The sequence below is a fragment of the Serratia sp. EC4 genome, assembly GCF_059652115.1.
Genome location: NZ_JBNIDE010000001.1, coordinates 913,552 through 970,435, shown reverse-complemented (window position 1 = coordinate 970,435; position 56,884 = coordinate 913,552). Strand labels below are relative to the sequence as shown.

49 protein-coding genes, 3 tRNA genes, 1 pseudogene and 1 riboswitch (2 of these 54 running past the window's edge) are annotated in these 56,884 nt (G+C 58.9%); of the genes and pseudogenes, 32 read left to right on the top strand and 21 right to left on the bottom strand.

The window, feature by feature from the left end:
* Window positions 1-732, top strand: the 3' portion of a protein-coding gene (dhbA, locus tag ACP39K_RS04555; RefSeq protein WP_025303452.1) for a 2,3-dihydro-2,3-dihydroxybenzoate dehydrogenase. It extends 27 nt beyond the left edge of the window; only the last 732 of its 759 coding nucleotides appear in the window; its start codon lies beyond the left edge, outside the window; its stop codon occupies window positions 730-732.
* A 1-nt stretch (window position 733) separates the two neighbouring features.
* Here the strand turns inward: dhbA and rarD are convergent, their stop codons facing one another.
* A complete protein-coding gene (gene rarD / locus ACP39K_RS04550; RefSeq protein WP_033639908.1) occupies window positions 734-1,612 on the bottom strand; it encodes an EamA family transporter RarD in 879 nt (292 codons plus the stop codon).
* Between the two features lie 139 nt (window positions 1,613-1,751).
* Between rarD and alkB the strand changes: the two genes are divergently transcribed.
* Window positions 1,752-2,399, top strand: coding sequence for a DNA oxidative demethylase AlkB (gene alkB, locus ACP39K_RS04545; RefSeq protein ID WP_033635177.1), 648 nt, complete (start codon window positions 1,752-1,754; stop codon window positions 2,397-2,399).
* Here the strand turns inward: alkB and ACP39K_RS04540 are convergent.
* Complete coding sequence (locus ACP39K_RS04540) at window positions 2,382-3,317, bottom strand: LysR family transcriptional regulator (protein WP_089184779.1); 936 nt, start codon at window positions 3,315-3,317, stop codon at window positions 2,382-2,384. The two genes, alkB and ACP39K_RS04540, sit on opposite strands and share 18 nt — an antisense overlap.
* Window positions 3,318-3,402: 85 nt before the next feature.
* Between ACP39K_RS04540 and ACP39K_RS04535 the strand changes: the two genes are divergently transcribed.
* The gene (locus tag ACP39K_RS04535) at window positions 3,403-4,032 is read left to right on the top strand and encodes an alanyl-tRNA editing protein (protein WP_060444568.1); all 630 of its coding nucleotides are present in this window, start codon (window positions 3,403-3,405) and stop codon (window positions 4,030-4,032) included.
* 13 nt (window positions 4,033-4,045) lie between these two features.
* Here ACP39K_RS04535 and ACP39K_RS04530 read toward each other — a convergent pair whose 3' ends face one another.
* Entirely contained in the window at window positions 4,046-4,288 is a 243-nt protein-coding gene (locus tag ACP39K_RS04530; protein WP_016927098.1) for a hypothetical protein, read from the bottom strand.
* A 320-nt stretch (window positions 4,289-4,608) separates the two neighbouring features.
* On the opposite strand from ACP39K_RS04530, the gene ACP39K_RS04525 reads away from it, so the two are divergent.
* Window positions 4,609-5,364: a glycosyltransferase family 2 protein gene (locus ACP39K_RS04525; protein ID WP_089184778.1), complete on the top strand. Its 756-nt coding sequence runs from the start codon at window positions 4,609-4,611 to the stop codon at window positions 5,362-5,364.
* A gap of 102 nt (window positions 5,365-5,466) precedes the next feature.
* Here ACP39K_RS04525 and ACP39K_RS04520 read toward each other — a convergent pair whose 3' ends face one another.
* The 4 genes from ACP39K_RS04520 to ACP39K_RS04505 all read right to left on the bottom strand — a co-directional run bounded on the left by ACP39K_RS04520 (window position 5,467) and on the right by ACP39K_RS04505 (window position 11,652).
* Window positions 5,467-7,107, bottom strand: a complete 1,641-nt coding sequence (locus ACP39K_RS04520; RefSeq protein WP_033639912.1) for a Na+/H+ antiporter — start codon at window positions 7,105-7,107, stop codon at window positions 5,467-5,469.
* 191 nt (window positions 7,108-7,298) lie between these two features.
* Window positions 7,299-9,638, bottom strand: a complete 2,340-nt coding sequence (locus ACP39K_RS04515) for a membrane-bound PQQ-dependent dehydrogenase, glucose/quinate/shikimate family (protein ID WP_060444569.1) — start codon at window positions 9,636-9,638, stop codon at window positions 7,299-7,301.
* A 457-nt stretch (window positions 9,639-10,095) separates the two neighbouring features.
* Window positions 10,096-10,269: a hypothetical protein gene (locus ACP39K_RS04510; protein WP_153297017.1), complete on the bottom strand. Its 174-nt coding sequence runs from the start codon at window positions 10,267-10,269 to the stop codon at window positions 10,096-10,098.
* 495 nt (window positions 10,270-10,764) lie between these two features.
* Entirely contained in the window at window positions 10,765-11,652 is an 888-nt protein-coding gene (locus ACP39K_RS04505; protein ID WP_033639913.1) for a helix-turn-helix domain-containing protein, read from the bottom strand.
* Between the two features lie 789 nt (window positions 11,653-12,441).
* Between ACP39K_RS04505 and ACP39K_RS04500 the strand changes: the two genes are divergently transcribed.
* On the top strand, window positions 12,442-13,167 hold the full coding sequence (locus tag ACP39K_RS04500) for a helix-turn-helix domain-containing protein (protein WP_079451564.1): 726 nt from the start codon (window positions 12,442-12,444) through the stop codon (window positions 13,165-13,167).
* A gap of 719 nt (window positions 13,168-13,886) precedes the next feature.
* On the opposite strand, the gene ACP39K_RS04495 is transcribed toward ACP39K_RS04500, so the two are convergent.
* Window positions 13,887-15,803, bottom strand: a complete 1,917-nt coding sequence (locus ACP39K_RS04495; protein WP_115116784.1) for a sigma-54-dependent Fis family transcriptional regulator — start codon at window positions 15,801-15,803, stop codon at window positions 13,887-13,889.
* A gap of 278 nt (window positions 15,804-16,081) precedes the next feature.
* Between ACP39K_RS04495 and ssuD the strand changes: the two genes are divergently transcribed.
* The 8 genes from ssuD (at window position 16,082) to ACP39K_RS04455 (ending at window position 25,582) form a co-directional block, all read left to right on the top strand.
* Complete coding sequence (ssuD, locus tag ACP39K_RS04490; RefSeq protein ID WP_016927106.1) at window positions 16,082-17,254, top strand: FMNH2-dependent alkanesulfonate monooxygenase; 1,173 nt, start codon at window positions 16,082-16,084, stop codon at window positions 17,252-17,254.
* Window positions 17,254-18,633, top strand: coding sequence for an FAD/NAD(P)-binding protein (locus ACP39K_RS04485; protein WP_273834579.1), 1,380 nt, complete (start codon window positions 17,254-17,256; stop codon window positions 18,631-18,633). Before ssuD ends, ACP39K_RS04485 begins: the two co-directional genes overlap by 1 nt.
* A gap of 84 nt (window positions 18,634-18,717) precedes the next feature.
* Entirely contained in the window at window positions 18,718-20,124 is a 1,407-nt protein-coding gene (locus ACP39K_RS04480; RefSeq protein ID WP_497008318.1) for an LLM class flavin-dependent oxidoreductase, read from the top strand.
* A gap of 7 nt (window positions 20,125-20,131) precedes the next feature.
* Window positions 20,132-21,151, top strand: a complete 1,020-nt coding sequence (locus ACP39K_RS04475; RefSeq protein WP_497008317.1) for a methionine ABC transporter ATP-binding protein — start codon at window positions 20,132-20,134, stop codon at window positions 21,149-21,151.
* The gene (locus tag ACP39K_RS04470) at window positions 21,148-21,852 is read left to right on the top strand and encodes a methionine ABC transporter permease (RefSeq protein WP_016927110.1); all 705 of its coding nucleotides are present in this window, start codon (window positions 21,148-21,150) and stop codon (window positions 21,850-21,852) included. Before ACP39K_RS04475 ends, ACP39K_RS04470 begins: the two co-directional genes overlap by 4 nt.
* Window positions 21,853-21,854: 2 nt before the next feature.
* Entirely contained in the window at window positions 21,855-22,730 is an 876-nt protein-coding gene (locus ACP39K_RS04465) for a MetQ/NlpA family ABC transporter substrate-binding protein (protein WP_079449906.1), read from the top strand.
* A gap of 183 nt (window positions 22,731-22,913) precedes the next feature.
* Window positions 22,914-24,347: an MFS transporter gene (locus tag ACP39K_RS04460; protein WP_244757685.1), complete on the top strand. Its 1,434-nt coding sequence runs from the start codon at window positions 22,914-22,916 to the stop codon at window positions 24,345-24,347.
* Between the two features lie 17 nt (window positions 24,348-24,364).
* Window positions 24,365-25,582 (top strand): acyl-CoA dehydrogenase family protein, encoded by a 1,218-nt coding sequence (locus ACP39K_RS04455; protein WP_033639920.1) that lies wholly within the window; start codon window positions 24,365-24,367, stop codon window positions 25,580-25,582.
* 8 nt (window positions 25,583-25,590) lie between these two features.
* On the opposite strand, the gene ACP39K_RS04450 is transcribed toward ACP39K_RS04455, so the two are convergent.
* Entirely contained in the window at window positions 25,591-26,226 is a 636-nt protein-coding gene (locus ACP39K_RS04450) for a flavodoxin family protein (RefSeq protein ID WP_033639921.1), read from the bottom strand.
* A gap of 115 nt (window positions 26,227-26,341) precedes the next feature.
* On the opposite strand from ACP39K_RS04450, the gene ACP39K_RS04445 reads away from it, so the two are divergent.
* From ACP39K_RS04445 to ACP39K_RS04435, 3 genes are all read left to right on the top strand, one after another.
* The gene (locus ACP39K_RS04445; RefSeq protein ID WP_060444574.1) at window positions 26,342-27,238 is read left to right on the top strand and encodes a LysR substrate-binding domain-containing protein; all 897 of its coding nucleotides are present in this window, start codon (window positions 26,342-26,344) and stop codon (window positions 27,236-27,238) included.
* A gap of 69 nt (window positions 27,239-27,307) precedes the next feature.
* Window positions 27,308-27,895, top strand: a complete 588-nt coding sequence (locus ACP39K_RS04440) for a nitroreductase family protein (protein ID WP_015378412.1) — start codon at window positions 27,308-27,310, stop codon at window positions 27,893-27,895.
* Between the two features lie 130 nt (window positions 27,896-28,025).
* A complete protein-coding gene (locus ACP39K_RS04435; protein ID WP_016927116.1) occupies window positions 28,026-28,319 on the top strand; it encodes a DUF2623 family protein in 294 nt (97 codons plus the stop codon).
* 13 nt (window positions 28,320-28,332) lie between these two features.
* Here ACP39K_RS04435 and ACP39K_RS04430 read toward each other — a convergent pair whose 3' ends face one another.
* Window positions 28,333-28,902, bottom strand: coding sequence for a helix-turn-helix domain-containing protein (locus tag ACP39K_RS04430; protein ID WP_015378410.1), 570 nt, complete (start codon window positions 28,900-28,902; stop codon window positions 28,333-28,335).
* Window positions 28,903-28,940: 38 nt separating this feature from the next.
* Between ACP39K_RS04430 and ACP39K_RS04425 the strand changes: the two genes are divergently transcribed.
* From ACP39K_RS04425 to ACP39K_RS04415, 3 genes are all read left to right on the top strand, one after another.
* Window positions 28,941-29,459: a GNAT family N-acetyltransferase gene (locus ACP39K_RS04425; protein WP_033639923.1), complete on the top strand. Its 519-nt coding sequence runs from the start codon at window positions 28,941-28,943 to the stop codon at window positions 29,457-29,459.
* A 17-nt stretch (window positions 29,460-29,476) separates the two neighbouring features.
* A complete protein-coding gene (locus ACP39K_RS04420) occupies window positions 29,477-29,917 on the top strand; it encodes a DMT family transporter (RefSeq protein WP_016927118.1) in 441 nt (146 codons plus the stop codon).
* Window positions 29,918-30,414: 497 nt separating this feature from the next.
* Entirely contained in the window at window positions 30,415-35,991 is a 5,577-nt protein-coding gene (locus ACP39K_RS04415) for a DUF3320 domain-containing protein (protein WP_497008316.1), read from the top strand.
* A 227-nt stretch (window positions 35,992-36,218) separates the two neighbouring features.
* On the opposite strand, the pseudogene ACP39K_RS04410 reads toward ACP39K_RS04415, so the two are convergent.
* Together ACP39K_RS04410 and ACP39K_RS04405 are read right to left on the bottom strand one after the other, a co-directional pair.
* A pseudogene (locus tag ACP39K_RS04410) lies at window positions 36,219-36,497 on the bottom strand (Arm DNA-binding domain-containing protein); the annotation flags it as partial.
* A gap of 161 nt (window positions 36,498-36,658) precedes the next feature.
* Window positions 36,659-36,734 (bottom strand) — tRNA-Asn (locus ACP39K_RS04405).
* Window positions 36,735-36,796: 62 nt separating this feature from the next.
* Here ACP39K_RS04405 and ACP39K_RS04400 point away from each other — a divergent pair.
* Window positions 36,797-37,021, top strand: coding sequence for a hypothetical protein (locus ACP39K_RS04400; RefSeq protein WP_126186879.1), 225 nt, complete (start codon window positions 36,797-36,799; stop codon window positions 37,019-37,021).
* Between the two features lie 51 nt (window positions 37,022-37,072).
* Window positions 37,073-37,996, top strand: a complete 924-nt coding sequence (gene nac, locus ACP39K_RS04395) for a nitrogen assimilation transcriptional regulator NAC (protein WP_060444575.1) — start codon at window positions 37,073-37,075, stop codon at window positions 37,994-37,996.
* 36 nt (window positions 37,997-38,032) lie between these two features.
* Here the strand turns inward: nac and ACP39K_RS04390 are convergent, their stop codons facing one another.
* Both ACP39K_RS04390 and opgB read right to left on the bottom strand, forming a co-directional pair.
* Window positions 38,033-39,496, bottom strand: a complete 1,464-nt coding sequence (locus ACP39K_RS04390) for an AMP nucleosidase (RefSeq protein ID WP_123061799.1) — start codon at window positions 39,494-39,496, stop codon at window positions 38,033-38,035.
* 137 nt (window positions 39,497-39,633) lie between these two features.
* Window positions 39,634-41,937, bottom strand: a complete 2,304-nt coding sequence (gene opgB, locus ACP39K_RS04385; protein ID WP_033639925.1) for a phosphatidylglycerol--membrane-oligosaccharide glycerophosphotransferase — start codon at window positions 41,935-41,937, stop codon at window positions 39,634-39,636.
* 284 nt (window positions 41,938-42,221) lie between these two features.
* Here opgB and ACP39K_RS04380 point away from each other — a divergent pair, with 284 nt between their 5' ends.
* A complete protein-coding gene (locus ACP39K_RS04380) occupies window positions 42,222-42,962 on the top strand; it encodes a transporter substrate-binding domain-containing protein (protein WP_049190540.1) in 741 nt (246 codons plus the stop codon).
* Here ACP39K_RS04380 and ACP39K_RS04375 read toward each other — a convergent pair whose 3' ends face one another.
* The 4 genes from ACP39K_RS04375 to ACP39K_RS04360 are packed head-to-tail and all read right to left on the bottom strand — an operon-like array spanning window position 42,963 to window position 46,118.
* Window positions 42,963-43,898: an ABC transporter substrate-binding protein gene (locus ACP39K_RS04375; RefSeq protein WP_497008315.1), complete on the bottom strand. Its 936-nt coding sequence runs from the start codon at window positions 43,896-43,898 to the stop codon at window positions 42,963-42,965.
* A gap of 35 nt (window positions 43,899-43,933) precedes the next feature.
* Window positions 43,934-44,701 (bottom strand): ABC transporter permease, encoded by a 768-nt coding sequence (locus ACP39K_RS04370; RefSeq protein WP_048794879.1) that lies wholly within the window; start codon window positions 44,699-44,701, stop codon window positions 43,934-43,936.
* A complete protein-coding gene (locus ACP39K_RS04365; RefSeq protein WP_060444579.1) occupies window positions 44,698-45,438 on the bottom strand; it encodes an ABC transporter ATP-binding protein in 741 nt (246 codons plus the stop codon). The genes ACP39K_RS04370 and ACP39K_RS04365 overlap by 4 nt, the downstream gene beginning before the upstream one ends.
* Window positions 45,435-46,118 carry a TenA family protein gene (locus tag ACP39K_RS04360; protein WP_033639931.1) on the bottom strand — a complete coding sequence of 228 codons (684 nt, stop codon included), beginning with the start codon at window positions 46,116-46,118 and terminating at the stop codon, window positions 45,435-45,437. Before ACP39K_RS04360 ends, ACP39K_RS04365 begins: the two co-directional genes overlap by 4 nt.
* A gap of 62 nt (window positions 46,119-46,180) precedes the next feature.
* A riboswitch (TPP riboswitch) is annotated at window positions 46,181-46,283 on the bottom strand.
* Window positions 46,284-46,432: 149 nt separating this feature from the next.
* On the opposite strand from ACP39K_RS04360, the gene ACP39K_RS04355 reads away from it, so the two are divergent.
* The 4 genes from ACP39K_RS04355 (at window position 46,433) to gap (ending at window position 50,393) form a co-directional block, all read left to right on the top strand.
* A complete protein-coding gene (locus ACP39K_RS04355; protein WP_016927126.1) occupies window positions 46,433-47,455 on the top strand; it encodes an LLM class flavin-dependent oxidoreductase in 1,023 nt (340 codons plus the stop codon).
* 13 nt (window positions 47,456-47,468) lie between these two features.
* Complete coding sequence (locus tag ACP39K_RS04350) at window positions 47,469-48,203, top strand: SDR family NAD(P)-dependent oxidoreductase (RefSeq protein WP_147882400.1); 735 nt, start codon at window positions 47,469-47,471, stop codon at window positions 48,201-48,203.
* Window positions 48,204-48,329: 126 nt separating this feature from the next.
* Entirely contained in the window at window positions 48,330-49,304 is a 975-nt protein-coding gene (locus tag ACP39K_RS04345) for a GlxA family transcriptional regulator (protein WP_028128346.1), read from the top strand.
* A 78-nt stretch (window positions 49,305-49,382) separates the two neighbouring features.
* Entirely contained in the window at window positions 49,383-50,393 is a 1,011-nt protein-coding gene (gene gap / locus ACP39K_RS04340) for a type I glyceraldehyde-3-phosphate dehydrogenase (protein ID WP_016927129.1), read from the top strand.
* 54 nt (window positions 50,394-50,447) lie between these two features.
* Here gap and ACP39K_RS04335 read toward each other — a convergent pair.
* Both ACP39K_RS04335 and mtfA read right to left on the bottom strand, forming a co-directional pair.
* Window positions 50,448-50,523 (bottom strand) — tRNA-Asn (locus tag ACP39K_RS04335).
* A gap of 99 nt (window positions 50,524-50,622) precedes the next feature.
* The gene (gene mtfA, locus ACP39K_RS04330; RefSeq protein WP_048795162.1) at window positions 50,623-51,423 is read right to left on the bottom strand and encodes a DgsA anti-repressor MtfA; all 801 of its coding nucleotides are present in this window, start codon (window positions 51,421-51,423) and stop codon (window positions 50,623-50,625) included.
* 92 nt (window positions 51,424-51,515) lie between these two features.
* Between mtfA and ACP39K_RS04325 the strand changes: the two genes are divergently transcribed.
* The 5 genes from ACP39K_RS04325 to ACP39K_RS04305 all read left to right on the top strand — a co-directional run bounded on the left by ACP39K_RS04325 (window position 51,516) and on the right by ACP39K_RS04305 (window position 56,001).
* Window positions 51,516-51,605: transfer RNA gene (locus tag ACP39K_RS04325), tRNA-Ser, on the top strand.
* A 470-nt stretch (window positions 51,606-52,075) separates the two neighbouring features.
* Window positions 52,076-53,563 (top strand): UbiD family decarboxylase, encoded by a 1,488-nt coding sequence (locus ACP39K_RS04320; RefSeq protein ID WP_049191119.1) that lies wholly within the window; start codon window positions 52,076-52,078, stop codon window positions 53,561-53,563.
* The gene (locus tag ACP39K_RS04315; protein WP_033639938.1) at window positions 53,553-54,023 is read left to right on the top strand and encodes a MarR family winged helix-turn-helix transcriptional regulator; all 471 of its coding nucleotides are present in this window, start codon (window positions 53,553-53,555) and stop codon (window positions 54,021-54,023) included. Before ACP39K_RS04320 ends, ACP39K_RS04315 begins: the two co-directional genes overlap by 11 nt.
* Window positions 54,024-54,142: 119 nt before the next feature.
* Window positions 54,143-54,775: an ECs1377 family protein gene (locus ACP39K_RS04310; protein ID WP_016927167.1), complete on the top strand. Its 633-nt coding sequence runs from the start codon at window positions 54,143-54,145 to the stop codon at window positions 54,773-54,775.
* Window positions 54,776-55,038: 263 nt separating this feature from the next.
* Window positions 55,039-56,001, top strand: coding sequence for a hypothetical protein (locus tag ACP39K_RS04305; RefSeq protein WP_197818034.1), 963 nt, complete (start codon window positions 55,039-55,041; stop codon window positions 55,999-56,001).
* A gap of 51 nt (window positions 56,002-56,052) precedes the next feature.
* Here the strand turns inward: ACP39K_RS04305 and ACP39K_RS04300 are convergent, their stop codons facing one another.
* On the bottom strand, window positions 56,053-56,487 hold the full coding sequence (locus ACP39K_RS04300) for a DoxX family protein (RefSeq protein WP_033639943.1): 435 nt from the start codon (window positions 56,485-56,487) through the stop codon (window positions 56,053-56,055).
* 217 nt (window positions 56,488-56,704) lie between these two features.
* On the opposite strand from ACP39K_RS04300, the gene ACP39K_RS04295 reads away from it, so the two are divergent.
* Window positions 56,705-56,884, top strand: partial view of a hypothetical protein gene (locus ACP39K_RS04295; protein ID WP_016927170.1) — the 5' portion only. Its footprint extends 21 nt past the window's final position; 180 of the gene's 201 nt are visible here — the first part of the coding sequence; its start codon is at window positions 56,705-56,707; its stop codon lies beyond the right edge, outside the window.

The window sequence follows — 56,884 nt, the reverse complement described above, 5'->3', positions numbered from 1 at the left end:
AAACGCGTGTGGGTGACCGGCGCGGCGCGCGGCATCGGCGAGCAGATCGCCCGGCATTTTTTGACGCAGGGCGCCGAGGTGGTGGGGTTTGACCGCGAGTTCGCCAACCCGGATTTGCCTTACCCTTGCGTGACGCTGGACATCAGCCGGCCGGAGCAGGTGGAGGCGGTGTGCCGCCAACAGCTGGCGGAAAACCCGCAACTGGACGTGTTGGTCAACGCCGCCGGCATTCTGCGCATGGGCAATACCGAAGATCTGAGCGTGGATGACTGGCACCAGTGCATCAACGTCAACGCCTCGGGGGCGTTTTACCTGTTCCGCGCCGTGCTGCCGCACTTCAAGGCGCAGCGCAGCGGGGCGATCGTCAGCATCGGCTCCAACGCCGCGCACGTGCCGCGCGCGCAGATGGCGGCTTACTGCGCCTCCAAGGCGGCGTTGACCAGCCTGAACCACTGCGTGGGGCTGGAGATGGCGCCGTTCGGCGTGCGGTGCAATCTGGTGTCGCCGGGCTCGACCGACACGCCGATGCAGCGCGGCATGTGGCAGACCGATGATGCGCAGCAACGCACCATCGCCGGCTTCCCCGAGATGTTCAAGCTGGGGATCCCGCTGGGCAAAATCGCTCGCCCGGACGAGATCGCCAACGCGGTGTTGTTCCTGGCCTCCGACTTGGCCAGCCACATCACCATGCAGGACATTGTGATCGACGGCGGCGCGACGCTGGCCGCCTGAGTCAGACCCGCTGGCGGCGCAGCAGGTGCCGCGCGCCTTCCGCCGCCAGCAGCAGCACCGCCAGCCAGATCGCCAGATAGGTCGGCCATTCGCTTTGGCCGATGCTTTCGCCGAGCAGCAGCGCGACGATCACCAGCAGCACCGGTTCCACATAGCTCAGCAGGCCGAACAGGCTGAACGGCAGCAGGCGGCTGGCGAGGATGTAACACACCAATGCCACGGCGCTGATGACGCCGAGCAGCGGAATGCGCCAATACAGCTCGGCATTGATCGGCAACGCCGCTGCGCCGCCGTCGCCGAAGGCGAACCAGGCCGCCGCCGGCAGCATCAGCGCCAGCTCGCACCACAGCCCGCCGAGATTGTCGGTGCCGAAACGCCGCCGCAAAATAAAGTAGAGCGGATAACCCAGCGCCACCACCAGCGTCGGCCACGACACGCCGCCCGCCTGATACAGCTCATTGCCTACCCCCACCATGGCGCATGCCACCGCCAGCTTTTGCAGCAGCGACAGCCGGTCGCGGTAGATCAAACGGCCCGCCAGCACCATGGTCAGCGGCAGCAGAAAATAACCGAGCGATACGTCGAGCGCCTTGCCGTGCAGCGGCGCCCACAGGAACAGCCATAGCTGCACCCCCAGCAGCGCCGAGGTGAGCAGCAGGCCCAGCAGGCGCCGCGGCCGTTGGCCGATCCAGGCCAGCGTGTCGCCCACCTTGCGCCAATCGCCGGACAGCGCCATGAACAGCGTCAGGAACGGCAGCGTCAGCAGCGTGCGCCAGCCGTAGACCTGCTCGCCGTTCAGCGGGGTGAGGGTAGAGGTGAAGTAATACATCGCGCCGAACAAGATGGAGGCGACGACTGAAAGAGTGATGCCCTTAATCACACGCGTTCCTGGTGAGTGATTGATTTTATGGCGGCTACTGTAGAGAAATTTGCCGCTAACGACAATGGCGCCGCCGGGCGCTGGACAATCGGCGGCGGCGGGTTACAATGGATACTGTGTATTCATACAGGTTTTGGCGATGACAATCGATCTTTTTGAAGACGCGCTGCCGCCGCCGTGGCGCGAAGAGATCGCCCCCGGCGCGGTGGTGATGCACGGCTTTGTGCGCGATCACGGGCCGGAACTGCTGGCGGCGGTGCAGGGCGTGGTGGCCCAGGTGCCGTGGCGGCATTTGACCACCCCCGGCGGGCACGTGATGTCGGTGGCGATGAGCTGGTGCGGCAACGGCTGGACCAGCGACAGCCGGGGCTACCGCTATTCGGAACGCGACGCGCGCAGCGGCAAACGCTGGCCGGCCATTCCGCCGATCCTGATGGCGCTGGCGGACGAAGCTGCGCAGCAGGCGGGCTTCGGCCCCTTCGTGCCGGATTCCTGCCTGATGAACCGTTACGATCCGGGCAGTAAGCTGTCGCTGCATCAGGATAAAGACGAACACGACTTCGGCGCGCCGATCGTCTCGGTGTCGCTCGGGCTGCCGGCGGTGTTTCAGTTCGGCGGCCTGCAACGCAGCGACCGGGCGCGGCGCATTCCGCTGGCGCACGGCGATGTGGTGGTGTGGGGCGGCCCATCGCGGCTCTGTTTTCACGGCATCCTGCCGGTCAAGGAAGGCTACCACTCGCTGGTGGGGCCGCACCGCATCAACATCACGCTACGCAAGGCGCTTTAACTGCGGCTCCTGCGCCAGGCAGGCGACGAGATAGTCGATAAACACCCGCAGTTTGGGCGGCAGATACTGGTTGGGCGCATAGAGCAACCACAGGCCGCCGTGATAGCTGCTGAGGAAATCCCATTCCGGCAACACCTGCACGATCTCGCCGTCGTCGAGCGCCTGGCGGGCGGTAAAGTACGGCAGGCTGCCGATGCCGATATGCCGTTTCACCGCGTCCAGCCGCACGCCGGTGTGGTTGGCGGCGTAGCGGCCGCGCACGCTGACCGTCACCGTTTTGCCGCTGCGGCGGAATTTCCATTGCGCGTCGCTCGGCGTTTCTCCCAGATAGATGCAGCTGTGCGCCGTCAGATCGTGCGGGTGCAGCGGCGTGCCGTGTTGCGCCAGGTAGTGCGGCGTGGCGCACAGCAGATGGTCTATTCTCATCAACTGGCGGCCGACCAATCCGGGCGACGGGCGATCGGTAATGCGCAGCGCCAGATCGACCCGATCGTCGATCAAATCCATGTAACGATCTTCCAGCCGCAGCCTCACGTCCACCTTCGGGTAGCGGCGCAGGAACTCCGGCATGTGCGGATGCAGCACGAAGCGGCCCACCGCTTTGGGTACGCTGACGCTGACCAGCCCTTCGGGCTCCGCGGCGCCGCGCCCGCCGATCGCCATGACCGCGTCGGCCGCCGCCAGCAGGGTGCGGCAGTGCGCAAACGCCTCTTCGCCGCTTTCGCTCAGCCGCAGTTTGCGGGTGGTGCGGTGCAGCAGCTGCAGCGCCAGCGCCTGCTCGAGCTTCGCCACGCTGCGGCTGACGGCGGAAGGCGAAGCGCCCAGCTTGCGGGCGGCGGCGGAAAAACTGCCGCTCTCTACCACCTGAACGAAAACGGCCATTTCGGCCAACAGCGCGTAAGAAAGATTTGTGCTCATGACGCAAAGGTCCATTGTGATGGCGGCGGATTATGCTCCGATTATGACATGAATATAATGGCTCTTCGAACCGAGGAGAAAAATGATGACCGAACGACGTTATTACTACAGCGACGATTTACAGGGCCAGGCGCAGGTGTTGAGCTGTGCGCCGGCCGAGGCGGGCGCTTACGCCGTGGAGCTGGACGCCACGCTGTTCCACCCGCAGGGCGGCGGCCAGCCGTCCGATGTGGGGTCGTTAGGCGGCGTCACCGTGCTGCGGGTGCAGCAGCAGGGGGATACCGTGGTGCACTTTACCGCCGCGCCGCTGCCGAACGGGCCGGTTACGATGCAAATCGATGAAGCGCAGCGCCGGTTGCACGCCCGCTGGCACTCCGCTGGGCATCTGATCGGCTGGTTGGGCGAAACCCGGGGCTGGCGGCCGGTCAAGGCTCATCATTGGCCGGGTGAAGGGCGCATCACTTTCGCGCCGGGGCCGGATGCGCAGACGATAGAAGCGGATTTTTTGCGGGCGGAGCTGGCGCGCTTGATCGCCGCCGATCTGCCGCGCCGCCAGCAGGCGGTGGACGGTTTGCGCCAGGTCGGTTTCGGCGAGCTGCCCGCCTACGGCTGTGGAGGCACCCATGTCGCCGCGCTGGGCGAGGTGGGCGCGATCGCGATTACCGGCCTAAAGATGAAGAAAGGGCAGTTGAACGTGCAATATGAGCTGGGTTGAATGAGGGGGCGGCTCAGCGCCCGGCCTGCCGCAGCTGGGTGCAGAACGCGCATTGGCATCCCGCTACCGGCACCGCCGCGCAACTGCCGATGCTCACCGGCTGGGCGTCCATGGCGTGAAAGCCGTAAAACAGATTTTCGATGTTTTGTTCCGCCGCCCGCGCCTGCTCCGGGCGCGGTTCGGGCACTTTCGACTGAAACGCTGCGGCCTTGCCGGCCAGCAGGCTGAGAAACAACAGCGACAGCTGGATTTTCATCATCGTCTTCCCTTTACTTGTTTTTTGATACGTTATAACAAAACCAAGGCGCCGCCAAGCGCCGCGCTCGCGCTCGGCGCCCGCCAGCGCGTGAGCCGGTGCGGTGAATGCCCGTGTTTAATCCGACTTTCTCTTTGATTTTATTGAAATTGATGAAATAGTCAGATGCCATCATCCAGGGCATGACAGGGCAGCCAATATTCTAAATACTTAATCGAAGAGGCGCTCGGGGCAGGAGAGGCGCTTTGGGATCGCGTTTTTGCACGGCGCGCCCGCCGTTTTGGCATGGACTGCATTTTTTCAGTGTCGTGGAATGTAAAATGGATTTTTGTAACCGGATTTCCGTGTGTTTATTGACGTTTAATTCATCGCGCCTGCTGCGTGACGTGTTGCAACCTGTGGCGGCGTTCGCCGATGAAATCATCGTGGTGGATTCGGGCAGTACTGACGGCACGTTGGCCATTTGCGACGACTTCAATATCAAGCCTCTTTATCACCCGTTTGAAACCCATGGCCGGCAAATGAATTACGCCATATCCCGCGCGCGGCATGACTGGGTTTTGTGCCTGGACAGCGATGAGATCATGGATGATGAAGCGGTCGACGCGATGCGGCTTTTCAAGTGCACCCCAGGCCCTGACAAAAACAACGCCTATCGCATTCGTCGCGATTGGTTTGTGTTGGGACAGGCGGTCAGAACGCTTTATCCCGTCTCGTCACCGGATTACCCCATTCGCTTTTTTCATCGCCAGGTGGTGAAGTTCAATGATGCGCCGGTAGATGATGCGGCGGAAGGGGGCGCATCCACCTTGATACTGGCCGGGCACGTTAAACACGACACTTTTTTCTCAATCGAGGAAGTGTTTGCCAAGCTGAACAGCTATACGGCGCGCGTGGTGAAATACAAGGCGATAAGGCCATCGATTCTCCGAGGGGTGATTAGCGCCATCGGCGCATTTTTCAAGTGGTACATTTTCAGCGGCGCCTGGAAAGCGGGCCGGGTCGGGGCCGTGACCGGCGTTTATGCGGTGTTCTACAGCTTTTTGAAGTATTTCAAGGCGTGGTACCACAGATAGCCGAACGACGGGCGTGGCGTGAGCACTCGTTCGATTGCGGCGCGCGATTGCGGCGGCGACCGCGCGCCGAAGGCGGGGGGCGAACCGCCTTCATCTCCTCGTTTAAACGCTGTCTTCAGCGATCAGCACCTCAGTGATATCAATGCGATGCAGCAGCTTTCTCTGTTTCTCATGGCTGATTTTCTTCATGCGGCGCAGCCGGTACAGCTCTTCTCTTTCCGCGTGCAACGAGGCTAAGTACAGCTGCTTTTCCAGCCGCTTCAGCGCCACGATATTCTTAACGTCTTCTTTGGTCAGAATTTTACGTTGCAGCACGTCCAGCATCCGCCGCGTCGTTTCTTCAATCAGCTCCGGCGTGGCGTCGTCCGGCGGGGCGACGAGCAGCTTTTCCTTGGTTTCGTTGACGGCTTTGGTCGCCGCGCTCGCCAAGGCTTCTGAAACGGAGAAAGCCTCTTCCTGATCTTCTTCCGGCGGCAGATTGCCGCGCAACAGGAAGGGCAGCGTGACGATGCCGACGACGATCGACAGCAGGATGACCCCCGAGGCGATAAACACCAGTTGATACCGCCCCGGGAATGGCGAGCCATCCAATAAAAACAGCGGAATTGACAGCACGCCCGCCAGGGTCACCGCCCCTCGCACCCCGGCAAAGGCGGCGACGAACAGATCGCGCGTGCTGAATTTCGAAAATAACAGCGGATCTTTGCGCATCAGGGTCGCGCTGCCGACCTTCATCAGCCACAGCCAAATCAAACGCACGGCGATCAAACTAAAATAGATGATCACCACGTAAGCCAGCAGCGTCTCCAGGCTGATGGAATGATCGATACCGGTTTGCGCCACGGTGAAGTTCAAGATGCCCGGCAGCTGCAGCCCAAGCAGAATAAACACCATGCCGTTAAACACGAACTCGAGCATTTCCCAAATATTATTGGTGCGTAAACGCACCAGCGGCATGCTGCGATTCACTTTGGATTGACCAATCATCATGCCGGCGCTGACGGCGGCCAGGATGCCGGATACGCCGATTCTTTCCGCAATCAGATAGCAGGAAAAGGGCAGTAACAGCGAGAAAATAATCTGAGTGGCGGAATCGTTATACATCCATTTATGGATGAACTTAACCATTTGATTATAGAGAAAAACAATAATGATGCCGCACAGCACCCCACCAATCGATACCTGCAGAAAGGTCAGAAAGGCGCTCTCCAGGGTAAACGCCATCGCGCCGAGCGCGACAGCGATGGAGAAGTTGAGGGAAACCAAACCGGAGGCGTCGTTCATCAACGCCTCCCCTTCGATCACTCTCATCACGGGTTTGGGCATGCGTCCTTTACCGACGATGCCGGACAGCGCCACGGCGTCCGTTGGCGACAGAACGGCGGCCAGGGCAAATGCGGCGGCGAGGGGGATTGACGGGAGCAGGAAGTGAATCAGATAACCCACCCCGACGACCGTGATGATCACCAGCACCAGGGCCAGACAAAGGATTTCTCTGCCGTAATGGATGAACTCTTGCGCCGGCGTTTTCCAACCGTCGGCGAACAGCAGCGGGGGAATAAACAGCATCAAGAAAAGCTCGGGATTGAAGTCGATATGCAATCCAAACTGCGGCCAGGCCAACACGGCGCCAACGATGATTTGCATCAGCGGAAGCGGGATCTGGAAGGGCAAGATTCGCGTCACGACGCCGGACAACGAGACGGTGAGCAATAAGATCAATATGGTGAAGAATGTTTCCATCGTGAACCTTTTGTGGATTTAATTTTTCTCGCCGTTATCAAACGGTTTTTCTGCATGCCGGCGTTAGGCGGGCTCGCCGGCCAAGGCTGAGCAGCGGCCATGGCGGCCGCTGTCGATAAAGATAGCGCAGTTGAGCAAGGCCGGTTCGCCCCGCTTGCCTGTGGGATGGCGCAGACAAACGGGGCAACGGGTTAAGGCAGCGCAAACGCCATCACGTAATCGCCGGTTTCTGTCGAATGCGCGGCGCCGCCGACCACAATAACGATGTATTGCTTGCCGGTTTTAGGCGAAACGTAGCTCATTGGCGTCGCGCTCGCGCCGACCGGCAGCGCATATTTCCAGACTTCTTTGCCGGTGCTGCTGTCGTAGGCGCGCAGATAATAGTCCTGGAAGCCGGCGAAGAAGACCAGGCCGCCGGCGGTCGTCATAGTGCCCGCGTAGGTGGGCATGCCAACCGGCATCGGCAGGTGCGATCTGATGCCCAGCGGCCCCATTTTTTCGGCGGTGCCGGCCGGTATCTGCCAGGCGATCTTTTTGTTTTTGTAATCGACGGCGGTGATCGTGCCGTAAGGGGGTTGGTTGCAAGGCACTTCGAGCGGCGACATCCACATCAACGTGATCATGCCGTATGGCGTGCCGATCATGGGGGAAGGCCCGTGGCCATCGATCACTTTTTGCGGGTACTGTTTCGCGACGCGTTCATAGCTGTCGCGCGCCACTAACCAAAACACGTTCGGAATGCGCACATCGTTCATGTAAGCCATATGGTTCACAGGATCAATCGACATGCTCCCCCAGTTGAGTCCGCCTAAATTGCCGGGCTGCTCGAGCGTTGGGCGGGTGCCGATCGGGGTCATGTCGCCCTGGTAATTCATCTGTTTGAACAGGATGCGGCAGGCCATCTGGTCAAACAGGGTGGTGCCCCACATTTTTTCTTCGGTCAGGCGTTCGGCGCCAATGGTCGGCATGCCGACGGAGAACGGCTGGGTTGGCGAGAGGCGCTCTTCCTCTGCGGCGCCTTGGGTCGGCACGGCTTTCTCTTCAACCTGCGCCAGCGGTTTGCCGGTCTCCCGGTTCAGGTAGAAAATCTGCCCGCGTTTGGTGCCGAGCAAAAGGGCGGGCACCGGGCGATGTTGCTCATCAAAACCGTCCACCAGCGCGGGTTGGGATGCGAGGTCATAATCCCAAATGTCGTGATGCGTGGTTTGGAACTTCCAGCGCTCACGGCCTGTTTCAATATCAATGGCGACCAGGGCAGAGTTGTACTCATCCGAATTTTCCGGGCGATTCATGCCGTAATAGTCGGGCGTTGCATTGCCAAGCGGCGCATACAACAAGCCTAATTTGTCGTCATAGGCGGCGGTGGTCCACATATTCGGCGTACCGCGCGTATAGGTGCTTCCGGCCGGCGGAGCCTTGGTGATGCCCGGGTTGCCTAAGTCCCATGCCCAGTCCAACTCGCCGGTTTTGGCGTCGAACGCCCTGATGACGCCGGAAGGCTCGCCTTTCATCACGTTATCGATAACCCAGCCACCGACGATAATCTTCCCTCTGGCGATGGTCGGCGCCGAGGTTTGGAAGTAATAACCCGGTTTCACTTCTCCCATATGCTGACCGAGATTCACCTCACCGTTTTGACCGAAAGCGGGGCATTTCTGGCCCGTTTTGGCATCCAGCGCAATGAGGCGGGCATCGATCGTGGTGTGAACGATCGCTTTCTCGCACAGAGCGCCTGGCGCAACATCCTCATTTTTGTAGTAGCCAAGCCCGCGGCAGCGTTGCCAAACGGGGGAGGTGGAATGCGAGTCAAATTTCCAGCGCGCTTTACCCGTATCGGCATCGATAGCGGTGATAAGACCGTTGGGCGTACAGCTATACACCAAATCATCGATCGCGAGCGGGGTATTTTGGTCCACGCCCGGCCGGAAATCGCCGGTGCGATAAACCCAGGCGAGTTTCAGGTCTTTGACGGTTGAACGGTTCACCTGATTGAACGGCGCGTAGCGCGTTCCTTCCGTCGTGCGGCCATAGGCGCTCCAATCGGCTGGCGCATTGTCGCTTTTGCTCTCGATAAACGTCACGTCGCCAGAAGGGGTAATTTCGCCATGGGGAAAGAAGGCGCCGATAAAGAAAGCGACAAATGCCACGGATAATACCGAACCGGCGATGTAAGCCTGCTTTTGACTCTTGGCGCTGTGCAGGTACGAGGGAAGTAAAAACGCGGCGATAATAGAGAGGCCGGCGGGCACCAGCAGGCGAGGGAACAATGCCCAGTAGTTAAGCCCCGACTCCCAAAGCGCCCACGGCACCGTCATCAAAAACAGCAGGCCGGTTAAGTAACAAGCTGATTTGCTGCGCTTGAGGACCAGCACTGCGGCGGCGATGTAGCCTAGCCCGGTAATGGCATAGTAGAACGATCCGCCGAGGGCGATAAGCCAAACTCCCCCCACGGTTAACGCGACGCCAGAAAAAACCAGCAAGCAAAAGAACGTGATTATAGCGGCTCTCTTACCAAACGATGTTCTAATCATATGTTTTCCTTTGACTTTTAAATCCACATTGGATCACCATCCCATCGCTGCCAACGTGTGAAAATGCCGGCGCGAAAGGCAAGGCATTTCCCGCCTTGAGACTTTTTATTCTTTAACGCTTTAGGGGCATTGAGTTGTCGTTTTGATATCCATTTCAACAGTGGCCATTGCGGTTTGGATCAGTCGCCGGACCAAGATAAGGGGATTTTATTGGGCGATGACAGAACGCGCGCGATAAAAATAACCATCAATGTTTTTATTTAATACCGGGTTGTAACCGTTTCGCAGAGATACGGTTTTGGGTGTGCTGGGCAATCCGATATTCTAGTGCAGTGATAAACGCATTGAATGAAAGAGCCTCTCTGGACTAATTATTTAGAGTGATGATGAATGCGGAATCGCTTTTAATCACGAGGTTGCGTAGAGATTTACCCTGCGTTGAGTTCAGAGTGAAACGTCATTCTTTATCAAGCCGGTGTCGGTAGAAGCGGCGAAAAAAATGATTCAATGCCATTCTTTCTCCATCGACATAGACAATATAACCTTTCCCGCGTTCGCCGACGGTGACTTTTTCAACATTAACATTAGGATAGTGTTTTTTTAGGTTTTTAGACCATAATTGAATACTCATAACTCTATTTTCCTGACGCGCTTTATTCTTGTTTAAGGCATATTGATAGCACCCGTAAAAATAAGTCTCGTGGAAATAAAATATCGTCACTATCTGGGGATGTCTACAAGCGTGCGGGCGGGATAAAGCGAAAAATGTCGGCTGCGCTCAGGCGAGGGGTTTAGAAAAAACTAAATAAAAACAATAAGTTACCCGATCGATCGCACAAAAAGCAAATGTAGGTAACGTATTGATATTTAAGGTTTTGGTACGTAAGTCATATCGAAGAGAACGCTTGACGGATAAGCGGTTATTCCTTGTGGGGGCGAGAAGATCCCATTTTGGCGCGATTTTCAGGGAGATATTAACGTGTTTTCCAATTAGATAAGTCTTAAAGTTGGTGCTTTTTGGCAAGTGGATAATGCGTGGTTTTGAGCCTAAATTCATCATAATTCTTTATTGATAAATATAAATTATTACCATTTTTAATAGATAGCAACGCCGATCGTGACAGGGTTACCGCTCTGGCCCTGGCGCTACCTCTTTCTCTCTGTGTTTGATCGGGAAGACAATGGGGATATAGGTCTTCATCTCTATTCTATCGCCGCCTTTGGGGTTGATAATTTCAATGAGAAAGCGATCGATCATGCCAACTTTATTTATCGGGAATGATTTGGTGTAGATGCTTTGCGTGAATTTTTGCGCCTCATCGCTTGCGCCATCAAAACTGAACTCTGCAAAAAGTTGCATGTCTTTTTTTCCCTGGGCGTCGGCCAGAGAGGCAAGCACGTTGCCAAGACAGTCTTCCTCAGAAATATAGAGGGTCTTCAAATAGATGCTGACGTAATTCTCTTTCCTGATGCTCGCGCCAAAATTGAAAAAGTTAATCACGCCGCTATCCGTTTTTTTCATGTTATCAATTGCCGCCAATCGCAGCGCGGAAACCGCAGGATGGAAGTGATGTATCTCTGCATCAACGCCATCCCCTGAATCGTCGAAAAATTTTGGCAGGTGCACATAGCGATGCTCGGGAATGCCGTCGAGAAACAGCAATGGGATGGCGGAGGACACGTCCCACGATTTACTTTTGCGATACTGCATCGGCGAGGTTCTGAATTGCTTGCGAAAGGCCCGTTCAAAGGATTGATAGGACTGAAAGTTCAGCGCTTTAATGATATCGGAAATAGAGAGGTTAGTCGCTTTCAACATAAATGCGGCGCGGATGAGTTTTCTGCCCCTCACATAGCTTCCGAAAGTCATCCCTGTTTCATCTTTAAACGCTTTTTGGATATGCCCGCGTGAATATCCGCTTTTTTCTGACAGCATCTCAACGGTGAGCTTCTCATTGAACCCACTTTCTTCCACCCAGGCGAGCAGCTCCTCAATGACTTTAGTTATAAACATGCAGGAGCTCCCTTTTAGTTATCTGCCTAATGGTTGCGTTGGGTAAAATAACGCGATATCGGTATTCAGCGATAAGCCCCAATTCATCCGATCTTTTAGGCAATATCCTGAGTATAGAACGCGTGCAATATTAACGCGGTAAATTAAAAAAAATGTACTTAAAAGTGTCATTTACCAAATAGCAGCGTATGGCGAAGAAGTAGAAAGTGTATGGATACATTTTAAGCATATTAATTTGTTGATTTTTATTAATTTATATGAATGAACCAAGCTGATGGGAGCACAATTTTTGCTCATTGATAGATAAAAACACTATATGGCTGCCAATTTATTGACAGTAACATCTTTTCGAATCGAAATAATTAACTATTCTATGTTTAAGAGTAGGGGGGAAGCGGAAAATAGGCCCGGCAGGGGGTTGTGAAATTAAATAATGGTTAATTCAATGGGGTATCAAGGCTAATGACATTCAGGGAGGAATATGGGGGGTTATTTTCGCGAAAAATAGCGATTGCTATTTATCTTCTGGCTGTGGCCTGCGTTTTTCTGTCTTGGCGCTCGTGGTTTATCAGCGTTTTTCCACACGACTTCTTTGCGAGTCTCATCTTGTGCGAGAGGTGAATCGGCATCTTTCACCCTGGAAATGATTTTTGTGCAACGTGATGCGTGGATATATTTTAACGGGTATGGGAATGCCATTCTTCGAAAGAAAGCAAGTCGGGCAGCTTTTGGTTCTGCAAGAAGAGGGATGCATTCAATAATAAAAATAGCAAGATGACAGGCTTTACTATGGATTGTTCTAACAAGTTCAGACGCAATATTTTAGATGAGATAATCGCTATCATTGAAAAAGCCATTGATACACAAAGCCATGTATCAATAAGGGCGTTATCCATTAAGTCAGGGTATTCCATCGGGCATTTACAACGGATGTTCTATTTGTATGAAGGGATGAAGATAGGGACCTATATCAGAAAGCGCAGACTAAGCCGCTCGACGTTATTGCTGAAATGTACCGATATGAAGATCTATGAAATCGCGTTGCTCTCTGGATTTAGTTCTCAGCAATCATTTAGCCGTGCGTTTTCAAATCAGTTCGGTTGCCCGCCGAGAACATTCAGAACCCTGCGCGATTGGCCTTTTCTCAATTACCAACCGATTATTGGCTTCGATAAAGAGCCTTTCCCCAGCAGCATCGTGTACTTGAATTTGCATGAGTATTACGAGAAAAAAAGGATCGTGCAACTGCTTTCGCCGGTAATCAGCCGGGGGCAGATGAAGGTAAACGTAAAGAATCCAATAACCTGTAGCCTGTACAACGCATCGGCAAAGTACATTGCGATCAGGCGCAAAGAAAAAAAGATGAGTGAAAACGAGTTCATCCTATCGCTCTATGAGGGGGTGTTGGCTTCTCTGGATATCTTCATCACGCAAAGCGTAATCTTTAAAATCCACGATCACTGCCCAGGTGAAAAGGAAAACGTCAGCATGTGGTATTTCATCCCGATAAAATGAGCTTTGTTTATCGCACGCGGCAGAGGGTTGCCTGATTACAACGGAAAGCTTTGGTTATGCCATCGATATTTTGATGGCGTCCACCTGTCAACGCCCCATAAGCCTGTTTCAACCAACGGAACGGTTGGCAAGGAAGAAAAAAAAACCGACCGCGAGGGTCGGTAAGCATGGGGTATTCAATAGGTATGACAACACTACAATTAAATAATAGCGCGCGTTGGGGGTTTTTATTTACCGAAAAGTGTTATCTCACGGAACAATAGACCCGGCGTGCGCGCATCCTCTCTGGCAATAAGACGGGGGGCCTGCGCAGCGCAGGCGTCATAAAATGAAGATAAAAAAAGCCGGCGATTAACGCCGGCCAATGAAACATCGACAATCTCTCTGAGATGCACGACCCTATACGGGAAATAAGGTCATGCAGTTCCTATGTAACCCTACCTGGCGCGTTTTTTTTTACCAAAAAGCGATATTTTTGGCCGGTGAGATGGAGAAATAAAAAAGCCGGTCATGACGACCGGCGAATGCGAAAATAACAGGGTAACGTTAATTGAAAGTGCACATAAAATGATAGCGAATTAATCCTAGCACTGACATCGGCGGTATATTTTACCTAAAAATGTCTTTGCGGCATTGGCTTACCGCTCGGTTCCAGCGGCGGTATGGGGTTGCGTGGAGAAGCGAAAGGGCGGCCGATGCTGCTCCCCCTCGAAGCCAGGCTAAGAGCCCCGCGGCCAGACCGCCTCGCGCACGGCGATTGCTCTGGGCAGCAGCCCGAGGGCGTAGAAGCGGTCGGCGATGCTTTGCTGCTGACGGATCACTTGTAAATCCATGGCGCGAACCTCATGGCTGCGGCGCGACAGCGCGAGTTCCAGTGAGGCGCTCGCCAGCCCCAGTTCGTTGGAAAGGTGACGAGCGGCTTCTCTCGGCTGCGCGGCGATGTAACGGCCGGTGTGCTGCAGCGCCTGCATCAGCGGCCGCAACAGATCGTCCGAACGCTCGGCGAAGCCGCGGCGCGCCAGGTAGAATTGCTGATTGAGCACCCGCTGGGTGCCGTCGGCGATCACGCGCAGTTCCCCGTTGCGCTGCGCGTCGCTGAGCAGCGGATCCCACATCATCCAGGCGTCCACCGCCTGCAGGTCGGTCGCCGACAGCGGATACTTCGGCGGCGCGTAGACGATACGCACGTCGTTCAACGTCAATCCCTGTTCGTCCAGCATCTGCAGCAATAAATAGTGCACGTTGGAGCCTTTGTTGAGCGCGATGCGTTTGCCGCGCAGATCGGCGGCGCTGCGTATCGGGCTGTCTTGCGGCACCACCATCGCCACGCTCTGCGGCGCCGGCGGCTCAAAACCGACGTACACCAGCGCATTGCCCTGTGCCTGGGCGAAGATCGGCGGCACTTCGCCGGTGGTGCCGAAGTCTATCTCATCGCCGTCGAGCGCGTGCAGCAGCTGCGGCCCGGCGGGAAACTCGCTCCACAACACGCTGATGCGCTGTGTGGCGAAGAGCTGTTCCAGGCTTTGCCGCGCCTTGAGCACCCCGAGGTTGCCGAACTTTTGATAGCCGATGCGCAGTTCGCGTTCGGGCAGAGACGCTGCGGCGATGGCCGGTGAATGTGCGGGTGCGCCGGCGCTGCGACGGCGCGGTTTGATCAGACCAAGATGTGCCAAATGGGTGCGCAGGGTATTGCGGCTGACGCCGAGCAACGACGCCGCTTGCAACTGGTTGCCGCCGCTGCGTTCGAAGGCGTTGCGCACCAGCGCATCCAGCACCCGTTGGTAAAGCTGTGCGCTGTCGCCTTGCAACTGCCGCTGCACAAAGCGGTCGATGGCGTCGTCGCCGCCGTCGTTATCCGTCAGGCGATGGGTGAGCTGCAGTTGCTGCGGTGCGATCGCCCCCTCCTGGCTCAGCAAGACCGCATTATGCAGCGTGTTCTCCAGCTCGCGCACGTTGCCAGGCCAAGGGTAGTCCAGCAGCGCCTGCTGCGCTTCCTCCGTCAACCGCGGCAGTGGCCGTTCCAGGCGGCGGGCGTACAGCGCAAGAAAATGTCTGGCCAGCACCGGAATATCGTCCGGCCGCTGGCGCAAGGGCGGTAACGTCACCGCCGCCACGTTCAGGCGGTAATAGAGATCTTCACGGAACCGCCGTTGGCGAATCGCGCCGGCCAGATCGACGTGGGTGGCGGCGATGACCCGCACATCGATCTTCAGCGGTTTGCGCGAACCGACGCGGGTGATCTCCCGCTCCTGCAGCACGCGCAGCAGCTTGACCTGCAGCGACGGGTTCAGCTCGCCGATCTCGTCCAGCAGCAGGGTGCCGCCTTCCGCCGCTTCGAACCAGCCCTGATGAGTGCCGACGGCGCCGGTGAAGGCGCCTTTCTCATGGCCGAACAGTTCGGCTTCCGCCAGGCTTTCCGTCAGCGCGCCGCAGTTGACCGCCAGGAAAGGTTGATGGCGGCGCGCGCTGTGGTGGTGCAGATAGCGCGCCACCACTTCTTTGCCGGTGCCGGTTTCACCGACGATCAGCACGGTGGCGTCGGTGGGAGCCAGCCGATCGAGCACGCTTTGCAGAGCGAGCGACGCCGGATCGATCAGCACCGGCTTGTCGGCGGCGAACGGTTGAGGATCGTACATGGGCGTCTCCTGTCTGACGACGATGGGGAAAAAATCTTATCCCAGCCAATGAGCAGCCGCGAGAGGATAAAAGGCGCACGGTGCTGCATTGGCAACAGCCTTCCGCCGCCGCCTGCTGCCAATGCAGCAGTGTTTTTACGTCGATACCTCATCAATCTATTGATATGTATTGGTTTTTTAAAACCTGCAATGTGGCATGCATCCTGCTTTTCTTTTTATAACCAAGCAAAGTTTTTCTATCGATAAATACTGAAAATAGTTATATAGGAAAGGCATAAATGACTGAGTCAGTGAAAGATCGCATCAACGTTTTCTGGTTTCTGCCGACCCACGGCGACGGCCGCTATCTGGGCACGGCGCAGGGCGGGCGCCCGGTGGACCTGCCTTATTTGCAGCAGGTGGCGCTGGCCGCCGACAACCTCGGCTATTACGGCGTGCTGATCCCAACCGGTAAAAGCTGCGAGGATTCCTGGCTGGTGGCGGCGGCGCTGGCGCCGATCACCCGCCGGTTGCGCTACCTGGTGGCGGTGCGCCCCGGTCTGCAGCCGCCGAGCCTGGCGGCGCGCATGGCGGCGACGCTGGATCGGCTGTCGGACGGACGCCTGCTGATCAATGTGGTGACCGGCGGCGATCCGGTGGAAAACAAAGGGGATGGCATCTTCCTCAGCCATGCCGAACGCTACGAGGTGACTCAGGAATTTCTCACGGTGTATCAACGGCTGCTGCAAGGAGAAAAGGTGGACTTCAGCGGTAAGCATATTCGCGTCGAAGGCGCCGAATTGCTGTTCCCGCCGGTGCAGGAAAACGGCCCGCCGCTCTATTTCGGCGGCTCATCGCCGGAAGCGATCGATATCGCCGCCGGGCAGATCGACACCTACCTGACCTGGGGCGAGCCGCTGGCTCAGGTGGCGGAAAAGCTGGCGGCGGTGCGCCAGCGCGCCGAGCGGCAGGGGCGTAAACTCAGCTATGGCATTCGCCTGCACGTTATCGTGCGCGAAACTGAAGACGAAGCCTGGGCGGCGGCCGAGCGACTGATCGCGCATCTGGATGACGACACCATCGCGGCGGCGCAGCAGATCTTTGCTCGCATGGACTCCACCGGCCAGCGCCGCATGAGCGAGCTGCACGGCGGCTCGCGCGAGAGTCTGCGCATCGGCCCCAACCTGTGGGCCGGCGTCGGCCTGGTGCGCGGCGGCGCCGGCACCGCATTGGTGGGCAACCCGCAGCAGGTGGCGGCGCGCATACGCGAGTATCAGGCGCTGGGCATCGACAATTTCATCCTTTCCGGCTATCCGCATCTGGAAGAGGCTCACCGCTTCGCCGAGCTGGTGATGCCGCTGCTGCCGCTGGCGCAGTCGGCTCATCAGACGGCTCGCACGATCAATACCGGCCCGTTTGGCGAAACCATCGGCGGCGATCGTCGTCCCGCCCCGGCGCAGCGGGAGGGCTGATGGCGAAGCGTGCCCATATTATCGTTATCGGCGGCGGTTTCACCGGCGCGGCGCTGGCGATCCAGCTGGCGCGCGGAGCGGTGGATGTCACGGTGATTGAACCGCGCGCCGCGCCGGGCTATGGCGTGGCGTATTCGACCACGGATCCGACCCACCGCATCAACGTCCCGGCCGATAGGATGCAGTTGGCGGATGAACCGGCGGGGGATTTTGACCGCTGGTTCCGTCAGGGCGGCGGGTTGGCGGCCGATCCGCAAGCGTTATGGCGCGACGGTAAGGCCTATCCGCAGCGCGGCGCCTTCGGCCGCTATGTCGAGGAACGTTTTCATCAGGCGGCGCAGACGGGCCAGGCCCGCGTGCGGCACCTGCGCGATCGGGCGCAGCACCTGCAGCCGCAGGCGCAGGGCGCGTCCGTCATCACCGCCGGCGGCGAACGGCTGTGGGGCGATTATGTGGTGTTGGCGACCAGCCATCCGCCGCCCGCGCTGCCGCGGCAAATCGCCCCGGAACTGGCGCGCGACGCGCGGTTGATCGCCAATCCCTGGGCGGAGGGGGCGCTGAATGAGATTGAACCCGATGAATCGTTGGCGATCGTCGGCAGCGGGCTGACGATGGCTGATGCGGTGGCGGCGTTGCACCGCCGCGGGCATCGCGGGCCGATTACCGCGTTCTCTCGTCACGGCCTGCTGCCGCGCCCCAATGCCGAAGGGGAGTACCCGACATGGTCGTTTGCCCCGCCATCCGGACTGCGCGATGGGGTGCGGCAGGTGCGCCTTGAGGTGGCGCGCGCTGCTCGGCAACGGGTGCCGTGGCAGGCGGTGTTGGACGCGGTGCGCGCCCAGGGGCAGCGCCTGTGGCAAGCGTTGACGCCGACCGAACAGCAGCGCTTTCTGCGGCATTTGCGCGCCTATTGGGACGTGCACCGCTATCGCCTTGCGCCGCAGGTGAGCACGCTGCTGGCGGAGCAACAGGCGGCGGGCACGCTGCAGGTATTGGCCGCTCGTCTGCGGCGGGCGGAACCCACGCCGCAGGGCGTGCGCTTGACGATTCTGCCGCGCCAGGGCGCAGAGCGGGCGCTGCAGGCGCAGCGGCTGCTGATCGCTACGGGTCCGGCTCATGCCGGCCTGATCGCCGCCAGCCCGTTGCTCAGCTCGCTGGCTGAGCAGGGGGCGCTGCGCGCCGATCCGCTGGGATTGGGGCTGTGGGTCAATGCCGACAGCCAGGCGATCGGCGGCGACGGCCTTGCCAACCCGCGCCTGCTGGTGGCCGGCCCGGCGGCGCGCGGCCGCTTCGGCGAACTGATGGGGCTGCCGCAGGTGGCGGAACACGCCCAAAGCGTCGCGCAATACCTGTTGGCGCGATGTCCGGCGGCAAACTGATCGTCCATTCCCGTTTTTAACACCCTAAGACCCCCCATCCGGCCCGGCTTCGCCCGTGGCCGGCAGATAATTGTGGAGCTCGCTATGTCATCGCAACGTGAAATTCGTCTTAACGCTTTTGATATGAACTGCGTCGGCCATCAGTCGCCGGGGCTGTGGGCGCACCCGCGCGACCGTTCCTGGCAGTATAAGGATCTCGAATATTGGACCGATCTGGCGCGCCTGCTGGAACGCGGCAAGTTCGATGGATTGTTTATCGCCGACGTGCTGGGGATTTACGACGTGCTTAACGGCAGCGGCGACGCGGCGATCCGCCAGGCGACGCAGGTGCCGGTTAACGATCCGCTGGCGCTGGTGACGCCGATGGCGCTGGTTACCGAACATCTCGGCTTCGGGCTGACCGCCTCGCTGTCATTCGAGCACCCTTATCCTTTCGCCCGCAGATTGTCGACGCTTGATCACCTGACCAAGGGGCGCATCGGTTGGAATATCGTCACCTCTTATCTGGAGAGCGGCGCGCGCAATATTGGCCACCGGGCGCAGACCGATCACGATGCGCGCTACGACTACGCCGATGAATACCTGCAGGTGGTTTACAAGCTGCTGGAGGGCAGTTGGGAAGACGGCGCGATTTTGCGCGATCGTCAGCGGCGCATCTTCAGCGATCCGGCGAAAATTCATCCGATCAACCACAAAGGCGAGTTCTTCCAGGTGCCGGGCATTCATCTGAGCGAGCCTTCGCCGCAGCGCACGCCGGTGCTTTATCAGGCCGGCGCTTCCAGCCGCGGCAAGCAGTTTGCCGCGGAGCACGCCGAATGCGTGTTTGTCGCTTCTCCTTCGAAAACATTGCTGAAAAAAACCGTGGCCGATATCCGCCGCCGCGCCGCCGAGGCCGGGCGCGACCCGCGCAGCATCCTGATCTTCAACCTGCAGACGGTGATCGTCGGTGAAACTGACCGGCAGGCGCAGGAAAAATGGCGGGAATACAAATCCTATACCAGCTACGAAGGCGCGCTGGCGCTGGTGTCCGGCTGGACCGGCATCGATTTCGGTCAATATCAGCCGGATCAGGTGCTGAAGCATCTGTACACCAATGCCATTCAGTCGGCGGTGGAAACTTTCTCCAGCGCCGATCCCAGCCGTGAATGGACCGTACAGGGCATCGCCGAATGGGTCGGCATCGGCGGTTTCGGCCCGCTGTTGGTGGGCGGCCCGCAAACCGTGGCCGACGAACTGCAGGCGTGGGTGGAGGAAACGGATGTTGACGGTTTCAATTTGGCCTACGCCGTTACCCATGAAACCTTCACCGACGTGGTGGAACTGCTTATCCCCGAGCTGCAAAAACGCGGAGCGTACAAGCGCGACTACACGGCGGGCACTCTGCGAGAGAAATTGTTCAATCAGGGGCCGCGCCTGGCGGAGCCGCACCCGGCGGTGGGCTACCGTTGGCCGGCCGGCGCGCCCTTGGCCGATGCACTGAGCGTCAAGTGAGGATGCGATGATAGAGATTGAGGGGTTACACAAGGTTTACCGCGCGCCGGACGGGCGACGGATTGAGGTGCTGAAAGGCGTTTCGCTGCAGGTGCCGGCCGGATCGATTACCGCCGTGGTCGGCCCCAGCGGGGCGGGCAAATCGACGCTGGCGAAATGCATCAGCCTGCTGGAGCGGCCGAGCAGCGGCAGTATCCGGGTGAACGGCCAGGACTTGTCGCGGCTTGCGGGCGAGGCGCTGCGCAGGGAGCGGCGGGCGATAGGCACGGTGTTCCAGTCTTCCGCGCTGCTGCAGCGTAAAACCGCCTGGCAGAATGTGGCGCTGCCGTTGACCTATCTGGGCGTGGTGCCGCGCGATATCGACAAGCGGGTAAAGAGCCTGCTGGCGGCGGTAGGGTTGGCGGACAAGGCGGCGTTTTACCCGGCTCAACTGTCCGGCGGCCAGCGCCAAAGGGTCGGCATCGCCCGCGCGCTGGCGCTGAATCCGTCGGTGCTGCTGGCGGATGAGGCCACCTCCGGGCTGGATCCGGACGCCACCGGGGCCATTCTCAGCCTGCTTAAACAGCTGCGCGATCGGTATGGCCTGTCGATCATCCTGATCACCCACGAGATGGATGCGGTGCGCGACGCCGCCGACGCGGTGGCCGAGATCCGCGACGGCGTGATTGTGCAGCAAGGGCCGGTGCGCGAGCTGTTGGCGGCGCCCGATTCCTCGCTGGGCCGCCGGCTGTTCCCGCTGAAGACGCTGGCGTCCGACGCCGCGCTGCGGCTGCAGGTAACCTATTCCGCCCGTCAGCCGGCGGCCACCGACTGGATCAGCCGCATCAGCCGCCAACTCGACCTGCAGATCGATCTGCTGGGTGGCCACGTTGAAGTGGTGGGCGGCAGCCTGGCCGGGCGGTTGGAGATTGCGGTGCGTTTTGGCGGCGTTTCGCGTTCGGCGGCTGAACTGCAGGGCGAGCTGCGACGGTTGGGCATTCTCGCCGAGGTGCTGGAACAGCCGGCGGCCTTGCGGGAGGCGGTATGAAAAATCTGTCTGACAGCGTGATGAGCCAGGATACACCCTGGCGCGAGATCCATCGGTTGATGCTGCCGGCCTACGGCGAAACCTGGCTGATGGTCGGCATCGTGATGCTGTTTGTGGTGGCGATCGGCGGCGCCGTCGGCGTGGTGTTGTTCAACACCTCATCGCGCGGCTTGTTTCCGCGCCCGGCGCTGAATCGCGCGCTGAGCTGGTTGGTGAACATGGGCCGTTCGCTGCCGTTTCTGGTGCTGATGGCGGCGATTATTCCGTTCACCTTCTGGTTGACCGGCACCACCATCGGCATTCCGGCGGCGGTGATCCCGATGATCGTCGCCGGCATTCCGTTCTTCGGCCGGCTGGTGGAGAACGCGCTGCGCGAACTGCCGCCGGAGGTGACGGCGGTGGGGCTGGTGTCCGGCGGTTCGATCTGGCAGATAGTCACCCGCGCGCAGCTCAGCGAGGCGCTGCCGGCGATCGTCGCCGCCATCACGCTGAACGTCATCTCGATGATCGAGTATTCAGCCATCGCCGGCACCATTGGCGCGGGCGGCATCGGCTATCTGGCGGTGGTGTACGGCTACCAGCGTTTCGACAATCACATCATGATCGCCACCATTGTGGTGCTGATCGCCACGATTCAACTGATTCAGTTTATTGGTGACCGCCTGGTCGCCGCGTTGCGTCATCATCAGGAAACCTTTTAATCATGCCTAATCACGATTTTGAGATAGTGAAGAAGAAACGCTGGCCGTGGCCGGTGGGTATCGCGGCGGTGGCGATTATCGCCGCCGCGGTTTGGCACTTCAGCGCCCGCCAGCAGCAGACGGTGCAGTTCGGCAGCACGCTGAAAGTGCACTTTGAGCCAGCGATGGCCGGAGAGCAGCGGGTGATCGAGTACGTCGGCGAACATATCGCGCCGGATTACGGCCTCAGGCTGGAGGCGGTTGGCCTGCAGGATCCGGTGCAGGCCGATCGTGCGGTGGCGCAGGGGCAGTACGCCGCCACGATCTACCAGCACCAGTGGTGGCTAAAGCAGGTGGTGGATGCCAACGGTTTTAAGCTGACCCCGACGCTGCCGGTGTTTCAGTGGGCGTTTGGCATTTATTCCGACCGCTATACGTCGATCGCCGAGTTGCCGGACGGCGCGGAGATCGTGGTGCCCAACGACGGCGCCAATCAGGGGCAGGCGTTGTGGCTGCTGCAGCGCATTGGACTGATCGGGCTGGATCCGGCGATCGAGGCGCGCACCGCCAGGCTGAAAGACATTCGCGAGAACAAGCGCCATTTTAACTTCAAGGAGCTGGATTTGCTGACCATGCCGCGCGCGCTGAATTCGGTCGATGCGGCCATTGGCTATGTGTCGCAGTTCGACGCCGGCAAGGTGCCGCGTGAGAAGGGCATCTTGTTCCCACCGGCGCCGAAAACCTTCGCTTCGCAGCTGGTGATTGGCACGCCCTATCTGCAGGACGAAAATATTCGCAAGCTGCAGCGGGCGTTTGCCGATCCCAGGTTGCAGGCGTGGCTGAAAAGCACCGACGACCCGCGGGTGAAAGGCGTGCTGGTGCCGGTCTCGGCAGAATAATCCCCGCCCGAAATGACCGTGATAAAGACCGGATTAACGCGCGTTAATCCGGCGTTTTTGTTACGCCGTAACCGTGTTTAATTTATTGATATTAATGATATTTATAGAAGAAATTGTTGTTTGTCGGCGTAATTTTTTCACCCTATAAACGAGGTGTCACCTGCCAATTACAACGAGGAAGCTATGAGTACCTTAAATATCGATACCGCGCCGCCGTTATCTGCGCCCATCGGCTCGGCCAGCGATGTGGCGCGTTTGATTAACCAGCGCAGCGAGAAAAATACCCATGCGCGCATGATCGTGCTGTTGGCGCTGGGCGGTGTTTTTCTCGATGCCTATGACCTGACCACGCTGTCTTACGGCATCGATGACGTGGTGCGTGAATTCAGCCTCAGCCCGCTGCTGACCGGGGTGGTAACTTCTTCGATCATGGTCGGGACCATTCTCGGCAACCTGGTCGGCGGCTGGTTGACCGACAAGTACGGCCGCTATCAGGTGTTTATGGCCGATATGCTGTTTTTTGTGGTTTCCGCCATCGCCGCCGGGCTGGCGCCCAACGTCTGGGTGCTGATCGGCGCACGCTTTTTGATGGGTATCGGCGTCGGTATTGATTTGCCGGTGGCGATGGCCTATCTGGCCGAATTCTCCAAATTCACCGGCAAGGCCAACAAGGCGTCGCGCCTGGCGGCCTGGTGCCCGATGTGGTACGCCGCTTCGTCGGTGTGTTTTCTGATCATCTTTGCGCTCTATTTTCTATTGCCGGCCGAATATGCGAACTGGCTGTGGCGCGCCTCGTTGATTTTCGGCGCCGTGCCGGCGTTGCTGATCATCATGGTGCGCAGCAAGTTTATGAACGAGTCGCCGCTGTGGGCCGCTAACCAGGGCGATCTGAAAGAGGCGGCGCGCATCCTGCGCGAGTCATACGGCATTGCCGCCCATGAGGCGGAACCTGACACCGCCCAACCGGCGCCGCCGCCGAAGGTCAGCTTCCGCGTGCTGTTCCGCAAGCCGTACCGCGAGCGCACTCTGGTCGCCAGCGTGATGAACGTTTGCATTTCCTTTGAATACACCGCCATCGCCTTCTTTCTGCCGTCGATTCTGGCGCAGTTTCTCGGCGCCGGGGTGTTTGAAACTATCTCCGCTTCGCTCGGGCTGAACGTGCTGTTCGCTTTTACCGGTGGCCTGCTCGGCATGCGTCTGGCATGGAAGTATCCGTCGCGCCACGTGGCGATCGCCGGATTCGCGCTGCAGTTTATCGCGCTGATTGCCCTGGCGTTGATCGGACATCCGCAGGCGGCGTTCGGCGTTGGGCTGGCGATCCTGATGTTGGGCCTATGGCTGTTCGCCGAAGGATTCGGCCCCGGCGCGCAGATGATGATTTACCCGGCGCTCTCTTACCCGACGGCGATCCGCGCCACCGGCGTCGGTTTCGGCCGTTCGCTGTCCGGTATCGGCAGCGCGCTGGCGCTGTTTATTCTGCCGATTTTGCAGGCGCGCTTCGGCACCGACATGTTTTGGATTGTTTCACTGGCGGCGGCGATCCCCATCGTCTTCCTGCTGATCATTCGCTTTGAACCGACGGCGCGCGATATCGACGATCTGGCCGATCGCGCTTAACCACAGAGGACACTGACATGACGCAACACCTGTTATCCACCGGAGCAGACTACGCACAGCTGGCCGCGCGATTTCGGCCGATCTTCGCCGAAATCGCCGCCGGGGCGGTGGAGCGCGAGCTGTCGCGCACGCTGCCGCATGAACCGATCCGTTGGCTGAAAGAGGCGGGGTTCGGCAGGGTGCGCCTCCCGCGTGAAAAGGGCGGCGACGGCGCTTCGTTGCCGCAGCTGTTCGAACTGCTGGCCGAACTGGCGGAGGCGGACTCTAACCTGCCGCAGGCGCTGCGGGCGCATTTCGCCTTCGTGGAAGATCGGCTGAACGCGCCGGACGGCCCGGAGCGCGATCGCTGGTTCGAACGCTTTCTCGACGGCGAGCTGGTCGGCAGCGGTTGGACCGAGATCGGCGGCGTGAAGCTGGGGCAGGTCAATACCCGGGTAACGCCGCAGGCCGACGGCTGGTCGCTCAACGGCGAGAAATTTTACAGCACCGGCAGTCTGTTTGCCGATTGGATCGACGTGTATGCCGAGCGCAGCGACAGCGGCGGCCCGGTGATCGCTTTGGTGAACGTCGCCCAGCCGGGCGTAGAGCGCGACGACGACTGGGACGGATTTGGCCAACGCACTACCGGCAGCGGCACCACGCGTTTTATTGATGCGCGGGTCGAGCAGGCGCACGTCTATGACTTTGCCGAGCGCTTCCGCTACCAAACTGCGTTCTATCAGCATGTGTTGCTGGCGACGCTGGCGGGGATCGGCCGCGCGGTGCTGCGAGACGTCGGCGAGGGCGTGAGGCAACGTAAAAGGATCTATAGCCACGGCAACGCCGGTTGGGTGAAGGACGACGTGCAGATCCAGCAGGTGGTGGGGCAAATCAGCGCCTGGGCCTATGCGGTTGAGGCGACGGTGCTAAAAGCGACGTCCTCGCTGCAGCAGGCTTACGAGGCGCATCGATCCGGCGATGAAGCGCTGCTGCAGGCGCTTAACGTGACGGCGGAGCTGGACGCCGCCAGGGCGCAGGTCATCGCCGGGGAGTGGGTGCAGCGCGCCGCCGGTGAATTGTTCAATGCGCTCGGCGCTTCAGATACCCGTACCGGCAAGGCGTTGGATCGCCACTGGCGCAATGCGCGCACGCTCTCTTCACATAATCCGGTGATCTACAAGGCGCGCAATATCGGTGACTGGGAAATTAACCGCCATACGCCGACCTTTATCTGGCAAATCGGCAGTGGCGGTTGAGGCCGAGGCTATTCCGTCCAAACCTGCGTGCTGCGCGGGCTGTCCATCTGATAATCCGAGTAGGGGCGGGTGAAGAACTCGCGCCCCAACTCGCGGGCGGCCCGCAGCGGGTTGCGCGGATCGCGGGCGATCTCGCCGCGCTGGTTGCCGGCGCCGTGCACCAGCCCGACGAAGGCGGAATGGGTGTAGCGGCTGAACTCCTGGATCTGATGCACGATGCCCAGCGCCGCGCCGGGATAAGTTTCTTCCGACGCCACCGCCAGCCCGATGCGTTTGCCGCTCATGCGTTGGTGCACCTGTTCCGCCTGAGGGTAGGCGTTGGAATAAAAACTGAACGAGCGATCGAAAAAGGCCTTGGTTTGCGCCGACATGCCGTACCAGTAAATCGGCGTGCAAAATACCGCGCCGTCGGCCGGAAGAAAGTGCTCCAGGAACAGCTCGGCGTAGCGATCGGTCGGCGGCGGCGTATGGCGTTCATCGCTCAGGAAACCGCTCAGGTAATCGTCGAGAAAATGCAGGCTGGCGGAAGTGCCGGCTTCGGCGGCGCCCGCCATGATCGCCTGCGCCAGCGTGGCGCTGTTGCCGTCGCGGCGCGGGCTGCCGACCAGCACCACCAGGCGTTTGGATTGATGAGTTGTATTCATGTCATGTTCCTTGGTGTGAAGTGAACTCAGCCTTAATCTAGAGGTAAGCGTCCGCAGGCGACAAATGACGGTTTTTCTGCCAGGATGAACTCAACTCATCCCAAGAGGCTTCGCCATGTTCGCCACGCTGCCCGTCAACGCGTTACGCACCTTTGAATCCGCCGCTCGCCTGCGCAGCTTCAAGCTGGCGGCGGCCGAGCTGGCGGTGACGCCGACGGCGATTTCGCACCAAATCAAGGCGCTGGAACAGCAGCTGGGCTTTGCGCTGTTCGAGCGGGTGCCGCGCGGCGTGCGGCTGACGGCGAAGGGCGAAACGTTGTTTGCCGGAGTGCATGGCGCGCTGCTGGACGTCGCCGCCACGCTTGAGGGGCTGCGGCCGCAGCCCAGCAGCGGCTCGCTGTGCGTCTCGGTGACGCACTCGTTCGCGGCGCTGTGGTTGGTGCCGCGCCTGGGGCGTTTCTACCAGGCGTACCCGCACTATCTGGTGCGCCTGGAGGCCTGCGCCGAGGTGATCGATCTGCAGCAGGATGCCAGCGTGGATGTGGCGGTGCGTTACAGCCGCGCGCATTATCCCGCGCTGCATCAGGCGGCGCGGCTGGAGGAAAGCTTTGGTGTTTACGCCGCGCCGGGGCTGGCCGCCGCCGAACCGGAAAACCCGGTGCTGATCACCGTCAAGTGGGGGGATTCGGCGCTGTACGACAGCGGCTGGCATGACTGGTGCCGGGCCGCCGGCGTGGACTGGTGGCAGCGCCATGCGGCGATGCGCAGCTATCACGAGGAGCATTACGCCCTGCAGGCGGCGGTGGCCGGGCAGGGATGGGTGCTCGCCAGCTCGGTGATGGTGTCCGAGATGGTGGACAACGGTCTGCTGGTGGCGTACCGGCCGGAGGTGCGCGTACCGGGCGCCGCCTACAGCGTGCTGTGCGCGCCGGGGCGCGAGCGGCACCCGCCGGTCAGGGCGTTTCTGGCCTGGCTGCAGCGGGAACTGCCGCAAGGCAATGGCACGAAATAAAAGTTTTACCGTCCTAAGCTGTGGGAATATCAGCGAACTTTTGTTTTTACTTCACTGCGAGAACCTATCATGAGCCAGCCAAGAATCTCCGATTACCCGATTGACGCGCAATTTATCGAGCGCTGGTCGCCGCGCGCGATGACCAACGACGCCATCGACGATCAAACGCTGCTGAGCTTCTTTGAAGCGGCGCGCTGGTCGCCTTCGGCCTACAACATTCAGCCGTGGCGCTTTGCCTACAGCAAGCACGGCTCCGACAGCTGGGAGAACTACCTGGAGTTCCTGATCGACTTCAACCGCGGCTGGGCGCAACACGCCTCGGCGCTGGTGGTGATCGTCTCCAAAACCACCAGCCTGAACGGCGAGCGGCTGGTGGACAACCCGACCCATGCGTTCGACACCGGCGCGGCTTGGGCCAACCTGGCGCATCAGGCGCATCTGAAAGGCTGGCTGACCCACTGCATGAGCGGCATTCACCACGACAAGATCAAAGCGGCGTTGCAGCTGCCGGACGACTATGCGGTGCATGCTATGGTGGCGATCGGCAAACCGGGCGACAAAGCCCGCCTGCCGGATTTTCTGCAGGAGAAAGAAGCGCCGTCGGGCCGTCTGCCGCTCGGCAAGACCGTCAGCGAAGGGCTGAATTTCACGCTGTGATTGCCCGCTTTCTCGCAGGCCCGCTTCGCGGGCCTTTTTTATGCGGCGAGTAAAACTTAGGGAGTATGTTCTCGTTCGCTCATTCGATATATATTTTGTTATATAGCGATTGCGTGGTGAGGAGGAACCCGTGGGAGATCATTTTGGCAAAGGGCTGTTGGCGGGGTTAAAGGCGGAGAACCTGAAGCCGGAGGCGGAGCTGTCGCGTTTTTGCTCCGACTACAAGCGCGGTTTCGTGCTTGGCTATGCCCACCATTTGGCGCAGCGCTGCGGCGACGAGAACCGGGCGGCGTTCGAGGCCGGGCAGCTCAGCCGCGCCTATGGCCTCGGCAGCGAGCCGATGAGCGAGTTCTTCTCCGGCGGCGACAGCCGGTTGGCGGAGAAGTTTTTCCACGCCGGCTATAACCAGCCGACGCAGGGGTAGCGCCGGCGAGCCGTCAGGCGGCGCTCAGCACCGCCACCATATACACGCATGCCTCATCGCTTTGGTTTTCAAAGCGGCAGTCCGCCGGTGGGCCGAGCTCCAGGCAGTCTCCTTCGGCCATTTCATGGCGCGCGTCGCCCTCAAGAAAGACCAGCTCGCCGGATAAAACCCAGATCAGCTGACGCTTGAAGGCATACACCGAAGCCGGCATCGGGATCGCCGCGCCGGCCGGCAGTTCGATGCGCACCAGATCGAGCGGCAGATCGGTGCGCGGCGATACGTGGCGCCGCACGTAGCCGCTCTCAGGATCGACCCAGACCGGTTGATCTTCCCGGCGCAGCAGCCGGCCTTCTTGCGTTTCCGCGCGGGCGATCAGTTTGGACATGCTGAGGCCGAACGCCCCCGCCAGTCTGCCCAACAGCATCGCCGTCGGGCTGCTCTCGCCGCGCTCGATCTTATGCACCATCGCCCGTGAGACGCCCGCCCGTTCGGCCAGATCGGACAGCGACCAGTGGCGCGCCTCGCGTTCAATGCGAATGCGCGCGCCGATCAGCTGATTTAGATTGTCTAATTTAATATTCATATCGTAGTATTATAGTGGACAATTGGCCGGGGTAAACCATGATTATACGAAATGCGACGCTCAACGATAGCGCGGCGATTGCCGCTATCTATAACGACGCGGTGTTGAACAGCACCGCCATCTGGAATGAACAAACCGTGGATGCGGCCAACCGTGCGGCGTGGATCGGCGAACGCCAGGCGGCGGGCTACCCGGTGCTGGTGGCGGTGAACGCCGCGGACGAGGCGATCGGCTACGCGTCGTTCGGCGACTGGCGCGCCTGGGATGGCTATCGCCATACCGTGGAACATTCGGTGTATGTTCATCAGGCGCATCGCGGCGCAGGGATTGGCAAGGCGCTGCTGCTGGCGCTGATCGCACGGGCGCGGGAAATCGGCAAACATGTGATGGTGGCCGGCATCGAATCCGGCAATCAGGCCTCGATTAAGCTGCATCTGGCGCTGGGGTTCCGCGACGTGGGGCGCATGGAACAGGTGGGCGCCAAATTCGGCCAATGGCTGGATCTGACGTTCCTGCAGCTGACGCTCGACGAGCGGGCGACGCCGCCCGCGCGCTGATCCCGGGGGGCAGGGCGATGAATATGCTGTTACTGCTGATCGCGGCGGGAATGGGGCTGGTGGTGCAGAATCTGCTGATGGTGCGCATTACCGAAAGCGTTTCGACCATCCTCATTACGCTGGTGATCAACTCCAGCGTCGGTTTGTTGTTGCTGGTGGGGCTGCTGCTGGCCAAAAACGGCCTCGGCGCGGTGGCGGAAGTGACCGGCGCCGCCAGGTGGTGGATGCTGTTGCCGGGGCTGTTGGGATCGCTGTTCGTGTTCGCCGGCATTCTGGGTTACCAGAAGCTGGGGGCGGCGGCGACCATCTCGATCCTGGTCGCCAGCCAGCTGTGCATGGGGCTGTTGGCGGACGTCTACCGCGCCGGCCCGGCGGCGCTGCGCGAGAATCTGCCGGCGCTGGTCGGCGCTCTGCTGCTGGTGGCGGGCGCCTATCTGGTGGCGAAACGCAGCTTTTGACGGCGGCTGAAAGGCAAAAAGCCCGCTCGGGTTTCCCTGAGCGGGCTTCTCTAAATATGGCACCTGTGACTGGGATTGCCTTTGCTAGTAACTGGCTGATAAAAAAGCTAAATTCGAACCCCATTCCTGTCAAGAACATCAGAATTACCCAATATATTTAGCTGTAAAAGTATCATTTCTCATATGAATAGGTCGTTTTTCTATTGTTTAAGGTTTTTTATTCTGTTTTTTGTGGGGTTAATTTCTTGTATATGGGAGAAATGGTAAAGGTATCTTAACAGTAAGGGCCGCTCCATAGGAAACAGTACAAAGCCTATAGCTAATCCATCAGAATGAAGCTACTGCGGATACCACTCTGTCCACATTGATTTTAAAGATATCGATTAGAATTATCCTAAAAAATGGCTAAGATGGTAGAATCCTGACGTTGAATACCTCCGTTACACTATAGATTGGGTATGCAATGATGATGTTATGGAAACTACGGAATCTCAGCCATGAATGATAATGAAGACTCACTGTTTAAGAATAATAATCTTTCTCTTCAGCAAAAACTAGAGCGAGCTCGTACAGAGCTCCTTGACTTATCTGCGCGCAATAAACTCCTCAATATTCCTCGATCTAAAACAACCAAACTCTTAGAAATTATTGATGAGAGGTCTACTGAGATTTATCGTTTACTGGTTAAAGAAGGAAAAGTATTTACTTTTCTACCTGGACGAGAAGGAAAGAAAGGGGAGCTAATTGACGATGAGGGCGTTGTATCGGATTCGGATGATGCTCTTGTTGATGATCGGCTGCTTGTTTTCAATGATGATTTTGATCCAAAAGCAATAAGTGCTGAGCATCAGGATACAAAACTACAAACAAGGCTAACTCCGCAAGGTTTGCAAAAGAGATTGTTGGATCTTTACCACGATTCTAAAACGTTAGAAGAAGAACAGGGTGTAAACATACTCTATCTGACTCTCGGAACCTTAAAATGGATTGATCCCAATAATAAAGAAAATATTAGATATGCCCCTTTAATCTTGATTCCCGCGTCTCTTGAGCGTGGAACTGCTGGTGAGAGGTTTAAACTAAGGGCAAGGCAGGATGAGATTATTGAAAACCTTTCTCTGGAGGCATATTTACAGCGAACACATGAGATTTTATTGCCTAAGATCAACACCGATGAGGAGCTAGATCTCGCTGGGTATATCGATGAGGTTGCTCAGGTTGTGCAGACAAAGCCTGACTGGAGCGTTCAAGAAAACGACATTAATCTGGGGTTCTTCTCCTTCGCTAAATTCCTTATGTACCGGGATTTAGATCCAGAAAACTGGCCAGAGAATGACAATATCACAGAACAACCCCTTATCCAGTCACTTATGGTTGCTGGGTTTGATGAGAGGGATGAAAGGATTTCAGATGATGCACCTATAGATCCTTTTATTTCGCCGAGGGATATGCTCCATATCATGGATAGCGACACCTCTCAAACCCTTGCTATTCATGATGTACGGGAAGGAAAAAACCTTATTATTCAAGGTCCTCCTGGAACAGGGAAATCGCAGACGATTGCGAATATCATTGCTTCTGCAGTGGCAGATGGTAAAACTGTCTTATTTGTCGCAGAAAAAATGGCTGCTCTTGAAGTGGTGAAACGTCGCCTTGACCATGCGGGGGTGGGCGACGCCTGTTTAGAGTTGCATAGTAATAAGACGAATAAAAGGGTCTTCTTGGAGGAGTTGAAAAGGGTCTGGGAGTTGGGATCTCCTAGAGGTGAGTTTCCAGACACACTGGTAGGAAACCTAACGGAGGCGAGGGATAAACTTAACGAGCATCCGGCAAGGCTACACAAGATATATCATCCTTCAACTTTCTCTCCCTATCAGGTCATGGGGCATCTTGTTCGATTACGTCAGTTAGGTCAGGCCCCGACCGATTTTCATCTCGAAAAATTTGAACATTGGAATGCCAGCGATCTTGAGAAACGTCTTGAGCTCGTGAAAGAGATTGTTGATCGTATCCGAGATATTGGTTTGCCCGCTCAGCATCCGTGGAGTGGCGTTGGTCTTGAGCAGATATTACCAATAGATGTAGAAAAATTACTTCCACGTCTGCAAAATCTTGAAAGAGATGTTGTACGTCTTAAAAACGCTGTTACAAATCTGTCTACTGATCTTTCTATTACACCTGTACCGGAAAAATTTTCTTCAATTCATAAATTAGTTGAGGTTGCTGAATGTATCAATAAAGCACCTGATCTGTCAGTGGAAGCCTTTACTTCTGCTATTTGGTGTGATAGTGCACCTGCAATCAAACGACTTATTGCAGTGGGTAAGCAGTATCAGCAAGCTCGCTTAGATCTTGAGATAGATATAGTAACTGAAGAAATTGAAACTCCAGTTACCGAACTGAAAGATGCGCTGGCAAGACTTCCTCGTGATTTTCAAGTTAATGGTTTTTCCGCAGCTTGTTCTCTGGTGAAACCTTTATCTAAGTTGCGTCTTGATGCTGCTCGTTTACATGAAGAACTCGGTACTCAGGGAGGATATTACACCGTTCAGGAAATAGAAAGGCTCATCACATTGGGGGAAAGAATTGCTGCCGCCCCTAATGCCAGCCCCGACGCCTTTATCGCATCCGTTTGGGATCATGGTATTGAGAAAGCTGCTGAACTGGTTGAGTCGATTGCCTCCTTCAGAATCGTTAGCGAAGCTCTTGATTCCCAAATTAATGAGGTGGCTTGGAATACGGATGTTCAGGAAGCCAGGAATCTTCTGGCGAGCCATACTGGTATTTTCCGATACCTCAATGGAAACTGGAGAAAAGCGAGGGGGCTTGTTGGTTCTTTACTGCGGGATCGTTCGTTGCCCGTTGAGCAGCAGATCTTATTGTTGGACAAGTTGATTAAGGCCCAGGCAGAGAGGAAAAAAATTCAGGAAGGCAATGACTTTGGTCATTCCGCCTTCGGTAGCGATTGGCGAGGTGAACGAAGTGACAGCTCTTCTTTAATGGCATTAGTTGAATGGATGAGAACGCTCCGTGGTGTAGGCGCTGAGGCTCGGCTGTTGGCCAGCCGACTTATCGACCGCGAAGGTGTGAAGCTTCGTACACAGCAACTAAATCAGTTACTGCAGCAGGTTCGGACCCAGTTAGATATGTTATGGAGCGCGTTCGGTTTTTCACCTGAGGAGTATTTTTCCAATCAGGTATCTATCACCCGCGTTTCATTAGTCTTCATCGAAGAGAAAATCCAAAATCTCATAGCGATTGATGAACAATGCTTTCGTGTAATGGTTAACCCTCCTGCTCGTATTGATGAGCGTTGCCAACTAATCACTCGAATGATTGCGTTGCAAAAACTGATTGCCGAAATACGAGCAGAAGCTCCGCTTGCAAAAAGTGCTTTTGATGAACAGTGGAAAGAGCTGTCATCTGATTGGGATTATCTGAGTCAGGCTTGTTCTTGGTTAGAGGAGAACAGTGCATTACGTTTCGTAGCGGCAAAACTGACAGACAGAGCTGAAACTGCCCATATTGCACGAGAAACTCACCTGTTTAGCCAAAAGATAGTCAATGAACTGGAACAAATCGCGACGGAATTAAAAGGTACTATTGAAACCCTTTTGGGTTCATCATCTGATAAATTAATGATAGCGCTTGTGTGTGAGAAACTTCAAACATGGGCCGAGAATTCAGAACAGCTCTCTAAATGGGTTGCGTATCAGCATCGTATTACGCAGGCTCGAAAATATGGATTATCTGAGGTAGTAGAAAGACTCGCTAGTGGAGATCTTTCGCTAGATTCTGCTATTTCTGCCGTAGAGCGAACCTATTTTGAGTCGCTACTTAAAATCATGGCTCTCGAAGAACCCGATTTAGTGCGCTTTGATGGTGAGCTTCATTCTCGTCAGGTGGCAGGATTTGCAGAGCTTGACCTTAAACGTATCAAAGCCGCCAGTCTTGAGGTTGTGCGTGCCCATCATAGACAAATCCCTTCCAAGAGCGGCGGTATTGGCCCAGTGGGTGTTCTGCGTTCGGAAATGGTGAAAAAGCGGGGGCATTTACCAATTCGTCAATTAATGCAGAAGGCTGGAGTGGCGATTCAAGCACTCAAGCCGGTCATGATGATGAGCCCGTTATCTGTTGCTCAATTCCTCATCCCGGGAAAACAAAAGTTCGATCTTCTGGTCATGGATGAAGCGAGTCAGATACAACCGGTTGATGCAATTGGTGCAATTGCTCGCTGTAAGCAGGTTGTGGTCGTCGGGGATGAACGTCAACTTCCACCTACACGATTCTTCGCTAAGATGACAGAATCTGTTGCTAATGATGATGGTGATGAAGTATCCCAGGTTGCTGATATAGAGAGTGTATTGGGCCTATTTGTTGCCAGGGGATTACCTCAACGTATGTTGCGTTGGCACTATCGCAGCCGTCATCAATCTTTGATTGCTGTATCCAATAGTCAGTTCTATGAGAATAAACTCTTCATCGTGCCGAGTCCTTACACTCAGGAAGCAGGCATGGGTCTGCAATTCCACCACATCCCTGATGGTGTGTTCGGATCAGGCGGTAAGGGGACCAATACGATAGAAGCTAAAGCTGTCGCTAAAGCAATCATGGAGCATGCCCGTAAATATCCAGAACAGTCGCTCGGCGTTGCAACATTTTCTGTTTCCCAGCGAAAAGCCATTCAGGACGAACTCGAGTTACTACGCCGTCTGAATCCTGATTTAGAAGAATTCTTTAATGCGCATTCGAGCGAGCCTTTCTTCGTTAAAAACCTTGAGAACGTACAAGGTGATGAGCGTGATGTAATTATGATCTCCGTCGGCTATGCCAGAAATACGCAGGGATACATCGCGATGCGTTTTGGTCCCCTGGGGGCAGAGGGAGGGGAAAGAAGATTGAATGTATTAATCAGCCGAGCCAAACGTCGATGTGAGGTTTTCGCTTCGATCACAGACGAAGATATTGATTTGGAAAGAGCAAAGGGAAAAGGTGTATTTGCCTTTAAACTATTCCTGCAATATGCCCGTACCGGTCGGATATCGTTAGCTCAACGGAATGAAAGAGAAATGGATAGTGTATTTGAAGAGCAGGTTGCTGATGCGCTTCAGAAAGCTGGTTATCAAGTCCATCCTCAAGTGGGTATTGCTGGATTCTTTATAGATTTAGCTATTGCTGATCCTGATATGCCAGGGCGATACTTGATTGGTATTGAGTGCGATGGCCGTGCTTATCATTCATCACGTTCTGCGCGAGAGCGCGATCGCTTGCGTCAGGCTGTACTTGAAGATCATGGGTGGATTATCCATCGTATCTGGAGTACGGATTGGTTCCACCGGCCTGAAGAGCAGCTGGAACGAACACTTAAGGCTATAGAGTCTGCTAAAAAAGAGCTCTCAGAACGGACTGAGCAATTGAAACAAAGGACTCGTGCAGTACCTGTCGAAATTGTGACTGTCGATAGAGGACCTGTAGTTGAGATTGGTCTTGTCGATTCTGATATTGCAAAAGAATCTGAGATTGCCTATGTGGAGGCTACTCCATCCGCCAATATGGGATATGAACTGCATGAAACCCCGTTGGGTATTCTCAGCGAAATTATTGAGCAGATAGTAGAAATTGAATCTCCTGTTCATATAAGCGAAGTTATCACCAGGTTGCGAACTGCCTGGGGATTACAACGTGCAGGGGCCAGAATTGAGGCCGTTGTGAACAGGGCTGCTAATCTGGTGTGTAACAAAGGTGATATCCTTCAGGATGGACAAATTTTAATACATCAGAAATCAAAGATTGTTTTACGAAATCGACAGAATGTTCAGTCGTCGGGACTGCGTAAATCCGAAATGTTGCCACCTCAAGAGATTGCTGTCGGAATTTCTCAGGTAGTTAAAAATAACCTTGGTGCGACAGAAGAAGAAATAGTTATGTCTATTTCTAGATCTCTTGGGTTTAAAGCAACAAGTGGGACCTTACGTAAAGTCATTTCAGAGGTAATTGAACAACTTCTATTTAAAGGATCTCTTCTAAAAGAAGACTCTCTGATTATTGAGAGTAAAGAAACAGTTACAGAGTGATTTTCTATATTAAGATAAACCCAAAGTATATTCTCTGGGTTTATCTTTTTTAATTTTGAATAATAATTCATGGATGGATCCACTCCGAAGTAGTTTTGTTGCATTTCATGACGGTTAGCAGTTCTCCCATAACGTTGCTCCGTTCATTCGAACCACTATATGGGGCGAATGAACGCGGCGAACCGTATTATAAGCACACTTGTTTTAGTTCCACTCACTTTTGCCGATGTACAGACTCCGCGTTCTGGGGCCCGCTGCTTTATCGGGTTGATGTTCTGCGCCAGCAACTTGCGGATACCGTCGCGCTGTTGCCGTGCGCCAGACAGAGAGACATTAGGATAAGCGCTTAAACCAAAGTGAGATTCTTTACCATTGATACGGTATTTGAGATACCAGAGATGTGAACCGCCTAGATTGATCAAAAGATACAAACCGTGTGAATCGGAGATTTTGAAGGGTTTATCAGAAAGCTTGAGACTGCAGATTGTCGTGTCGTTCAGAGATATATGGTAGTCACTCCATCGTCGAACTGAAATGACCCAGATCAAACAACCAATCTTGCCCGATGCGGAAGGGGGAAATGAAAACGCGTTGGGAATGTTTTTTGTGCTAACTTATTGAATTTTAATCAGATAAGAATTTACAACGAAGCATGAAAGCGTGAGTATGGCTCCTCTGACTGGACTCGAACCAGTGACATACGGATTAACAGTCCGCCGTTCTACCGACTGAACTACAGAGGAATCGTGTGAACGGGGCGAATAATAGCGGGGCGGTTGCGGCTTGTAAAGCGTGAAGACGTCCGATGCGTTCGTTTGCTGCAAGATTGCCCAACCTGCTGCTTTTTCTCGCTTTTGTCGCTTATCCCGCGCGCAGCGTCGCCGAATTGCCCGTTGATCGGCGCCGTTGCCTGCCGATGGTGCAACGGTTGCCCTGCGCGGTGGCGCGCGCCGCCCGGCGAACGGCCATTTACCGCCTTGTACCCCGCTTCCACGGCCGTTTACCGACTCTGGCCTGGATCTTGCTGTGATTGCATGACCGGATTTCGGCATTCTCAATTTAGCGGCTCGCTGGAGGCACTATGAATTTCAGACGTCTGAAGTACTTCGTGAAAATCGTCGATATCGGCAGCCTGACTCAGGCGGCGGAGGTGTTGCACATCGCCCAACCGGCGCTCAGCCAGCAGTTGGCGACGCTGGAAGGAGAGTTGAAGCAACAGCTGCTGATCCGCACCAAGCGCGGGGTGCAGCCGACCGAGGCCGGCAACATTCTGTATGCCCACGCGCAGACCATTCTGCGCCAGTGCGAGCAGGCGCAGAGCGCGGTCAACAGCGCCGGGCAGGCGATGAGCGGCCAGGTGTCGCTCGGGCTGGCGTCGGGCAGCACCGCGGCGCAGCTGGCGCTGCCGCTGTTGCAGACCCTGCGCGATCAGCAGCCGGGCATCCTGCTCAGCCTGCATGAAAACGGCGGCGCGGCGTTGGCCGGGCAGGTGGCTAACCAGACGCTGGACATGGCGATGGTCTACGGCGCCAAAATGCCCGCCGGGCTGCACGCCATCGCATTGATGCGGGAAGATCTTTATCTGGTGGCGACGCGCGCGGTGCCGCATCCCGGCAACAGCGTCGAGCTGCTGGACGTGGCGCGGCTGAACCTGTTCCTGCCGCGTGAGGGCGATGCGGTGCGCAACCAGCTGGAGGAGGCGATGGCGCTGCGCAAGCTGGCGATCAACGTGGTGGGGGAGATCGAATCCTCGGGCGCGCTGAGCGCCGCGATCGCCAGCGGGTTAGGGGCGACCGTGCTGCCGGAATCGGTGGCGCGCGCGATGATCGGCCCGGCCAAGGCCTGGATGGCGCGCATCAATGCGCCGACGATGTCGGTGCCGCTGTCACTGTGCATGTCGAGCCAACAGGCGCTGTCCGCCCCGGCGCTGCTGGTGAAAGACCTGTTGCTGTCGATCGCCGGCGGCCGCAGCCAGGAGAAGCGCGCGTTGGCGCTGGTGCGTTGAGGAAAAAACGGCCCGCCGCAGCGGGCCTGAGCACCGTTACCGGAACGGCGGTTCGTTGAAGGTGCGCAGCTTGCGCGAGTGCAGGCGATCGCCCTCGGCGCGCAACAAATCGATGGCGCAGATGCCGATCTGCAGGTGTTCGGAGATCGCCCCTTCGTAGAAGCGGTTGGCCTGGCCCGGCAGTTTGATCTCGCCGTGCAGCGGTTTGTCGGAGACGCACAGCAGCGTGCCGTACGGCACCCGGAAGCGATAACCCTGAGCGGCGATGGTGGCGCTCTCCATGTCGACCGCCACCGCGCGGCTGAGATTGAAGCGGCGCGCCGAAGCGGAGTAGCGCAGCTCCCAGTTGCGGTCGTCGGTGGTGACCACCGTGCCGGTGCGCAAACGCTGTTTAACCTCTTCGCCGGGCATGCCGCTGACCATCTTGGTGGCGTCGTACAGGGCGCGCTGCACCTCGGCGATGCTCGGGATCGGGATATCCGGCGGCAGCACCGCATCCAGCACGTGATCGTCGCGCAGATAGGCATGGGCCAGCACGTAATCGCCGATCTTCTGGCTTTCGCGCAGGCCGCCGCAGTGGCCGATCATCAGCCAGGCGCTCGGGCGCAGCACCGCCAGGTGATCGCAGATGGTTTTGGCGTTGGACGGGCCGACGCCGATGTTGATCAGCGTGATGCCCTGGCCGGTGCGCGAGATCAGGTGATAGGCCGGCATCTGGTGGTTTTTCCACGCCAGATCGGACACCGCCTGCTCGGGCGCGCTGGTTTCCGGCGTGATGTAGGTGCCGCCGGCGCTGGAGAGCGCGATGTACGGGCTGGCCGGATCGGCGATCTGGGCGCAGGCCCAGCGCACGAACTCATCCACATAGCGGGTGTAGTTGGTGAACAGCACGAACGGCTGGAAATGCTCCACCGGCGTGCCGGTGTAGTGCCGCAGACGCGCCAGCGAGAAATCCGCGCGCAGCGCATCGAAATGCGACAGCGGGAAATGGTTGTCGGTGGTGTGATACAGGCCGTCGGCGGTCTCGTCACCGATCTGGGCCAGCTCGGTGGTGGGGAAATGCTGCGCGATGCCGGCGCTCATTGAGCGATCGAGCGCCAGGCTGGAGCCGTCGATGACATAAGGGAACGGGATCTCCTGCTGCGACGGCGCCACTTCGATATGGGCGGCGTAGTCGTGTTCCAGCATCGCCAGCTGTTCGGCCAGATAGTGGCGGAACAGCTGCGGCCGGGTCACGGTGGTGCTGTAGCTGCCGGGATGGGTAAAGCGGCCGAAGGCGCGGGTTTTGCTCGGGCCGGATTGCTGCCCGTCCCAGCTGACGCGCAGTTCGGGATACACGAACAGTCCGGCGGCGCGCGCTTGCGCATCCGGCAGGGTGCCGTGGCTGATAAAGTCACTGACCGCCTGCCGCAGCGCGTCTACCGCGGCGTCATACAGGGCTTCCAGTTGATCGAGTGCCTGATCGGCGCTGAGGCCGCTGCGAGGTGGGGCATAGCTCATACTTTCTCCTTCGATGTCCTGGCTCTGGCGGGATTGGCGGCGTTTCACCGTCACAGGTTAGCCGAAGAAGGGCGTAAAAGCTTGGTTGAAATGACGGGCGCGGCAAAGAAATTACCGCGCCCGTGAAAGCGGGGAGATCAGGAGGCGGGACTTGCCGCTTCGACCTTCAGCGACACCAGGCCGATGCCCAGCTTCTTCGGCGTGAAGCCGCCGCTGGCGTTCTCTTTCGGCTCGGTCGGCGCCGGCGGGGTAATGCTGATCTTCTGCGCGCCGCGCGGGTTATCGAAGCGCAGGGTGACGGTGCTGTCCTGTTCGCCGAGCGACACGAAGCGCTCTTCGTCGCCGACGCGCACTGAAATCGGTTCGCCGACGTTGTTGCCGTAGGCGCGGGCGCGCAGCACCAGATCGAAGCTTTTCGGCAGCGGGTCGACGTAATCGATGTCGACCGCTGGCGCCAGATTGGCGTCGGACCAGCGGCCCCATTCCTCGACGGCGGAGACGCCGGTGATGGCCCTCACCTGTTCCGGCATGCCGGGCAGCATGAACTCGATGGCGTCCGCCCGGTATTTCACCGCCGCGTCGTCCACCTGCAGGCGGGCGACGGCGTTTTGGTAATCGGCGACGCTGTCCGCCGCCGGGCCGGTGAAATTCACCTTGCCGTTGAAGCGTTCGCCGCTGGCCTGGACGATCTGCGGCGGCGAGGCGAGGGTGCCGGAGGCCACGCAGATGTCGGTGCTCAGCGCCAGCTGCGGCGCCCAGACCCGGCCGATCTCGTAGCATTTATCGACCCAGACGAATTTCTCCCCCGCCCCCAGTCCGGCCAGCTGTTTGCGCAGCGGGGTGGAGAGGTAGACGTTGAACATCGGTTCGATGCGGTTATCGCCCACCCGCAGGATGAACGGCACCTTGTAGGTGACGCCGGAGAAGCTGAAGCTGCGCTGGCGCGTGTCCACGCTGTAGTCGCTGATGCGGTTCGGCAGGCCCCACTGGTTGATCACCGCCGGTTTCCAGCCGTTGATCTTCTCTTCGATATTCAGGAACACCGTAGACAGCGACGGCGCCGACAGGCTGCTGCGGCCAAGGCCGATGTAATTGTCGCCGCCCATCACGTCCAGCACCGTGGCGCCGTTGTCCAGCGTGCTGCGTTTCTCGTTGCGCTGTTCCGCCAGCGGCCGGGTGCCGTCGATGATGAAGAACAGATTGCGGCGCTTCTGTTTGGTCAGGATGTCGTAGGCGGTGTTGTTCATCGCCAGATGATCGGAGGACACCACGATCACGGTGTTGCTGAAATAGGGCGAGCGTTTGATTTTGTCGATCAGCGCGGCGATGTGTTGCTGGCTGCAGGCTACCGCGCTCAGCGAGCGGTTTTCCTTGTTCTGCCAGGCGTAGCTTTTCTTGCTGCAGCCGGCGGAAATAAAACCGTCCGGGTGATGAGTATCAACGGTCAGGGTGAACAGCGAGAACGGCTGGCGCTGTTTGGACAGCTCGACGAACTTGCCGTACACCACGTCCAGCACGCTGTCGTCGTACCAGCCCCAGTCGTTTTTGTAGCTCGGATCGGCGACCTGATCGCGCAGCTCTTTGAAGCCGTAAACGTGGTCGAAGCCGTGGGATTTCAGGAAGGTGTCTTTACCGGCGAACGCCAGCTCGGCGCCCTGATAGAAATAGTTGCTGTAGCCGGCGGCCTTCAGCACGTCGCCCAGGCAAACGTTCTCCGGGTAGAAGGTGGAGACCGCGCTGGAGGCGTTGCCGTCGAAGGGCGCGAACAGCGGAATGCCGCACTGTGAGGCGACCATGCCGGCGATGGTGTAGCCGGTGCCCGGCAATTGCTGGGTATTGCTGAAATCGATGCTGCCCGCGCGCAGGGCGTTCAGCTCGTCGGCCAGGCCGGGAAACAGCTCGGTATCGAAGTAGGTGCGTTCCAGGCTCTCGGCATAGATGTACACCAGGTTCGGCCGCTTGCCCTGTACGGTTTTTTTCGGCGCTTTGTAGTAAGTGGTGAAATCGGCGGTATCGCCGACGATCTGGCTCTTGACCAGCAGCGAGATGTCCTGAAATGCCGGGGTGGTGCCGACCGAAAACAGCGCCAGCAGCACGGCGACGATGCTGTAGGCCACGCTGCTGCCTTTGGCTTTGCGGCGCAGCAGGCTGCGGGCCAGCACCGCGAAGATAAGCCCCAACGCCGCCAGCAGGCCGATGAACGGCAGCACGTATTTGCTGATGCCCGCGCCTTTGAGGCTGCTGGTGACGGTGTAAATCACCGCGTCGGTGATGCCGTCGCCGGTAAAGTAGTTGCTGGCGATCAGGATGACGTTCAGCACCAGATAGCTGCCGAGCAGCGTCAGCAAAATGGCGAACCACCAGCGGTTGGCGGCGGCCCGGGTGCGATAAATCAAAATCGACGCCAAAAAGAGAACAAATGAAACGACTGCTAAAACCATCCGCCAAACCTTGTCTGATTGGAAAAAAACGTTGCTGCCCTGGTCTGCGCCGCCGACCGTGCCGCGGCGCGAAAAGTGAAGGGTATAGCCTATTGCCGGCGGCGGAACAACGCGCGATCTCCCGCTACGGCGACGAACGGCGGCTATTGTACATTTTTATGACAATAGTGTGACGTTAATCACGCCGACGGCGGCCTCGGCGGCGAAAGCTTGCTGGTCGGAGGTTTCGCTCTACGCTTAATGAGCGCCACGACGGTGTGCCCACCAGCCATTCAGGAGGAAGTATGCAGACAATCCCCGCAGCGGTACTCGACGATCTGGCCCCGCAAGGCGTGTTGCGCGCGGCGATCAACTACGGCAATCCGGTGCTGGCGCAGGCCGGGGCCGGCGGTAAACCGCAAGGCGCTTCGGTGGAGCTGGCTGCCGCGCTGGCCCAGGAGCTGGGCGTGGCGCTCGAACTGGTCACCTATGACGCGGCGGGCAAGGTGTTCGCCGACCTGGACAGCGGCGCCTGGAACCTGGCGTTTATGGCTATCGAGCCGGTGCGCGCGGCGCAAATCGCTTTCAGCGAACCCTACGTGATCATCGAGGGGACTTACCTGGTGGCGAACGACGCGCCTTACTTTGAGGCGGCGCAGCTCGACCGGCCGGAGGTGCGCATCGCGGTCGGCCAGGGGGCGGCGTACGATCTGTTTTTATCGCGCACGCTGCAGCAGGCGCAGCTGGTGCGGGCGGCAACCTCCGCCGAGGCGATCGCGCTGTTTTTCGAACGGGGGCTGGAGGCGGCGGCCGGCGTGCGTCAACCGCTGTTGGCCGCCGCGGCCTCCCATCCCGGCTACCGGGTGCTGGACGGGCATTTCACCGCTATCCGCCAGGCGATGGCGGTGCCGCGGCAAAAAACGCAGGGCGCCGCCTACGTGAACGCGTTTATCGAACGCTGCAAGGCCAACGGGCTGGTGAAGGCGGCCTTGCAGCGCAGCGGCCAGGGCGAGGTGACGGTGGCGCCGCCGGCCGCCTCGGCGTGATCAGTCGAGCTCCACCGCGTACTGTTCCACCGGGGTGATTTTCTTGATCAGCTTGTTGTCGAACAGGAACTGTTCGTAAGCCTGGTAGCGGGCGCGATCCAACTTGGCCGGATCGCGCGCGAACAGCGGCAGGCTGGCTTGCCACGCCTGCTTGTTCAGCTCGGTATTCAGCTCCGGGTGCGCCTTGGCGAACGCCAGCCAGGTGTCCTGCGGGTGCGCGTGCAGGTAGTCGCTGCCTTGCTTCAGCGCGGCGAGGAATTTGCGGATTTTCGGCTCGTTCACCGCATCGCGGTTGGCGACGATGATCAGCTCGTCGTAGGCCGGCACGCCGTAATCTTCGACGTTGAACACCACCGGTTCTTTACCCTGCAGCTTCAGCTCCAGCGCTTCGATGTTGCGGTAGCCGCCGATCACCGCATCGACCTGGCCTGCCAGCAGGGCGCTGGTCAGCTGGAAGTTGACGTTGATAAGCTTGATGTCCTGCGGCTTGAGGCGCTCGTGTTCGACCATGGTGGCCAGCGTCGCCTGTTCGATGCCGCTGACCGAGTAACCTACCGTTTTGCCCTTGAGATCCGCCGGCGAGGTGATGTTTTTATCCAGCGCGATCACCGTATTCAGCGGCGTGTTGATCAGCGTGCCGATGCGCATCAACGGCAGACCCTGATCGGCGAAGAAGTGCAACTGCGGTTGATAGGTGATGGCGAGGTCGGCCTGTTTGGCGGCCACCAGCCGCGGCGGCAGCGCCGGATCGGACGGCGGCACGATCTTGACGTCCAGCCCTGCGGCCTTGAAGGCGCCGATCTGCTCGGCCACCATAATCGGCGCGTGATCCGGGTTGATGTACCAGTCGAGCACCAGCGTCAGCTTGTCGGCCGCGCCTGCCTGGCCGGTGAGGGCGGCGCCCAGCAGCAGCCCGCAAACGGTTTGTTTGATCATGGTCGTTCCTTTATCCCTGGTTATGGTTGCAATCATCAGTCGTTTTCCGGCGCCCAGGCGATCAGGCGCCGCAGCAGCGCATCCACCGCGGCCCACAGCAGCACGGTCATCAGCACCAAAATAAACAGCGCGGCGAAGCAGACGTCGGTCTGCATGCGCGCGTTGGCGTTCAGCATCACGTAGCCCAGCCCTTCGGCCGAGCCGACCCATTCGCCGATGATGGCGCCGATCGGCGCGACCGCGGCGGCCATGCGCAGGCCGGAGCCGAAGGCCGGCAGCGCCGCCATCAGCCGCACGTGCCGCAGCTGCGCCCAGCGCGAAGCGCGCATCGTGCGCGCCAGATCGAGATAGTCGTTGTTGACCCGGCGCAGCCCGTCAAAAAAGGCCGACACCACCGGAAAGAAGATCACCAGCACCGCCATCGCCACCTTGGCGCTCATGCCGAAGCCGAACCACAGCACCAGCAGCGGGGCCAGGGCGAACACCGGTATCGCCTGGCTGGTGAGCACCAGCGGCATCAGCCAGCGTTGCAGGCGCGGCGAGAAAATCATGCACAGCGCCAGTGCCGCGCCGAGCAACACGCCGAGCACCAGCCCGCTGACGATCTCCGAAGCGGTGACCAGCGTGTGCCAGGCGAGATAGCCGCGCCCGTCCCACAGCGCCTGCGCCACAGCGCCCGGCGTGGGCAGCAGAAAGGCCGGAATGCCGCTTTGCGTCGCCAGCCACCACAGCAGCAGCAGGCCGACGAACACCGTCAGCCCGCGCCGCAGGCGGGTGAGTCCACGCTCTTTGGCGATATTCATTGCGCCGCCCTCACCAGTTGCTGCAGCAGCTCGGCCTGGCTTTTCAGCAGGTCGGCGTCATCCGGCGCGCGCGGCGGTAGCCCGCTGATGCGGTGAGTATCGTCGAGGCCCAGCGGCCAGGGAGACAGCACCAGCAGCCGGTGGCTCAGGCGGCAGGCTTCCATCGGATCGTGGGTGATCAACAGCACGGTATTTTGCGCCAGCAGCTCGGCGGCCAGGCTCTGGATCTCGGCGCGGGTAATGGCGTCCAGCGCGGAAAAAGGTTCGTCCATCAGCACGATCGGCTGGCGTTCGTAGAGCGTGCGGGCGATGGCGGCGCGCTGGCGCATGCCGCCGGACAGCGAGGCGGGCAGGCTGCGGCCATGCGCGGCCAGGCCTACGCGTTCGAGCAGGTGCGCCGTCCACGCCCGATCCGGCGCTTCGCCGCGCAGCCGCGAACCGAGGGCGACGTTCTCTTCAACGGTCAGCCACGGGTAGAGCAGGTCTTTTTGCCCCATGTAGGCGATGCGCCCGGCGATCGGCAGGCCGTCGCTGCCGGTCACCGAGCCAGAGCTGGCCTGCGCCAGGCCGGCGATGATCTTCAGCAGGCTGGTTTTGCCGGCGCCGCTGGCGCCGAGCAGGGCGACGAAGCTGCCGCCGGCGATGTCGAAGCTCAGCCGGTCGAAGACGATTTGCTGCCCGAAACGCAGGCTGAGATCCCGCACCTGGATGCCGGGCGGGAGAAGCGGGGAGGTCATGAGGCGTTCAGCCCCATCTGCCAAAATGCCGACTCCAGCTGGGTGGCGGTGGTGAAAATCTGCGCCAGCTCGGTGAAGCGGCCCTGTGCGCCGCGCTGCTGACCAACGGTTTCCAGCAGTTCGATGGCGGCGCGCACGCCGGCCAGATAGCCCTCGTCGCCGTAGTTGCGGATCCAGGAGGCGTAAGGATTGCCCTCCATCTGAGTGGCGGGATCGTGCAGCAGCCGCAGGCCGATTTCGGCATAGCCGGCCACGCAGGGCAGCAGGCCGGCCAGCAGATCGAGGGCGTCGCCGGCATGGCCGATATCCAGCACGTAACGGGTGTAGTTCATGGTTTCCGCCGCTTCCGGCTGGGCGGCGATCTGCGCTTCGTTCAGCCCCCATTCGGCGCAGTAGGCCACGTGCAGCGGCAGTTCGGCGACGATGCCGTTGAGCGAGGCGGTGGCGGCGCGCATCTCCGGCAGAGTGCGCAGCTTGCTGACCAGCAGCGCGTAGGCGCGGGCGAAGTGCAGCAGAAACAGATAGTCCTGGGTCAGGTAGCGGCGAAAAGCGCGTTCAGGCAAGGTGCCGGCGGCCAGCTGCTGCAGAAACGGATGATCGACGTAATCTTGCCAGTGGCTGCCGGCATGGCGGCGCAGCCGGCCGTAAAGACCGCTTTCGAACAGGGTAGTGATGGACATGGGACCTCCTTGAGTCAGTGGAGATCCGGGCACGCTGAGGTATGAACAGGCAACGGGTGATCGCGCGGTTGCCTAACCGTCCCTTCGCTGGCATGACCCAGATCAGGTTCAAAGGGTTCGGCTTGCGCCATCTCAGCCCGTAACAGGACACCCCTCGGAGCTGCCTGTTATACGACATTTGTTTTTTGATTACAATCGCCGGGCGGCGCGGCGGCAATCGGTTCGTTTAGTGCGATCGGGGGCGATTTTGCTGGCGCAGAGCGCGCGGTTTTTGTCACTGTAGGCCCATGTTTTGCCTCTGAGGATGATGCCCGATGAAAAAAATTGGTTTTCTCTCGTTTGGCCACTGGTCGCCTTCCGCCCAGTCCGGCACCCGTTCCGCAGCGGATGCGCTGCTGCAGTCCATCGATCTGGCGGTCGCCGCCGAAGATCTGGGGGCGGACGGCGCCTATTTTCGCGTGCACCACTTCGCGCGCCAGCTGGGATCGCCGTTCCCGCTGTTGGCCGCCATCGGCGCCAAAACCCAACGCATCGAGATCGGCACCGGCGTGATCGACATGCGTTATGAAAACCCGCTGTACATGGTGGAGGACGCCGGCGCGGCGGATCTGATCGCCGGCGGGCGGCTGCAGCTCGGCATCAGCCGTGGTTCGCCGGAGCAGGTGATCGACGGCTGGCGTTATTTCGGCTATGCCCCGGCCGACGGCGAGACCGACGCGGACATGGCCCGCCGCCATACCGAAGTGTTCCTGGAAGCGCTGCGCGGTGAAGGGTTCGCCGAACCCAATCCGCAGCCGATGTTCCCGAATCCGCCTGGGCTGCTGCGGCCGGAGCCGTTTTCCGCCGGGCTGCGCGATCGCATCTGGTGGGGCGCCGGTTCGAACGCCACCGCTGTCTGGGCGGCGAAGCTGGGCATGCATCTGCAAAGCTCGACGCTCAAGAACGACGAGACCGGCGAGCCCTTCCACATCCAGCAGGCCAAGCAGATCCGCGCCTATCGCGCCGCCTGGCAAGAGGCGGGCCATGCGCGCGAGCCGCGGGTTTCCGTGAGCCGCAGCATCTTCGCGCTGGTGGATCAGCGGGATCGCAACTACTTCGGCGGCGGCGGCAAGGAGGGCGATCAGCTGGGGTATATCGACGCGCAGACCCGGGCGATCTTCGGCCGCAGCTATGCCGCTGAGCCGGATGTGCTGATCGAGCAGCTGGCGCAGGACGAGGCCATCGCCGAAGCGGATACCTTGCTGCTGACCGTGCCTAACCAACTGGGCGTGGATTACAACGCGCACGTCATCGAATCGATTTTAACCCATGTCGCGCCGGCGCTCGGCTGGCGCTAAACGGAGGAGTGGCATGTCACGCATTTTCATTACCGGCTCGGTCGACGGGCTGGGCCGCGCCGCCGCGCAAACGCTGTTGGACGAAGGGCATCAGGTGATCCTGCATGCGCGTGAGCCTGGCCGTTTGGCCGCGGTGCGCGATTTGCTGGATCGGGGCGCGCAGGCGGCGATCGGCGATCTGTCCGATGTGCAGCAGATCCGGCAGCTTGCCGAGCAGGTCAATCGCCTCGGCCGCCCGGACGCGGTGATCCACAATGCCGGCATGTTTACCGGGCCGCAGGTGATGCCGGTGAACGTCATGGCGCCCTACCTGCTGACGGCCCTGATCGAACGCCCCAAGCGTATCGTCTACCTGAGCAGCAGCATGCATTTTGACGGCGTGGCGGAACTGAACGGCGTGGATTGGCTTGGCGGCGCTGCCGGTTCTTATTCGGACAGCAAGCTGTTCGTCACCGCGCTGGCCGCCGCCGTGGCGCGCCTGTGGCCTGACGTGATCAGCAGCGCGGTCGATCCCGGTTGGGTGCCGACCAAAATGGGCGGCGCGGACGCGCCCGACGATCTGGCGCTGGGGCATGTGACGCAGGCGTGGTTGGTGACCAGCGATGAACCGCAGGCCCTGGCGTCCGGCGGCTATTGGCACCACCAGCAGCGGCTTGAACCTCACGCGGCGGTGCACGATGAGGCGTTTCAAACGGCGCTGTTGGCGCAATTGGCGCGCGTCGGCGGGGCGCACCTGCCGCAGGCTTGATGGCCGTTCCTTCCTGGCCCGCCGGTGATTAGCGGCGGGCTTTTTTATGCCCGCAGGGTGAACCGACGGGGCTTTTCTTATACAGTGGTCGCCTGGCCTGTTTTGATTGTTATTTATATTATCGCCATGCACTCATTCCTGATTATCGTCCCTGAAGGGGGCATGCTGTTCGAAGCGGCGGGCATCGCCGATATCCTGATGCAGGCTAATCGCCTGAGCCCTGCCGAGACGCCGCTGTATCAGATCGCGGTCGCCACCACGCAATCTCACCGGGTGGTGCACGGCCTGTCCGGGCTGAGCCTGTTGGCCGATCATCGCCTGGCGGATCTCGATCCGGCCCAGCCGCGCGATACCGTGATCGTCGCCGGCAAGGGGGCGACCGAAGAAGAGGGCGCCCTGGTCGCCGATTGGCTGCGTCGCGCGGCGCCGCAGGCGCGCCGTATCGCTTCGGTTTGCGGCGGGGCTCTGCTGCTGGCCGAAGCCGGGTTGCTGGACGGGCGGCGGGCGACCACCCACTGGCGGCTGGCGGAGACGCTGCAGGCGCGCTTCCCGCGAGTGCAGGTCGAAAACGGCCCAATCTACGTGCAGGACGGGCCGATCTGGACCTCCGGCGGCGTCAGCTCCGGCTTCGATCTGACGCTGGCGCTGGTGGAGGATGATTACGGCTTCGTGCAGGCGCGCGAAGTGGCGCAGGATCTGGTGATGTTTCTGCGTCGCCCCGGCGGGCAGGCGCAGTTCAGCCGCTATCCGCTCAACCAGGCCAAATCGCCGGGGCCGATCCGTGACCTGCAATCCTGGATCCTGGAAAACCTCGCCGACGATCTCAGCGTCGATCGGTTGGCCGAGCGCGTGGCGATGAGCCCGCGCAACTTTACCCGGGTGTTCACCCGCGAGACGGGCATTTCTCCCGCCAAATTCGTCGAAGAGGGGCGGTTGCATACCGCCAGGCAGCGCCTCGAACAGAGCGCGGAAGGCATCGAGCAGATTGCCCTGGCCACCGGCTTCGGCAACGGCCTTAACCTGCGGCGGGTGTTTGAACGCAAACTGCAATTGACCCCGAGCGAATACCGCGAGCGCTTTCATGCGCGCAATTTGGCGTAAATTGATTGGTAAACGTCATTTACGCCGTTTCTGGTCGGCGCTAGATTTTAGGCAAAGCCCAAAAACGAGGAGTGCATCATGGTGAGAGTAGGCATTAACGGCTTCGGCAGGATCGGGCGCAACGTGCTGCGCGCGGCGCTGGGGCGCAGCGATTTTGAAGTGGTGGCGATCAACGATCTGACGGACAGCAAGACGCTGGCGCACCTGCTGAAATACGACACGCTTTCCGGCACGCTGGCGGCCAGGGTGGAAGCCGGCGACAACCAGCTGCTGCTGGACGGTCGGCCGATTCAGGTGTTTTCGCAGCGCGATCCCGCCGAGATCCCCTGGCGCAGCGCGGGCGTGGACGTGGTGATCGAAGCGACGGGCTTCTTTACCGACAAGGCCAAGGCGGAAGTGCACATCACGCACGGCGGCGCCAAGCGGGTGATTATCTCGGCGCCGGCCAAGAATGACGACATCACGCTGGTGATGGGGGTTAACGATCACCTCTACGATCCGGCTCTGCATAAGGTGGTCAGCAACGGCAGCTGCACCACCAACGGGCTGGCGCCCGCCGCGCAGGTATTGCATCAGGCGTTCGGCATCGAATACGGGTTGATGAATACCACGCATGCCTACACCAACAGCCAGGCGCTGCACGATCAGCCGGAAAAAGATCTGCGCGGCGCGCGGGCGGCGGCGGAATCGATCGTGCCTTACTCCAGCGGTGCGGCCAAGGCGCTCGGCAAGGTGATCCCCGAACTGGACGGCCGCCTGACCGGTTATTCGCTGCGGGTGCCGGTGCCGGTGGTTTCCATCGTCGATCTGACGGTGACGCTGAAACGCCCGGCGACGGTGGAGGAGATCAACGCCGCTTTCCGCGCGGCGGCGGCGTCCGGCCCGCTGAAAGGGATCCTGGGGTACAGCGATGAACCGCTGGTGTCGAGCGACTACCGGGGTGATGCGCGTTCGTCGATCATCGACGGCCTGTCCACGCTGGTGATCGGCGGCAACCTGGTAAAAGTGCTCGCCTGGTATGACAACGAGTGGGGCTTCTCCAACCGCTTGGTCGATCTGGCGCTGCTGATGGAACAACGCGGGCTGTAAACGCCCAACAGCAAAAAGCCCGCTTAAGTATCCTTAAGCGGGCTTCTCTAAATATGGCTCCTCTGACTGGACTCGAACCAGTGACATACGGATTAACAGTCCGCCGTTCTACCGACTGAACTACAGAGGAATCGTGTGAACGGGGCGCATGATATCCAGCGGCCCCGGGTGTGTCAACGCTAAATTGCCCCGGGCGGTGCGACTGCTCGGTATCTGAGCAATAAGCCCGTCAATCAGCCCATTGCGCGTCGTTTTCCGCCTGGCCGCGCAGCAGGCGCGCCAGCGGATCCTGGCGGTAGAAGCGGCAAAAGTGCTGATACAGCGCCGGGAAGCGTTCGGCCAGCAGTTCGGGAGCGCTGAAGAAATACTCCGACAGCACGGCGAAGCACTCGGCCGCATCGGTGGCGGCGTAGGCATCCATGCTGGCGGCCTCTTCGCCGACCATGTCGATCTCGTCCTGCAGGCTTTCCATCGCGGCGTGCAGATCATGTTCCCAGGCGGCCACCTCGCGCAGCGGGATCGGCGGCACGCCGGTGGCGACGCCGCCGTTGCGCATATCCAGCTTGTGCACCGCTTCGTGGATCACCAGATTGAAACCGGAAAGGTCGAAAGAGTCCTGCACGTCTTGCCAGTTGAGCACGATCGGCCCCTGTTCCCAGCTTTGGCCCGACTGCACCACCGGCCCCGAGTGCACCAGGCCGATCTCGTCCTGCCATTCGTCTTCCACCACGAACGGGGTGGGGTAGAGCAGAATTTCGTTGAAGCCGTCGAGACACTCCGCGCCGAGTTCCAGCACCGGCAAGGCGAACAGCAGGGCGATGCGCGCCTGCATTTGCGAGGTGAGCTGCAGCCCCTGCAGCGGCACGATGCGCTTTTGCTGCAAGATCTGCCCGGCGACGGCCACCAGCCGCTGCCGCTCCTGCTCATTCAGCGGCGAGAGCAGCGGGATCGCCAGCGCGTCCTGCCACTGGGCCTCGATGTCTGCCTGGGGTTGAGAGGGTTGAGTCGCTTTCCACGGCCATTTAATCATCAGGTTGCTCGTAAAGTCGTCACTTGAACGTTCAGCGGTATGCTAATGCTGTAAAAATGCCGCAAAAGCGGGCATGATAGCAAGCGTTGTCAGGAGAGATGCCGGAGCGGCTGAACGGACCAGTCTCGAAAACTGGAGTAGGGGCAACTCTACCGGGGGTTCAAATCCCCCTCTCTCCGCCACTTTACCCCTCGTTGTTCCCCATCGAATCAAAATCCTTTTCTTTCGCTAATGCTTGTAAACCGTTCGATCTGAAACCGGTTTGCGTTGGCAGAGATCCTTTTCCGCATTATAACCCGTGCAATATCAACGAATAGCATTTTGCGATTATGTTCTTCATTTTGTGAGCCATGTTGCGCTTGAACCCGGCGCGGCGCTTGCGGCAAGCCCAGTGCTATGCATGCCGATCATGCTGAAGGTGTGAAACCGTCACGGCGATAATGTCTGCCGGCAGGGGCGTGTATGGCCCGAGTCCGCTATCCCTTGAAGAGTTTGCCAGACTGACAACATGCCCACACGTCTCCAGGGTAGCGTGTATTTACACGCGATTTTTCGTACACTAATATGTGTGCACATGCACATAAATGTCAGTCTCCTCCCTGAAACGATGGGAATAGCAGGGACTGAACGCCTGGAAACCGGAGGACTTGCCATGAGTTTGCTCGATTGCGCACTGGATTTTCGTCACTTCATTGAGGAATTGCGTCGCCGAAACGATTTGGTCGACGTGCATCAGGCAGTTTCCGCCGACCTGGAGATAGCGGCTGTCTGCCGCCGGGTCTATGAGCAACGGCTTTCGGCTCCGCTATTTCATCATGTGGCGGGCGCGATGCCGGGAGCCCGCATCCTCGGCGCGCCGGCCGGCATGCTCGCTTCTGCGGAACATGCCTATTCTCGCCTCGCCCTCCATTTTGGGCTGCCGCCAGAAAGCTCCCCGCGGGATATTGTGGCGGCGATTCGCCGGGCGGTGAAGGCGGAGCCGTTTGCGCCGGATTATTGCTCGACCGGCCCGGTGAAAGAGAATATTTGGCGTGGTGACGAGGTTGATCTGGAACGTTTCCCGGTGCCGCTGTTGCATGAACGGGATGGCGGGCGCTATTTCGGCACCTACGGGTTCCATGTCGTGCAATCCCCGGACGGAAAGTGGCATAGCTGGGGCGTCGGCAGACTCATGATGCTCGATCGCAATCGTCTCACCGGCCCGGCAATCCCCACCCAGCACATCGGCATGATCCGTGAAATGTGGCGCCGAGAAGGGAAACCTACGCCGTGGGCGATGGTGCTCGGGGCGCCGCCTGCCGCGGTGGCGGTCGCGGGGATGCCGTTGCCGGCCGGCGTCAGTGAGCCTGACTATGTCGGCGCGCTGCTCGGTAAAAGCGTCACGCTCACCCAAGCGGAAACCAACGATCTCTGGGTGCCGGCCAATGCGGAAATTGTGCTGGAAGGTGAAATCAGCCTGACGGAGACGGCGCTGGAAGGGCCGATGGGGGAGTATCACGGCTATCAACACCAGCAAGGCCATGAACAGCCGGTGTTCCATGTGCGTGCGGTGACGTTTCGCGATGACCCCATTTTGCCGATTTGCGTCGCCGGCACGCCGCCGGAAGAAAATCATACGATCTGGGGCACCATGATATCAGCTCAACTGCTGGAAACCCTGCAGAGCGCGGCCTTGCCCGTTGACTTTGTCTGGTGTTCCTATGAGGCGGCGACCTGTTGGGCGGTGGTCTCCGTCGATATCGAAAAACTGGCCGGAATGAATACCACCGCGGCGGATTTTGCCGGCAAGGTGGCGGAGGTGGTCTTCGGCTCGCATGCGGGCTACCTGATCCCCAAACTGATCCTGGTCGGCAATGACATTGATATTGTCGATATCGATCAGGTGGTTTGGGCGTTGGCCACGCGCTCACATCCGGCGCGCGATCATTTTATTTTCCCGGACGTACGTGAGTTCCCGATGGTGCCGTACCTGACGGAAGAAGACAAGGCGCGCGGCAGCGGCGGCAAAGTCATCATCAACTGCCTGTTCCCCGAGCAGTTCAGCGGCGTAACACGTGCGGGTACCGCCTCTTACAGGCACTCTTATCCTGAACAGGTCAGGGCAAAAGTCGAGGCTAATTGGAAACAGTATGGGTTCTGAAAAAAAAGACAGGCATAGCGGCCGACGGGGAATGGGATTGCCCAATGGTGCGCTTTACAGGATGACGGAGGTGGTGCGTCACCGCGAAAAACGGCTGTCTGCGTTACTCGCTTTGCAAGGACTCAGCCTCCATGAGTGGCGCGCGTTGCGCATTCTCTACAGTTTTCCGGGCGACGTGGCCATGAGTGAGGTGATCGCGCATTCGCAGACCGATCGCACCGCGCTAGGCCGTACGATCACCCAACTGGTTAATCGGGGGTGGGTCGCGCGCTTCCCCGATCCGGAAGATAAGCGCGCGGTATATCTGCGCGTCATGCCGGCGTCTCGTCCCATTTTTGACCAGGCGAGGCAATGGGTGGCGGATTATGACGCACAGCTGATGGCCTGTCTGGACGATGCCGGGCTCAGTGCCCTGGATGACGCACTGCGACGCATGATGCTGTTCATCGAGACCGCGTAGTCCGTTCCGGCGAAAGCCAGCGCCGTATTTCCCGAGTGACCTCATCGCGGTGTTGTACTGTTGCCCGCGGGTAAGGTAATTTGCTGAGGGCATGATGACTGACGCAGGGGCCAACGGACATGAATGAAAGGATCGACTACCACATCGAGAAATACCACTTCGCGCCGCTGGATGAAGCCCCGCGGCTCGCGCGCCAGTGGAGCGAGGTGTTGAACGAGTGTCGCCAGACGCAGGCCGGGGCGGAACAGCGTCTGCGCATTGCGCTGCTCAACGTGGACTATGTGACCAGTTTCGAATTGCCGTTTCGTTTATTGCTGGTGCGGGCGCCGCAGCTGATTGCCGGCCTGCGCGATGAGTTGTCGATCAGTCAAAAAAATGTGGTGTTCAACGGCAAGCGCTTTGGCTGCGTTTACAGCCTGAAAAGCGATTTAAGCGACGTGCCTGAGGCCTTTCAATACGGCCTGTCGACCCGTATTCACCGCACTTCGGCGTCGGGCGTGGACGCGTTGCCTTACCGGGAAATCGCCAAAGCGCTCAAGGCGCCGCGTGAGCGACTTAAGCTGGCGCTGGAGCAGGGGCTGCGGGTCACGGCGTTGGACGGACTGTTCTGGTTCGGCATACAGCGCATTGCCGCCGAGGTGCGCAGGCTAAGAAAAACCGGCATGGCGATCGTGACGGCGGAAACGGAGATCTTCGACACCCTGACCGGCACCACGCGCAAGGTTCCGGTATACCGCCTGGCCGAGAGTTGATGACCGATAGTCGGCGGTTCAGCTTATGAAGCGCGATTCCCGCCGGGCTCCTCTACGGTTCTTTTTTACCCGCATCTCCTTGCCGCTCAGCAAGAAAACCGACGTGACATATTCCTAAAATCTGACCTGTGTTCGTTCTGCCGTAGCACAACGCAAACGACGGGCCACCGCCGATAGCCGGTGTCACGATGGTGTTTCCGGTTGGCGGCGCCGTTTGCCGCCCACCTTTGGCTAACATCGACGAGGGTTTGAAGGAGAAGAGTATGTTGAAACGTTTTGCACTGTTGTGCTGGTGCCTGATCGGCGCCAATGCGCTGGCGGCGGGCCCCAACGCCAATATCAAGTATTACGGCTATGACTGGCTGGACTTTTATGAAACCGCCACGCCGTCTTTCAGCGCCACAGAGGCGCTTAAGGCGATTACCGGCACCGGCTTCAGTATGACCAATCTGAATGTGGTGCACACGTTGGCAAGCCTCAATCTGCCCGTTTGCGCCGGGGGGACTTGCGCCGTGAACATTCAGGCTGGTTCGGGGGCGGTATCGGGCTCGCCGTTTATCGATATCTGCCCTGGGGCGGTCTCGAACAGCAGCTGCCAGGCCGCAGGTTCCTGGAACGCCATCTGGACGGCGGTCAAGAAGATCGCCGAAGCCAAATATAAGCCCGGCGCCATTTATTTCATCGATGAGCCGTTCGACGTTCCTGCCTTACAGACCGGGGGAAAATATGACGCTTACCAATACTCCAGCTATGTTTGCACCCTGCGACAGGCCATGCAGCAGTACGGGGTCGCGATCCCCGTCTACACCATCTTGTCCTACCGACATGCCAACAACGCCGAATGGATCCGTGAAATACAGCAGGGCGCGCCCGCGACCGCGTGCCCGGCCAACGTCAAAAGCACGCCAGATTGGGTTGGGGTGGATAACTACAACTGGTCGGTAGCGGATATGTGGAGTACCTACAATCGCCTGGCGCCGATAAGCGCAGCCGGACAAAAGTGGGTGTTGGTACCGCCTTCTACGGCATCGTTAGGAATGAACGACCAGCAACTGCATGCGCAAATTCAACTGTATTGGGATTTTATTAATCAATATCCGACTGCGCCCGTGGTTTACATCATGAACTGGCGGTTTGATCGCGCGGTCACCGAGAATCGCGCGGCCTTCCCCGAATCGACCGCCTTATTGTCTTTCATGGCGAACACGCTGCTCACCCAACCTTAAGCGTGCAAAAAGGAGGTTCGCCATCAGGAACCTCCTTATGGATTGCACGGCTTACCGATAGGCTTCATTGCGCGCGATCGCGTATTTGCCGCTGCCCAGCAGCAGGATGGCGAGCCCGCCCATAAAGAACACCAGCTCGTTTTCAATGCCCCAGGCGCCGACGTCGGTGACGCTGAACACCTTGCCGGTGCCCACCATCAAAAACGCCACCACCAGCGTAAAGGCGTAAACCAGCGCGGCGGGGCGGGTGAACAGCCCCAAAATGATCAGTATCGGTGCCAGGATCTCCCCCACATACACGCCGTAGGCGATGAAGGCGGGCAGCCCGTGATCCTGCAACGCACCGGCGATCCAACCGACGCCGTGCTGAATCTTCGCCACGCCGTGAAACAGCATCAGTCCGCCGAAGGTCAGCCTGAGCGCCAACTTGCCGGCGTCCGGACGATCAAAAAGGCGCGTGAACACCGCATTCAATGACTTAACCATGACCCTTCCTCCTGAATAGGAATGATTTTCAATCAATATATCAATAAGGTGAATGAGAAAGATGTTCTGGATCAGTAAAACGGCGGACTTTACGCCGAATCACCGGGTGAGATTTAGCGGGCGCTTCACGCGGCAACGCAGGCTGTCCCCGCGACCCAAATCGCGGTAAAATGCAGCAGTTCACCTTATCGCACGTCATCAGGCCGTCGTACTCGCTATGAAAATGCGCAAACCGCGCCGTCCGCCCGGGCGGTGGATTTATTACATCCTGCATGAAGACATGCTGTGGCCCTGCCCGGTCAAATGGGAGTGGGAGAGCGGCTATAACGCCTGGCTGCCGTTTTACTATTCCCCCACGCTGGAATTTGTCGCCGGCAACCCCGCCCGCGCCACCAAG

Excerpts from the sequence above, each read along its gene's own strand:
- alkB (WP_033635177.1), top strand. The coding sequence starts at position 1,752 with ATGACAATCGATCTTTTTGAAGACGCGCTGCCGCCGCCGTGGCGCGAA.
- ACP39K_RS04540 (WP_089184779.1), bottom strand. The coding sequence starts at position 3,317 with ATGAGCACAAATCTTTCTTACGCGCTGTTGGCCGAAATGGCCGTTTTC.
- ACP39K_RS04535 (WP_060444568.1), top strand. The coding sequence starts at position 3,403 with ATGACCGAACGACGTTATTACTACAGCGACGATTTACAGGGCCAGGCG.
- ACP39K_RS04530 (WP_016927098.1), bottom strand. The coding sequence starts at position 4,288 with ATGAAAATCCAGCTGTCGCTGTTGTTTCTCAGCCTGCTGGCCGGCAAG.
- ACP39K_RS04525 (WP_089184778.1), top strand. The coding sequence starts at position 4,609 with ATGGATTTTTGTAACCGGATTTCCGTGTGTTTATTGACGTTTAATTCA.
- ACP39K_RS04520 (WP_033639912.1), bottom strand. The coding sequence starts at position 7,107 with ATGGAAACATTCTTCACCATATTGATCTTATTGCTCACCGTCTCGTTG.
- ACP39K_RS04515 (WP_060444569.1), bottom strand. The coding sequence starts at position 9,638 with ATGATTAGAACATCGTTTGGTAAGAGAGCCGCTATAATCACGTTCTTT.
- ACP39K_RS04510 (WP_153297017.1), bottom strand. The coding sequence starts at position 10,269 with ATGAGTATTCAATTATGGTCTAAAAACCTAAAAAAACACTATCCTAAT.
- ACP39K_RS04505 (WP_033639913.1), bottom strand. The coding sequence starts at position 11,652 with ATGTTTATAACTAAAGTCATTGAGGAGCTGCTCGCCTGGGTGGAAGAA.
- ACP39K_RS04500 (WP_079451564.1), top strand. The coding sequence starts at position 12,442 with ATGGATTGTTCTAACAAGTTCAGACGCAATATTTTAGATGAGATAATC.
- ACP39K_RS04495 (WP_115116784.1), bottom strand. The coding sequence starts at position 15,803 with ATGTACGATCCTCAACCGTTCGCCGCCGACAAGCCGGTGCTGATCGAT.
- ssuD (WP_016927106.1), top strand. The coding sequence starts at position 16,082 with ATGACTGAGTCAGTGAAAGATCGCATCAACGTTTTCTGGTTTCTGCCG.
- ACP39K_RS04485 (WP_273834579.1), top strand. The coding sequence starts at position 17,254 with ATGGCGAAGCGTGCCCATATTATCGTTATCGGCGGCGGTTTCACCGGC.
- ACP39K_RS04480 (WP_497008318.1), top strand. The coding sequence starts at position 18,718 with ATGTCATCGCAACGTGAAATTCGTCTTAACGCTTTTGATATGAACTGC.
- ACP39K_RS04475 (WP_497008317.1), top strand. The coding sequence starts at position 20,132 with ATGATAGAGATTGAGGGGTTACACAAGGTTTACCGCGCGCCGGACGGG.
- ACP39K_RS04470 (WP_016927110.1), top strand. The coding sequence starts at position 21,148 with ATGAAAAATCTGTCTGACAGCGTGATGAGCCAGGATACACCCTGGCGC.
- ACP39K_RS04465 (WP_079449906.1), top strand. The coding sequence starts at position 21,855 with ATGCCTAATCACGATTTTGAGATAGTGAAGAAGAAACGCTGGCCGTGG.
- ACP39K_RS04460 (WP_244757685.1), top strand. The coding sequence starts at position 22,914 with ATGAGTACCTTAAATATCGATACCGCGCCGCCGTTATCTGCGCCCATC.
- ACP39K_RS04455 (WP_033639920.1), top strand. The coding sequence starts at position 24,365 with ATGACGCAACACCTGTTATCCACCGGAGCAGACTACGCACAGCTGGCC.
- ACP39K_RS04450 (WP_033639921.1), bottom strand. The coding sequence starts at position 26,226 with ATGAATACAACTCATCAATCCAAACGCCTGGTGGTGCTGGTCGGCAGC.
- ACP39K_RS04445 (WP_060444574.1), top strand. The coding sequence starts at position 26,342 with ATGTTCGCCACGCTGCCCGTCAACGCGTTACGCACCTTTGAATCCGCC.
- ACP39K_RS04440 (WP_015378412.1), top strand. The coding sequence starts at position 27,308 with ATGAGCCAGCCAAGAATCTCCGATTACCCGATTGACGCGCAATTTATC.
- ACP39K_RS04430 (WP_015378410.1), bottom strand. The coding sequence starts at position 28,902 with ATGAATATTAAATTAGACAATCTAAATCAGCTGATCGGCGCGCGCATT.
- ACP39K_RS04425 (WP_033639923.1), top strand. The coding sequence starts at position 28,941 with ATGATTATACGAAATGCGACGCTCAACGATAGCGCGGCGATTGCCGCT.
- ACP39K_RS04420 (WP_016927118.1), top strand. The coding sequence starts at position 29,477 with ATGAATATGCTGTTACTGCTGATCGCGGCGGGAATGGGGCTGGTGGTG.
- ACP39K_RS04415 (WP_497008316.1), top strand. The coding sequence starts at position 30,415 with ATGAATGATAATGAAGACTCACTGTTTAAGAATAATAATCTTTCTCTT.
- ACP39K_RS04400 (WP_126186879.1), top strand. The coding sequence starts at position 36,797 with ATGCGTTCGTTTGCTGCAAGATTGCCCAACCTGCTGCTTTTTCTCGCT.
- nac (WP_060444575.1), top strand. The coding sequence starts at position 37,073 with ATGAATTTCAGACGTCTGAAGTACTTCGTGAAAATCGTCGATATCGGC.
- ACP39K_RS04390 (WP_123061799.1), bottom strand. The coding sequence starts at position 39,496 with ATGAGCTATGCCCCACCTCGCAGCGGCCTCAGCGCCGATCAGGCACTC.
- opgB (WP_033639925.1), bottom strand. The coding sequence starts at position 41,937 with ATGGTTTTAGCAGTCGTTTCATTTGTTCTCTTTTTGGCGTCGATTTTG.
- ACP39K_RS04380 (WP_049190540.1), top strand. The coding sequence starts at position 42,222 with ATGCAGACAATCCCCGCAGCGGTACTCGACGATCTGGCCCCGCAAGGC.
- ACP39K_RS04375 (WP_497008315.1), bottom strand. The coding sequence starts at position 43,898 with ATGATCAAACAAACCGTTTGCGGGCTGCTGCTGGGCGCCGCCCTCACC.
- ACP39K_RS04370 (WP_048794879.1), bottom strand. The coding sequence starts at position 44,701 with ATGAATATCGCCAAAGAGCGTGGACTCACCCGCCTGCGGCGCGGGCTG.
- ACP39K_RS04365 (WP_060444579.1), bottom strand. The coding sequence starts at position 45,438 with ATGACCTCCCCGCTTCTCCCGCCCGGCATCCAGGTGCGGGATCTCAGC.
- ACP39K_RS04360 (WP_033639931.1), bottom strand. The coding sequence starts at position 46,118 with ATGTCCATCACTACCCTGTTCGAAAGCGGTCTTTACGGCCGGCTGCGC.
- ACP39K_RS04355 (WP_016927126.1), top strand. The coding sequence starts at position 46,433 with ATGAAAAAAATTGGTTTTCTCTCGTTTGGCCACTGGTCGCCTTCCGCC.
- ACP39K_RS04350 (WP_147882400.1), top strand. The coding sequence starts at position 47,469 with ATGTCACGCATTTTCATTACCGGCTCGGTCGACGGGCTGGGCCGCGCC.
- ACP39K_RS04345 (WP_028128346.1), top strand. The coding sequence starts at position 48,330 with ATGCACTCATTCCTGATTATCGTCCCTGAAGGGGGCATGCTGTTCGAA.
- gap (WP_016927129.1), top strand. The coding sequence starts at position 49,383 with ATGGTGAGAGTAGGCATTAACGGCTTCGGCAGGATCGGGCGCAACGTG.
- mtfA (WP_048795162.1), bottom strand. The coding sequence starts at position 51,423 with ATGATTAAATGGCCGTGGAAAGCGACTCAACCCTCTCAACCCCAGGCA.
- ACP39K_RS04320 (WP_049191119.1), top strand. The coding sequence starts at position 52,076 with ATGAGTTTGCTCGATTGCGCACTGGATTTTCGTCACTTCATTGAGGAA.
- ACP39K_RS04315 (WP_033639938.1), top strand. The coding sequence starts at position 53,553 with ATGGGTTCTGAAAAAAAAGACAGGCATAGCGGCCGACGGGGAATGGGA.
- ACP39K_RS04310 (WP_016927167.1), top strand. The coding sequence starts at position 54,143 with ATGAATGAAAGGATCGACTACCACATCGAGAAATACCACTTCGCGCCG.
- ACP39K_RS04305 (WP_197818034.1), top strand. The coding sequence starts at position 55,039 with ATGTTGAAACGTTTTGCACTGTTGTGCTGGTGCCTGATCGGCGCCAAT.
- ACP39K_RS04300 (WP_033639943.1), bottom strand. The coding sequence starts at position 56,487 with ATGGTTAAGTCATTGAATGCGGTGTTCACGCGCCTTTTTGATCGTCCG.